This window comes from Ruegeria sp. YTSA108 (assembly GCF_059610185.1).
Window position 1 is genome coordinate 1 of sequence record NZ_JBXWND010000014.1, and the last position, 54,739, is coordinate 54,739.

The window sequence follows — 54,739 nt, forward strand, 5'->3', positions numbered from 1 at the left end:
CAGGTGCCCGAAGGTCTTCCTCTCAGCAATCGCCATCGCAGCTCTCGTCATCTATTGGCTATGAGTCCTGACCCTAGCGGACAAAACGGCCATTCGGTCAAACCATAGCGGGCAAATTGGGTCGAATTGAATCAAGGGCAATTATTTCATCGATTAATTAGATTTCCCAAAATCGATCCTTCCCGAACCATTGCTACTTAAGTCGAAAATTGCATTCAATCTACACCTGCACGCGGCAACAAAGCGTCGCCGCCAATCGAAATTTACTCGGCTGGTGACCAATTTGGGCCGGGATCATAGGTCGATATCTCAGCTGTTATTTCAAGCGTATCCGGCCCAAAGTCCGCTTCGAACACGGTGCCGTTTTCACCCACGAGAAAAGAATGGATACCCGTTTCTCCGTAGTCCGCAGGCACCGCAAGCAAGGCGTGACCTGCCACGAACCGATCGCCGACAAAATAGGAATAGGCACCACCCGGAGCATTTGGTCCCTGCCCCTGCAAAATTGCGAAGTAGTAACCGAGGAAAGGTTCGGGTTCGAAATCATCCGCACCGTCGCTCCACCCCGAGGCGGTGGCGCGGGCAAGGGCTTCACCGACAAAACTGTCTTCTTCTGGCCAGAAGAGGCCGTTTCGTGCGCCGGGATCCGAAATGATCGTTTGGGCAAATTCCATGACGCCATCGCCATTGTGGTCCACAAGACGAAACGCCGCCTGAAGATCAACATAGGCCTCAAGCGTTTCGATTACTTCCAATTCATTCAGTCCGATTTCACGGGCGGAAAGCTCCTCTACCCCGGCTTCTAAATCAAACTTCCAACCATTCTCAGCTTTCAGAATTGGGATCGGAAAGGGCCAACTATCTTCGCCAAGCAGAAGAAAAACCCCATCATCCTCGGGCTGAAAGCGGTATCCTTCAGCATACATGCCAAGCACTTCCTGCCTTCTTTGCTGATCTTCCACCGGATCACCCGTTCCGATTAGATCTTCTGCCTCTGGTCCGAAAATCTCGAGCAGCTTATTCTGGTCATCGGCCCTTAAAGCTTCGACAAAAGCGTCCAGCGCGGTTTGCGGAGTTTCGAACAGGGCACCGTCGGAAAACGCCGGTCCTGTAGCCACTGCGATCACTAAAATAGAAAAAACCGATTTACGCATGTTACCGCCTCCCCTTGCCTTTGGCAGCATGTCCCCGTTTGGACGCCTTGTGAGCTTTGCCGCCTGAAGATTTTTTCTTCATAGCCTTACCTTTGGACGCAGCGGGTTTTTGCTGAGCCGTGGCCTTTTTTACCTGAGGTTTCTTAGCTGCTTGCGGTTTCTTTTTGACAGGCTTCTTCGCCGCATCTGGCCGTTTCGTCCGATCGATGGCCTGCTGCTTGGCAGCAGCCTTGTCCCGATCAACGTTACCGCGATTCACCTGCGGCAAGGACTTGCCCCCACTACCTCGATTGGCCAGAGCACCGCTCGCGATAGCCCCCGCCCCTGCACCAGCTGCAACTGCTGCCGCGCCTCCCCTGCTAATGTCTGCAGCACCGGATTCACTGCTCAGTTTTGCGCGGAGTTCGTCCGTGCGACCCTCGGGGCGGTTGACAGGCAGGTCGCCGCGACCACCTTCCGGCCTTTTGTGATCAGCGATCTTGTCCCGGGCTTCCTTTTTTCGGTCAGGATCGGGTTTCCATCCGATATCAGTTCGGTCACCAAGATCTATATCGTTACCGATATTGACGTTGCCGTCGACGTCTATGTCGATGTCCGGGTTTCTGTATATCGGGCCACCGCCCCATCCGCCGCAATTCCGGCACCCCCAATAGTCATACCAATCGTCGTCATCGTCGAAAATCTCGTCGATCAGCGCCACGGTGCCAAATGTCAGCAAGGCCGCGCCCACTACGTCCCCGGTCGACGGGCCGGTATAGACAGTCTCGGGATTATATTGCGGGACGTACACTGTTTCGGGTTGTGTCGGAGTAATTACAACCGTTTCTTCATCAGATACCTCGACAGTTTGCTCGGGCCCGGAAACAAGAGCTCCGCTGTCAATTGCCTGATCCCGCATTACCTGCACCGCATCCAGTACATCGTCGGACTGGGCCAGCATGGCGGTGCCGACTGTCTCGGTCCAATCGATGTGGGTGGCCATTTGACCGACGACTTCGGGGAACGCCGTGGCCAATACACTTACAGACGGATCCCAGCCCATAGCTTCGATTTCCGGCTCGAGCTCTACGGGGTCGCGGTCGGCGTTATCCAACAAATATCGTTCTGCCTTAACAATCTCCAGTGGCTGAGTGGCCGCAACAAATATCTGTATGAGTAGAGTGTCGGGAAAAAGAGCCACCGGGGCGACCAAAGTTTGCAACTCAGCATCAGATAGAAGATCGGATGAAGTCTCAGACGTAACTTCCGTTGCAACAGTATCGGACGCCTCTTGTGCAAACAGGGCGTTAGATGCGCTTAAACTGAGAGCAAATATTATATATCTAAACATATTGCGATCCTTCAATTTATCGAAGGATCGCCTAAGACCGTGATTCTGGCAACTGGCCTGCCAAATGGAGGATCATTTAGTAAAACATGGTCATTGGTCAAGCTGGCTTGAGCGGTCAATTTACTTACAAGGCCAGCTTCTATGGCGCAGGGCGATTAACTCCCAACAAAACTGTTTTGCGCGACAAGCCTCAGGGATTAATGGGGGCGAAAACATACAGAGCTTTTAGTGCTTCGCTCGGCTCCACCCCCGGCAAAGCGAGACGAAATATCTCTTCCATTGTGCCCTGAGCATACATTTCTGACAGAATACTATCGACAACGAGTCGAAAGTTATCATCACCCCTCGCAATAGCCAATCCTTGCTTTTCTATCGTCAGTATTTCCTGGGATAGTTTGAATTTGCCCTTTAGCCCCGCAGCAATGTAGTTGACCAGCAAAATCGACTGATCTGCAAAATAGGCGTCAATTTCACCGTCTCGAAGTGCTTTGATACCGTCTGGGTGTGAAGCGAACCGCAACATTTCTGCGTCGATACCTGCAGCTTCAAATGAATTTAGAACGGACGCTTCTGTTGTTGTGCTGCTTCTCATTCCAACCTTCTTTCCCGCGAGTGCACCCATGGTGCCCTCAGCCTCGATTGGTAACAATATGGACGTGCCATCGACATAAGTTGGAATTGAGAAATCAACAATTTCGCGTCGGGAAAGTGTAATCGACGCTGCCCCGCAGAGCATATCCACCTCTCCGGAAGCTACTTTGTCGAAACGATCCTTAGAGTCGACCGGAATGAACTGAACATTCAAATCCTTCAATTCCAGTTTCTGCGCAATTACCTTCGCTACATGATCGCAAATCAACGGTGACAGACCAAACGGGCGACCTTGGTCGTTAATGTAAGACAACGGAGCAGCATCTGTTCGAAAACCAAATCGGATTTCGTTGTTTTTTGTTATCCTGTCGATTGTTTGGGCAACCGCGCCGGTTGTGAATAGAACCGTCACAATAAGTATAGAAAGCAAGCGCATGGTTTTTCCCTCTTTAGTGGCGTAACACCCTTGTGGAGGTGAAAAGCACCCTGTGTCGAGAGTAAAACACATTGTGTCGCCTAGGAGTCGGTTTGTTGATGAGAGGTGCTGGCATGGTGACGAATCGAAAGCATACCCTCGCAATATTGGCAGATGCCCGAATGCATCTGCTCCTTCTCAGGGCTTAACGCGAGAGAAAAGTCTTGTGGGCAGAGCTTATGCTCGAAGTTTCAAAGGACCCGCGTCAACTGCAAGTCGTTGCGACAACACAACACCGCACCAGTATATTTTCGTGGTGCAAACTGTTGACCTTCGCCGTGACGCTGTACGGTAGGGTTGATATTCAACGGTGAGGTTGAGCGAAGGGTAATGGGAATAGAACTACAACCGAGTTTGGCGGAACTTGGGGCGCGTAAAACCGTACCTTTTGCCTTTGTGTGTTTGCTGTTCTTCGCATCCTGTGCAACCACGAACCCAGAACTTTTGAAGTCCGAGTTGAACGCTCGACCCAGTGCACAGAATGCGTCGCCAAGCGACTACGCCGGGGAAGTTCAATTTAGCATCTCAAACAAGATTCCCGCTCGTGGGAAAAACCTACCTTACACATTTAACGCGGGCATCAGCAGTGCGACGTCAACGCGCCTAGGTTTCCGGGGGCTCTTAGATCTGCGAGAAATCCAAGTCCAAGCGCCCGCGCTTCTGTCGGGTACTCTGGAACAAAGTTGCTCTTTGAATGTTGACTTTGAACTCGACGACGCCCGCGCCAGCGGTGATCTCATTGAACTCGTTGGCTCAGTGGACGTCGAGCTTTATCGTTGTCGAAACGAAGAATCCGAGGGAACCAACGGGCGTGGAGTACGCTTTATCTCGACGACTGTTGGGATCGCCGCAGCGGCACGCGCCAATGTTCAAGATCAATGCGTTCACTTTGATCTTGCCGACGTCGTGCTTCAACCTACCGGGTTTGTCGGCGGGTTGGTTAACCTAATTGGCCTCACAGAGCGCGTCGAGGAGGTCGTTCTCACCAAGGCAAAGGAGTTCACCGAAGAGAATGTGATTTGTCCGGAGATGCCTTCGGAGCTTTCTTCGTTGAATCCGGTTTTCGACGCCGGCGGTACACGAGAAATTGGTGACGGTGGCATCGGTGTTGCGTTGAGCGGCTCAATCGACACTAGTGCGATGACGATGATGGAACTCCTGGCGGTTATGCAATCTCGCGGTATTGTTGGGGGTGCGGGATGATGGATCGGATCTTTCTTCTGATACTAGCTACTGCCGGGCTTTTCGGAACCGCGCTGCTGGCTGAAGAGGTTACCTTCGAAGCAAACGGGGACGTCAAGCTAGGAGATCTTGAGTTTCCCGTTGATCTGGCATTGAGACTAAAAGATGTGAACGCGACAAGGATCTCAATCGAAAGTGTCATAGACCTACGCCGGGCAAACGAAATACTTGTTGAGGAACTTAAACGAGCCGCGTTTGTAGATGTCTGCAACGCACTGATCGGCGTGACCGAAGCAACGGCCCGTGCCGACGATACAGTGATTTCGCTAAGTGGGAGGATCGAAGCAGAGCTTTTCCGATGCGAAAGCCGCAGCGACGGTGGATCTATACGCGGCGAGAACACTTTCGCTGGTGGTTTGACGGTGGGTGCTTCCGCTTCGGCCGAATTCAAAGATGACTGCCTTTTTTTCCGTTTGGATGACCTGAGACTTGCTCCGGATCAACTCACCGAGTCGTCCGATGCAAAGGGCAATGTCGAAAAGGTTCGGCAGGTATTCATCGAGACCGCGAACGCAATACTTCAAAGAAACCCGGTATGCCCAGAACTACCTCCCGAACTTGTCTCTCTCTCGCCAACTTACGACGCCGGTGGCACACGGGAGTTAGGGGAAGGTGGCGTCGGACTGTTCTTCCGAGGTTCAATCGAAACGAGTACTGAGGCAATTATTGACATCCTTCAGGTACTCCAGTCGAAGAAGGTGCTTCCACCTCCGCCCCGCTGAACCTAGCCAACGGCTTAGTGCGGTAGATAGAATCTAATTATTTCGAAGAACAAGATCGAGTCGTAGAAATATGCATTTAACGTAGCATCATTCGTGCAAAAGATGAGGTCGAAAATGACCCGTTTTGCATCTGTTCTTACCATTTTGCTTGCTTTTTGCGCCCATGCCGAGGACATCCCGAGCACTCAACGCGGCGACAGGCAGTATTCACTTTATCCACGGCAGAGCTTTCCCAATCAGGTCTTTTTTGGCGACACTCATTTGCATACGTCCTACTCTGCAGATGTCGGAATGATCGGCAATGTGCTAGGCCCTGATGAAGCGTACCGCTTTGCCAAGGACGAGGTGGTGATATCCAGCACCGGTGTCGAAGCTAGGCTGCGCTGACCATTGGACTTTTTGGTGGTTGCCGATCACGCTGAGAACTTGGGTCTCGTGCCGCTGTTGGCAGCGAAAGACGCCACACTTCTCATGACTGAGTTTGGGCAACAACTTAACGCTGCCGTTGAACCCACTGCGAACCCGATCCGTTTCGAAGAAGTCGTGGGCGGCATCGGTGGCGACGAGAAGGTTGCCCAATATGTATGGCAAACTTCGGCGTCGGGAATGGCGGCAGTTTGGGCAAGAGAAAACACACGCGAGGCCATTTGGGACGCTCTTGCTCGGAAAGAAGTCTACGCAACCAAAGGTCCGCGCATGCGCGTTCGCTTTTTTGCCGGATACGATTTTGAAGAAACGGACCTGCCGCGTGCTGATTTTGCCGCGTATGGATATGAAAGAGGCGTCCCGATGGAGCCAATCTAGACCGCATTCAAATCGTCAAAGAGTGGTTAAATAGCGACGGGACAACTTCGGAACGTGTTTACGATTTATCTTGCGGCGGGCGCGAACTAGTGAACGCGAAGTGTGACGGGCCCGTTGGCGACACCGTTGACGTTGAGAGTGCAACTTGGACAAACGATATTGGTCAGGCAATTCTATCCGAGTATTGGAGAGACCCCGATTACGATCCGGAACAAAGCTCTTTCTACTATGCCAGAGTGTTGGCAGTACCAACGCCACGTTGGACAACATACGATGCCAAAGTGCTCGGAACGGAGATCCCTGACGAAGCCCCACGGTCGATACAAGAGAGGCATACACATCGTCAATCTGGCAGGAACGATTATTATAAGGCTGAAACCAGAATTTACTTAGTCCGCTTTGGGCTCAAACTACCCCTTCAACGCTTCTGCATGAACAATTGGCTTTCGGTCACGTTTACCCAAACCCCTTCAGGCGATATCCGTGTGCCGTAGACCAGTTTCTCGACACCCCTAGCTTGGGCCGCCTCGAACGCCGCTGCATAGGTCGGGTCGATATCTGCGGCCAATGCAATTCGTTCACAATCAGTGCGCTGGACCAGATACAGCAGGATTGCGCGATGCCCCTGGTCCACCATAGCTGTCAGATCCCCTAGATGTTTGGTTCCGCGCGCTGTGACGCTGTCGGGGAATTCGGCCAGACCGGGTTCGCGAGACAGGGTCACGCATTTGACCTCGACATAAGCGTCCTGAAGGCCCGGCTGGGTCAGCAGGAAATCAACGCGGCTGTTCTCGCCGTATTTCACCTCGGGGCGCACGGTTTCATACATTGCCAGTTCGGGGATCTCCCGCGCGATCAATGCCGCGCGCAACGCCCGGTTCGGGACGGATGTATCCACGCCGGTGAAATGCCCGTTTTCGTGATCGACCAGCCGCCAGCCATATTTCAGCTTTTTCTTCGGGTCGTCATTGGGCTCCAACCATATTTTCTCGCCCGGTTCGGCCAGTCCCATCATCGAGCCGGGATTGGCGCAATGCGCTGTCACCTCGCGCCCGTCCTTAAGCCTGCAATCGGCTAGAAAGCGTTTATAGCGGCGGATCAGGTGGGCGGGGACAAGAGGGGTTTCAAATCGCATGCTTCAGGGCCTATACCTGCGGAAAGGGTCGATCAAGGGGGCGCAGGCCATGCAAAATCCAACCGCAGCCATGCTGGTGATCGGGGATGAAATCCTGTCGGGTCGCACCCGCGACGCAAACATGCATTATCTCGCGCAGGAGCTGACCAAGCAGGGGATCGACCTGAAAGAGGTCCGTGTGGTCAGCGATGACGCCGCTGCAATCGAAGCCGCCGTTCAGGCGTTGTCGGCAAAGTTTGATCATGTCTTCACCAGCGGCGGGATTGGACCGACCCATGATGATATCACCGCCGATTGCATCGCCCGTGCCTTTGGCGCACATATCGACATCCGCGACGATGCCCGCGCTTTGCTTGAAGCGCATTACGAGAAATCCGGGCTGGAACTGAACGCTGCCCGTTTGCGCATGGCGCGCATCCCTGATGGTGCCACGCTGATCGACAATCCGGTGTCGACTGCGCCAGGCTTTACCATCGGCAATGTTCATGTGATGGCTGGGGTGCCCTCGGTCTTTCAGGCGATGGTGGCGAGTGTATTGCCGGGTCTGACCGGCGGTGTTCCTCTGCTGTCCCAAACTTTGCGGGTGGATCGCGGCGAAGGCGATATCGCCGCCCCCCTTGCGGCACTCGCAGCGGATTTTCAGGATCTGTCCATCGGGTGTTATCCGTTTCAGATCAACGGTGTGTTTGGCGCCAATGTGGTCATTCGCGGAACCGAAGGTGCCCGGATCGACGCGGCCTCAACCCGGTTGGCGAAAGAGCTTGGTCTGTGAGCGTTACCTGGCCTGACGTCGTCGAGGGTACATGGCCATCTGCGCAGCGCCAAAAGCTGGGGCCGTTTCTGGTGCGTCAGGGTCTGGGCGGCGGATCGCGGGTAAGTGCGGCCAATGCGCTGGGGCCTGCCTCGGATGAGGATATTGCGGCGGCCGAGGTCGCGATGCAGGCACTGGGACAAAAGCGCATCTTTTGCCTGTGGCCAGGGGACGAGGCGCTGGATACGCAGCTTGAAGGCCGGGGCTATTCCGTGTTGGATCCGGTCAATATTTACACCTGCCCGGTTGAGCATCTGACTGATCTTCCGCTCCCCCGCGTAACGGTGTTCTCGATATGGGAGCCGCTGGCAATCATGCGTGAGATCTGGGCCGAGGGCGGGATTGGACCAGAGCGGCTGGCCGTGATGGAGCGAGCCCCGGGTCCAAAGACCGGCCTGCTGCTTCGCTATAGTGACCAACCTGCTGGTACTGGATTTGTTGCGATGCATGGGGACGTGGCCATGGTCCACGCACTTGAGATTTTGCCCGCTCATCGCCGTCAGGGCCTGGGCCAATGGGCGATGCGCGCGGCTGCGCTCTGGGCACAGGATCAGGGCGCCGGGACGCTCAGCGTGATTTGCACCAAGGCGAATGCGGGGGCCAATGGCCTTTATCGCGCGCTTGGGATGGAGCTTGCCGGAGAATACCATTACCGTCAGCTGGTTGAAGGAGAGAACCCAAAGTGACCGATCTTGCCCTGCCCACCGCGCTGAACCTTCCGATGGCTGATCCGCTGCCGCCCGAGACGCAGAAATACTTCGACATTTGCGTCGAAAAGCTGGGGTTTGTGCCCAATGTCCTGCGGGCCTATGCCTTTGACATCGACAAGCTGAACGCGTTCACCGCGATGTATAACGATCTGATGCTGGCCGATAGCGGGCTGTCCAAGCTCGAGCGTGAGATGATCGCGGTGGTCGTGTCGGCAATAAACAAGTGTTTCTATTGCCTTGTCGCACATGGTGCGGCTGTCAGGCAGTTGTCCGGTGATCCGCAGCTGGGTGAAATGTTGATCATGAACTACCGGGTTGCGCCTTTGGATCAGCGGCAGCGTGCCATGCTGGATTTTGCGGCTAAAATGACCACCGAAAGCACCAAGATCGAAGAGCCTGACCGGCAGGTCCTGCGCGATGCCGGGTTTAGCGACCGCGATATCTGGGACATTGCCAATGTGACCGGCTTTTTCAACATGTCGAACCGTGTTGCAAGCGCGACCGCGATGTCCCCCAACCCCGAGTATCACGCCCAATCAAGATGATCCGCCGCCTCGCCATATTCCTGTTGCTCATTGCGTCGCCCGTTGTCGGCCAAGAGCTGACGCTGCCTTCGGGCGCGCGTCTGGTCAGCGACCGCACAAGCCCGCTCGACAGCTATGACCTGCCCACCGGCCCCTACGTCGACGGAACAGTCCCAGCGCGCCGGGTCGAAGGGCGGGTCGAGCGCTATACCTGGCGGCTGCAGGCCGGGTCCAGCACCACTTTGCAGCTGCTCGCCCCGTTGCGGGAACAGATCAAAGCCCAGGGGTATGAGGTTATCTTTGACTGCGACGCCCGCAGTTGCGGTGGCTTCGATTTTCGCTTTGGAACCGAGGTTGTCCCGACGCCTGACATGTATGTGGCCATCCAGGACTATCGCTTTTTGTCCGCTGCCAAGGGCGACGAAGTCCTGAGCCTTTTGGTCAGCCGAAACCCGCCCGATGGCTATGTGCAGATGATCCGCGTGTCACCTGAGGGGGCCGAGGCCGCGCCTCCGCTGGTGATCGAAGAAGAGGTCGATCAGGCGCAGGGGCTGTTGGAAGAGCTTGCGCAAGAGGGCCACGTGATTCTGGGCGATCTGCATTTCCGCACGGGCGAAATAACCCTGGGTGAGGGGCCTTTCGGCTCTCTGAACAAGGTTGCGCAGTATTTGTCGGACAATCCCGGAACGCGGCTGGCTCTGGTCGGGCACACGGATGATACCGGCGCACTCGAGGCCAATATTTCGGTCAGCACGGGCCGGGCGCAAACCGTGCGCGCCCGGCTGATCGAGAAATACGGCGTGGCCGCCGATCGGGTCGAGGCGCGGGGGATCGGCTATCTGGCCCCGATCACCTCGAATGCAACGCCCGAAGGTCGCGAACTCAACCGCCGGGTCGAGGCGGTTCTGCTGATCAACTGATCCCTACATCACCCACCACAGGTACAGCGGCAGCCCGATCGTGATGTTGAACGGGAAGGACACACCCAGCGACAGGGTCAGATAAATCCCGGCCTCGGCCTTTGGCAGCGCGATCTTCATCGCCGCGGGCACAGCGATATACGAGGCGGATGCAGACAGGACCATGAACAGGAACAGGCTGCCTTCGGGCAGGCCGATCACCGCCCCGACCACCCAGGCCATCGCAGCGCCGATCAGGGGCATCAGCATTCCAAAGGCAAACAGACCCAGCGAGAGCTTGTCGCGGTTCTTGATCAGGCTGCGCCCTGCGGAAATGCCCATATCCAGAAGGAAAAGGCACAGGATGCCGGTGAAGGGTGTGACGATGAACGGCGCAATCATCTGCATCCCTTCGCCACCCGTAATAGCGCCAATTAGAAAGGCCCCGGTCAACAGGACAATCGACCCGTTTGCCAACAGATCGCGCCACAGCCCATTGTCATTGACGCCCTTGCTGCTGGTTTTATGCGCCAGCCAAAGGGCCGAAAGGATGGCGGGAACCTCCATCGCGGCGGCGACAGCAACCATGAAGCCGTCATGATCAAGACCCACCAAATCCAGCAGGCTGGTTGCGGTGACGAAGGTCACGATTGAGATTGACCCATAATGCCCGGCAACAGCCGCCGCATTCAACGCGTCCAGCCGTGTCATGACCCGGAGCAGGCCGAATGCCACAAAGGGGATGACAAAAGACAACGCCACACCGCCTAGCAAAGTCAGGAACAGAGCCATGTGGATGCCATGCTCGGCCAGGCTGCTGCCGCCTTTGAAGCCGATGGCCAGCAGCAGATACAGCGACATGAACTTGGCTGCCCCACCGGGGATCGACAGATCGCTGCGGGCAAGAGCCGCTAGCAGCCCGAGGACGAAGAAAAGGATGGTTGGGACCAGCAGGTTGCTGGAAAGGGTTTCGATAACGCTGGGCATTTTGGCTCCTGTCCCGATTTCACGGGCTAAGTGCCTTGCCTATTTTTGTTATCCCAATACTATCTTTCTAAATTTAGGATAGTTTGAAGCTATGAAATGCGCCCGACACTAAGACAGCTGGAATATATCGTTACGGTCAGCCGACTGGGTCGATTTGGGCTGGCGGCCGAGGTATTGAATGTCAGTCAGCCCAGCCTCTCGGCGCAAATTGCCTCTGTAGAACAAGAGCTTGGCCTGCGCATCTTTGATCGCAACCGGGGCGGCGTTCAGGTGACGGCCAAAGGCGAAGAGTTCATCGAACGCGCCCAGAAGATCCTTGCCGATGTCCGGGATCTGCGCCACGCGATGAGCAGCGAGACACCGGTCTCAGGACGGCTAAGGCTGGGCGTGTTGCCCTCAATCGGGCCCTACCTGCTGCCTCAGGTCATCAAAAAGGTCCATCAAGACCGCCCCGGTCTGCGCATTGTCGTGCGCGAGGAAAACACGCGTGATCTGGAACAAGGGCTGAAATCCGGTCGGTTCGATCTGATCCTGTCCACGCCCGAGGACCATCCGAACACAATCCAGCAGCGCCTGTTCAACGAATCCCTGTGGATCGGGGTCGCTGTGGATGATGTGCTGGCGGGTGATACCCAGGGTGTCACCGCCCAGGATTTGCGCGACCGGCTGATCCTGACCCTGGACCAAAGCCACCGTCTGTCCCGGATCGTCTATGCGCTTGCGGCGGAATGCGGCGGGGTGGTGTCGGATGAATACGAGGGCACCACGCTTGATTCCATCGTGCTGATGGCAGCCTCGGGGGTTGGGGTTGCGGTGTTGCCGGACCTGTATGCAAGACGTCAGGGGATTTACCGCGATGAAGTCCATTTGCGCCCGTTGACCATAACAAATGCCAACCGCGATATCGCGCTTCTTTCCCGCAGAAAAGAAGCTGATCTGCCCGGACAGAATATCCTGATCCAATCCTTGCGTACGGTCGCGCAGAGTATGGGGCTGGCCGTGTTAAGCGACTAAAAAAATGGCCCACACAACATGTGCGGGCCGTTCAGTTTCCACCGGGAGAAATTAGAATTACCAGTCCATCGGGCCTTTTTCGTTGAAGGCATCGACAAGGAAATCAATGAATGCCCGCACCTTGGGCTGCGTAAAGCGGCCGGGCGGGTAGACGGCATAAACGCCTTGCACTTCATCGGGCAGCGACGGCATTGCGTCGACAACTTCGCCCGACTTCAGCGCCTCGGCATAGAGATAGCTGGGCAGATGCGCGATCCCAAGCCCCGAGACCGCAGCGTTCAACAAGGATTGCCCATCATTCACGCTGAGCCACCCGGCGGTGCGGACCTGACGTTTTTCACCCGAAGGTGCGGTCAGTTTCCACACATTGCCCGAAGACTGGCTGGAATAATGTAACAGCTTGTGTTCGTTCAGGTCGTCGATCTTTTGCGGACGCCCGAATTTCTCGATATAGGTGGGCGCGGCGACCATCCGCTTGACGGTTTCGGTCAGCTTGCGGGCGCGCAATGTACTGTCTTCCAGCTCACCAATCCGCACAGCAACGTCGAACCCTTCCGAGATCAGCTCAACATAGCGATTGTTCAGCACCATATTCACCGTGATGTCGGGATAGGCAGCTAGAAATCCTGACAGAACCGGAGAAAGGTGATTCACGCCGAAATCTGTCGCCACACTGATCCGCAGCAGACCAGAGGGGGCAGATTGCATCGAGGTGACCAGCGCATCAGCCTCGCCCGCGTCATTCAGAACGCGGCGGGCCCGGTCATAATAGGCCAGCCCGATTTCGGTTGGTGACACGCGGCGCGTCGTGCGGTTCAGCAGTCTTGCGCCCAGGCGTGCTTCCAGGCTGGAAACGTGCTTGGACACAGCCGATTTTGAGATGCCCATTTTCTTGGCCGCGTCGGTGAAACCGCCTTGGTCCACCACGTTGGCGAAGGCTTCCATTTCGGTCAGTCGGTCCATTCTTGTTCCCCAGGTGTAGGTTCTTTAACTGATCTTTACGTCAAATCTGGGCGGAAACAGGGCGGACATGGGATAATATCAGGGATTTGAATCGGATCGTTTGCGCTTGGGAAACTCTGAAACAGTGGTTTCCATATGGGCCACAAGCCTTTTGACAACGGGTATCCTCGATTTCGGGCCGAAACATGCTACCATGAGGATGGCAAATTTGTGACAACGGAGAAGATTATGAAAGCTGTTTTAGCTATTGCCGCAACCTGCCTGTCGGCGACATTTGCTCTGGCCGGGGGTGAAACACCATCAAACCCCGAAGCGCAGGTCTATTTTGTGAAATTGTCTGACGGCGACGTTGTCCAATCTCCGGTCACCGTGGTCTTTGGCCTCAGCGGCATGGGGGTCGCGCCGGCGGGTACTGAAAAGGAAAACACCGGGCATCATCATCTGCTGATCGACCGACCGCCTTTGGGGCAGGGAGAGGACGGTGCGGATGAGTTGTCTTATGGTCTGCCCGCGGATGACAATCATATCCATTTTGGCGGCGGTCAGACCGAGGTGACGCTGGAAATGGCTGCAGGCGAACATACGCTTCAGCTAGTGCTGGGCGATGCAGGTCATGTACCGCATTCCACGCCCATCGTGTCCGAGGTGATTACGATAACCGTTGAATAAGCGATAAGAGACTTCTGCTGTTGGTATCCGGCGGGCTTTCAGGAATGCCGCCGGGCCACAGTGATGTATGGCGTTTACTTTTCCTTTCGAACCGGAAATCCTGCGTGCTAGGAAAGGGAGGGCCAGGATGTCGACAGAGTTCCTACTGACGTCTCTGATCGTTGTGCTTTTACCGGGCACCGGCGCGATCTATACGCTTGCGGTTGGGTTGGGGCGTGGCTTTTGGGCCAGTTTTGCGGCGGCGATTGGCTGTACCATAGGGACCGTACCTGCCGCGCTGGCTAGTATCGTCGGTCTTGCGGCCCTGCTGCATACCAGCGCGCTGGCCTTTCTGGTGCTAAAATACCTTGGGGTGCTGTATCTGTTTTACATGGCCTGGGGGATCGTCCGGCAAGGCGGAGCATTGGATGTACAGAGCCAGAAACCCGCAAAAGGGTATGTGAAGATTGCAATCACGGGCACCTTGATCAATGTGTTGAACCCCAAGCTATCTTTGTTCTTTCTGGCCTTTCTGCCGCAATTCATTCCTGCCGGTACAGGTGCCGCCGAAGCAGAGCTGATCAAGTTGGCCTTGTCCTTCATGGCCATGACCTTTGTCGTCTTTGTTGGATATGGCGCTTTCGCGGCGGTGGCACGCGACTATGTGATCCAGCGGCCCACTGTCATGGCTTGGGTCAGGCGCTGTTTCGCCGGGGCCTTTGGGGCATTGGGTGCAAAGCTGGCGCTGGCCGACTGACCCCAATACCAGCAGAGCGATTGGCCCGGTTCTGGACCGGGCCAAGGCAAATCAGAAAGTGGTTGCCAGCCGCGTGCCCTGATTGATGGCCCGTTTGGCGTCCAATTCGGCTGCAACATCCGCGCCGCCGATCACATGTGGGGTGATGCCACGTTCGATCAACGTATCGGCCAGGCTGCGGTCCGAGATCTGACCCGAGCACAGAACAATCGTATCCACCGCAATTACTGTCGGGTTCTCGCGTGCTTCGCCGAAACTCACATGCAGCCCGTCATCGTCGATCCGCTCATAATTCACGCCACCGACGAAATTGACGTTTTTCATCTTCAGCGTTGCGCGATGAATCCAGCCGGTGGTCTTGCCCAACCCTTTGCCATGGGCTTGCGCCTTGCGCTGCAGCAAAGTCACCTGGCGCGCGGGGGCGGCAGGTTGTGGCCCTTCAGGTGCCAGGCCCGAGCGGTGCTCGGCCGGGTCGGTAACGCCCCATTCCTTCATCCAGGCAGGCAAGTCGGTGGTGATGCTGTGGCCTTCTTCCAGCAGGAATTCGGACACGTCAAAGCCAATCCCACCTGCTCCGATCACGGCCACTGATTTGCCAACCGGGGTCTTGTGGCGCAGGACGTCGATATAATCGACGACATTGTCACGGTCCTGACCGGGGATTTTCGGATCACGCGGGACGACGCCGGTGGCGATCACCACCTCGTCATAGCCGGCCAGATCATCGGCGCACACTTCACGCTCAAGCTCGACCTTAATGCCCAAATCGGCAATCATGGTGCGGTACCAGTCGACCAGACCCCAGAATTCCTCTTTGCCCGGAACCTGCTTGGCCATGTTCAACTGACCGCCGATCTCACTGGCGCGGTCAAACAGGGTCACGTCATGGCCGCGCTGGGCGGCGGTCATTGCGGTCGACAGACCTGCGGGGCCCGCGCCGACGACGGCAACTTTCTTGACGCTGTCGGCCTGTGTGATCACCAGTTCAGTTTCGTGACAAGCGCGCGGGTTTACCAGGCACGAGGTCAGTTTGCCCTGGAATGTGTGATCCAGACAGGCCTGGTTGCAAGCGATGCAGGGTGCAATCGTCGCCGCCTCAGCAGCGATGGCTTTGGTGACGAAATCCGCATCTGCCAGCATCGGGCGGGCCAGCGAGACCATGTCGGCGCACCCCGTGGCAAGAACTTCTTCGGCGACTTCCGGCGTGTTAATCCGGTTCGACGTGATGACCGGGATCGAGACCTTGCCCATCAGCTTTTTGGTCACCCAAGCAAAGGCCGCGCGCGGAACGCTGGTGGCAATGGTGGGAATCCGCGCCTCGTGCCAGCCGATGCCGGTGTTGATTATCGTGGCGCCGGCCTGTTCGATCCGCTTCGCCAGTTCCACAACCTCATCATGAGTAGATCCGTTGGGAACCAGGTCAATCATCGACAAGCGGTAGATGATGATGAATTCCGTGCCGACGGCCTCGCGCGTGCGGCGCACGACATCTATCGGCAGGCGCATTCGGTTCTCATAAGAGCCGCCCCAACGGTCCTCGCGCTTGTTGGTGTGAGTCACCAGAAATTGGTTGAGGAAATACCCTTCGGATCCCATGATCTCGACCCCGTCATAGCCCGCTTTCTGGGCCAGGACCGCGGCGTTCACGATATCGCTGATCTGTTTCTCGATTCCCTCTTCGTCCAGTTCGGTCGGCGGGAACGGAGAGATCGGAGATTTCACAGGGCTGGGTGCGACACATTTCGGCCCATAGGCATAGCGCCCCGCATGCAGGATCTGCATCGCGATCTTGCCACCGGCCTCATGCACCCGTTGGGTGACGATGGAGTGGTTTGCCACTTCTTTGTCGTTGGTCATCATTGATGCCCCCGGCAGTACCGAACCTTCAAGATTTGGTCCGATCCCACCAGTCACCATCAGCGCCACGCCACCGCGCGCGCGGTCGGCATAGAACTCGGCCACCCGATTCCAATCGCCGGTCTCCTCAAGCCCGGTATGCATCGAGCCCATCAGCACGCGGTTCTTCAGCGTGGTAAAGCCCAGATCCAGCGGGGCCAGCATGTTTGGGTATGCAGTCATCCAGAACTCTCCCTTATAGAATTTGGCTGCCAGATTGACCTTCGCGTCATCTTTGTCACGCGAAACCTAACGTCATACCCTTTGCCTTGGGCCCGCTGCTTGTTACAGACGCTCCAAAGCATGTTCACGAGGCCGCGTATGACCCCCGAAGAGATTGCCAAACTGCCCTACCGCCCCTGCGTCGGGCTGATGTTGATGAATGCCGAGGGTAAGATATTCGTCGGCCAGCGCAACGACCGCCACAAGGACGCCTGGCAGATGCCTCAGGGTGGTGTGGACCAGGGTGAAGACCCGCGCGATGCGGCGCTGCGCGAGCTGTGGGAAGAAACCGGCGTCACGGCAGATCTGGTCGAGATCATCGCCGAGACCGAGGGGTGGTTGCCCTATGATCTGCCGCATGACATCGTGCCGAAGATCTGGAAAGGTCGGTATCGGGGTCAAGAGCAGAAATGGTATCTGATGCGGTTCTCTGGCCGCGACGATCAGATCGACATTCAGACTGAGCATCCCGAATTCACCCGCTGGAAATGGCAGGAACCGGACCAGCTGGTTGCCGAAATCGTGCCGTTCAAACGCGACGTGTATGAACGCGTGGTTGCAGCGTTTTCGGATCACCTGAACTGACATGATCCCACAGACCTATCCCAGTCCGGACCCATGCCACCGCCGCGCCGATCTGGTCGTGCATCTTATCGGTCTGGCGTTGATTTTGACCGCTGGCGGAGCGCTGATCCGCAAATCGTACCTGATGCTCGACAGCGGGCTTATTCTTGCGGTTCTGGTTTATGTAGCCTGTGCGTTGGGCTCTAATCTGGCCTCGTGTTTTTATCACTTTTCCCGCTGGCACCAGCGTCGGCAGCTGCTGCGACGCATAGACCATGCCGCAATCTATTCCAGTATCTGCGGCACCTTCACACCCTTTTTCCTGCTGGCCGGTACCGGCTGGACCATGACTTTGCTCTGGTTGTGCTGGGGGCTGACTGTGGTGGCCATCTGGAACAAGATCGCCAACAAGACGGTCAAGTCCCGATGGTCAACAGCATCCTATCTGGGTCTGGGCGCGCTGGGGCTGTGCGCCATACCCGATCTGAAAGATGTCCCCGTTTCAGTCCTGTGGTGCATTCTGGCCGGGGCGGCAAGCTACGTGATCGGCACAGTCTTTTATGCCCGCAAGACACTGCCTTTCCGCTATGCGATTTGGCACACTTGGGTCAATCTTGGCGGCATATTCATGTTCGTAGGCATCTGGATCGCCCTATTCGTGCAGGGATAACCGTGAGGGGAGGGGCTCTGCCCCTCCCACAAATTATAGGCCAGTCCTGATCCGATTAAAGCAAGCCGCCCTGCTTGAGCAAATCGATCATATCCGCCTTGGGGCGCGGGCCGATATGGCTGATCACCTCACGGGCGCAGACATTGCCCATCTTGGCGCAGGTCTCATAGTCCCGCCCAGTGGCCATGCCAAACAGGAACCCGGCTGCGAATTGGTCGCCTGCGCCGGTGGCGTCAACGGGAACGATTTTTTCCACCGGAATGTCAAAGCGCTGACCTTCATTCAGCACAGTTACCCCGTCGCCTGACCGGGTGCAGACCACCAGAGGGCAGATATCGGCGGTTTTCGCCAGTGCATCCTCAAGATCGTCGGTTTCGAACAGGGATTTGATCTCGGCCTCGTTGCCGATCACAAAATCCAGTTCGTTTTCGATCAGCAGCAGGAAATCGACCCGGTGCCGTTCAACGCAGAACGGGTCAGAAATGGCGATCCCGGCCTTGCCGCCGCCCTTGTGGCAATCCCGTGCGGCCTGAAGGAACGCAGCTTTGCCTTTTTCCTTGTCGAACAAATAGCCTTCAAGGAACATGATCTGGCTGTTACCCGCGACCCCGGCTGATACATCCGCCGAGGAAAGCTCCGAGGAAATCCCCAGATAGGTGTTCATCGACCGTTCACCGTCGGGTGAGACAAAAATCATCGAGCGCGAAGTCGGAAGCTCTCCACCCGGTACGGGCGGGTTCACGAAATCCACACCGTCCTCGTGCATCGCCTCTGCGTAGAATCGTCCCAACGCATCATCATGTACGCGTCCGATAAAGGCTGCGCTCAGTCCCAGTGCGCCGGCACCGGCAATCGTGTTAGCAACGGATCCGCCCGGCGTTTGCACGCGGCCTTCCATAGCGGCGTAAAGAAGTTCACCCCGCTCCTGTTCTATCAGCTGCATGATGCCCTTCTCGATGCCCATCAGTTCCAGAAAACTGTCATCGGCCTGAGAGATCACGTCCACAACGGCGTTTCCAATACCGGTGAGCTGGTAGGTTTTCATAGGTTCTTGTCCTCGAATTGGCAGAGATCGCGGATGATACAGGTTCCGCACATAGGTTTGCGTGCTTTGCAGTGATACCGGCCATGCAAGATAAGCCAGTGATGTGCGTGCAGTTGGAAATCGGTCGGGATGTTATCTTCGATTGCGCGTTCAACCGCATCCACATGTTTTCCCGGGCAGATGCCTGTTCGGTTTCCGACACGAAAAATATGCGTATCCACGGCCTGCGCCGGATAGCGCCACCACATGTTCAACACCACATTGGCGGTCTTACGCCCGACGCCCGGCAGCGATTGCAACGCGGCGCGGGAATTGGGAACTTCGCCGTCATACTCTTCGACCAGAATACGGCTGAGCTTGATAACGTTCTTTGCCTTTTGGCGGAATAGACCGATGGTTTTGATATGCTCGATCAGACCATCCTCGCCCAGGTCCAGCATCTTTTGCGGGGTGTCGGCGGTTTTGAAAAGGGCGCGCGTAGCCTTGTTGACGCCGACATCGGTGGCCTGTGCAGACAGCGCCACCGCTACGACCAGAGTATAGACATTCACATGCTCTAGCTCACCCTCAGGTTCCGGGTCAGCCTGCTGAAAGCGGGTAAAAATCTCTCGGATAGTGTGGTAATCAAGTTGCTTGGCCATGCGGCGACGTATGCACGTATTGCGGCGCAGGGCAAGCCGATGGCTCGGGTAACCACACAAGCAAGAATCTGCTTAGCGGATAGCTGTGGGTTTTGGATTACGTAGGGTAAGCCTGATTCGTGTTATTCTTTCCAGGCGCAGCCTATTTTTATTTCAGCGCATTTTTCCCGCATTGGCGGATATTTTATTTAATTATTGAAAGGTTGATCCATGGCGAACCCAGATCTTGCCGCAAAACTGCAGTCCCGTTATCGGTCTGTTGAGCTGGCCCATCAAGGTGACGAAGACCTCGGCCCCCTGAAATTACTGCCCGGAGTTTGGAAGAACGGCGACAGCACGCGCGGACGTGGCTGGAACATGATCGCGCTTCCGTTTGCGACCGAGCCTGGCAGCCGTCTCAACTACCGTCTGCTGGTTAATCAATTCGAGGAAACGCTTCAATTCACGACCGTTGACAAAGCGGTTCCAAACCGCAGGATTGAGCGTCCGAACCCGGCCTCAGGAGACCCGACCATTAACACCGATCAGTTTGTCGTCACGCTGGACTATCAGCAGTCCATCGCGCAGCTCTCGGCTGAAGATCGCCCCGACAGCGGACTGGCGGGACCTGCCGATCTGGCCATCCATCACGAGCCCGGTCTGTTCCTGCATATGACCAATTTGACCACAAACAATCTGAACGTTGCACGTTTGGGAACGGTGCCACATGGCGACTCGTTGTTAGGTCTTGGAGAAGCGAGCGAGATCGATGGACCGCCAACGATTCCGGTGGTCGACGGGCTGCCCGAAGGGGCCACAAAGGACCTGAACAGCGGATATCTTTCGCCCTACAAACATTATCACGATAATCCGTTCAACGGCGTTGTGACCGCCCCGGGGTTCCCAGGCTTCGATCCTGTGCACCCGCATCTGTTGCTGGCAGCTGGAATACCGAACAATGTGAAAAAAACCACGATATTGCCGTTCAACACCGCGCTTGAGGATGCCGGGATCGTCAACATTCCGTTTGTTGTCAAACAAGCCAACGCGGCGGTGATGGATTCGATCTTTTGGATCATGGAACTGGACGAGCCGGGAATTGGCGGTGAACCCAAGCTGCTGATGATGTATCTGCAGAATGTCGGTCTGGATTTCTTCCCACGCTTTGACGGGAAACCCGGTCTGATCCGCTGGCCGCATGTCAGCATCAACGTCATGGAAAAGGTTGCACCCCCGGAAGAGGCGGCACCCTATACCGTTATCCCGCAGGTCTGAGGGGCAGATAGCGCAAGAATCGGGTCGCACTCTGGTCGGTAACAGGCCATCTTCTGTCTATCGAAGGAGTGCGACCATGAATGTCCAGACCCCAGAAAGCGGCTATCATTATAATGTCATGCGCCGGGCGATTGACCTGATTGATCAGGGCGGAGAGGCCCTGAGTCTTGAGGAACTGGCACAGCAGATGGATATGAGCCCCGCGCATTTCCAGCGCCTGTTCTCACGTTGGACCGGGGTATCGCCCAAGCGGTATCAGCAATATCTGACGCTGGGCCATGCCAAGGCGTTGCTGCGCGAGCGGTACACGACACTGGAAACCGCCCTGAATGTGGGCCTGTCCGGCAGCGGTCGCCTGCATGATCTGTTCCTGAAATGGGAATCCATGAGCCCCGGCGAATACGCCCGTAGGGGTGCCGGTTTGACCATCTATTGGGGATGGTTTGAATGTCCTTTTGGTCCTGCTTTGGTGATGGGCACCGACAAGGGCATCTGCGGAATGGCCTTTGGGGCCGAAACCGGCGAAGAAAATGCCATGGCGGATATGTTGTCGCGTTGGCCCAATGCCAATTTCGTCGAGGACCCGATGCGCCTGCGGCCCTGGGCGCTCAGTGCATTTGGCGCGGTGAGCGACCGATTGGAACCAACGCCTCTGTATTTGATTGGCTCGCCCCTGCAGATCAAAGTGTGGGAAGCGCTGATGCATATCCCTTCGGGGCAGGTCACAACCTATTCCGAGATCGCGCAACGGGTGGGATCACCGCAAGCTGTGCGCGCCGTCGGGACGGCCGTGGGTCGAAACCCGGTCAGTTGGCTGATCCCTTGCCACCGCGCGCTGCGAAAATCCGGGGGGCTGGGTGGGTATCATTGGGGCCTGCCGGTGAAACGCGCCATGCTGGCCTATGAGGCGGCACAAGCAGACGCTTGATTTCTGATCAGAAAAAGCCATACGGATCGTCGAACAAAGTGATAAACCTTTGCCGAGGTTGCAGGACACCAAAGCGATGATCCAGAAATTTGCCCTGTGGTCGATCCCGATTTCCATCGCGGTTCTGGCCTTGAAACTGTTGGCCTGGTGGTTGACGGGATCAGTCGCCTTGTTGTCCGATGCGATGGAATCCGTGGTCAATGTGGTCGCGGCCTTGCTGGCGTTCTTTGCGGTTTCGATCGGCGGCAAACCTCCTGACGATAATCACCCCTTTGGGCACAAGAAAGCCGAATACCTGTCTGCTGTTGTCGAAGGTGTGCTGATCGTGCTGGCGGCGCTTCTAATCCTGCGAGAGGCCGTTGCCGCGCTGTCATCGTCGCATCTGGACCAGGCCCCGCTGACCGGGGTGGCAATCAATGTGCTGGCAACCGCTTTGAACGGTGCCTGGGCCTATGTGTTGTTGCGGGTCGGGCGGCAGTACGCCTCTCCGGCGCTTGAGGCCAGCGCAAAGCATATCTTTACCGATGTGTTCACCTCGGTGGGCGTTGTCATCGGATTGGTTTTGGCCCTTGCCACCGGCTGGCTGATCCTGGACCCGATCCTGGCCATTCTGGTCGCCCTGAACATTCTGTGGGAGGGATGGAAGGTCATTCGCAAGTCGATTGACGGTCTGATGGACGTGTCCCTTACTGATCCCGAACTGGATGAAGTGCGGAGCATCATCGATGCAAATCTGGGCCGGGCGCTGGAATATCACGACCTGCGGGGCCGTCGATCCGCCAGCATGATCTTTGTCGAGTTCCATCTGGTCGTTGACGGTGGCATGAGCGTGGCGACGGCCCATGATATCTGTGACGATATCGAAGACGCTTTGACCGATCAGTTCCCCGGATCGGTTTTTGTGATTCATCTTGAGCCGGATTCAGAGTCTAAAGGGCCCGGCGCAGATAGCGCACGGGCCCCGAAAACAGGTTAGACGGCAGGTGGGTTACTCGGCAGCCCAGCCGCCGACGGCCTTGACCTCAAGGAAATCCTCCAGCCCCCAGACGCCGCCTTCGCGCCCGTTGCCGGATTGTTTCATGCCGCCGAACGGGGAACCCGCGCTGCGGGATTTGCCATTCATCTCGACCATACCCGACCGCAAAGCGCGGGCCATGCGGTTGGCACGGACGTTATCCTGCGTCTGGACATAGTTGGTCAGCCCATAAGGTGTGTCATTGGCGATTTCGATGGCCTCTTCCTCGGTATCGAAGGGGATCATGGTCAGAACCGGTCCAAAGATCTCTTCGCGGGCGATGGTCATCTGGTTGTTGACGTCGGCAAAGACCGTGGGCCGCACGTAATAGCCCTTGTTCAACCCTTCAGGCCTGCCAGTGCCACCAGCGACAAGGCGCGCGCCTTCGTCGATACCCTTTTGGATCAGGTCCTGAATCTTGCCCCATTGCAGCTCGTTCACAACCGGGCCGATATGGCGACCTTCTTCCATCGCCGGGCCAACGGTGACACCTTTGGCAACCTCAGCTGCGGTTTCCACCGCCGCGTCATAGATGGGACGCTGGACCAGCATCCGGCTAGGGGCGTTACAGCTTTGACCGGTGTTGTTCATCATGTGCAGCACGCCACGTTTGACGGCCTTTTCATCCGCATCGGCAAAGACCACATTTGCACCCTTGCCGCCCAGTTCCAAATGCACCTTCTTCAGTGTATCGGCTGCGGCTTTGGAAATCGCCGTGCCCGCGCGGGTGGATCCCGTAAAGCTGACCATATCCACATCGGGGTGCGTGGACAGCTGAGATCCGACGCCAACCCCGTCACCGTTGACAAGGTTGAAGACACCGGGCGGGAATCCGGCCTCATCCATCAGCTCAGCAAAGATCATCGCGTTCAGCGGGCTTTGCTCCGAGGGTTTCAGAACCATTGTGCAGCCCGCAATCGCAGCCGCACCGACCTTCAGCGTGACCTGGTTCATTGGCCAATTCCACGGTGTGATCAGGGCGGCGACACCGACGGCCTCATAGATGATCTGGTCGTTGGGAGCGTGATCGCCCAGCGGCCGCTCGAAAGGAAACGCTTTGGCGGCGCGGATGAAATTTGCCAGGTGCCAACTTCCTGCTCCGACTTGCTGGCTACGCGCCATGTCGATCGGGGCGCCCATCTCCAACGACATTGCCTGGGCTAGATCCTCGGACCGTTCGGCATAAAGCGCGATCAGCTTTTCGACCATCGCGATGCGGGTTTCCGCCGGGGTTTCCATCCAGCCGGGCAACGCCGCCTTGGCCGCTGCAACAGCCGCGTCCGTATCGGCCTGATCGCCCAGCGAAATCACGGCACATGGTTCTTCGGTCGAGGGGTTGATGACCTGAAAATCATGCGTAACCGATGGGGCAACCCACTGACCGTTGATGTAAAAATTGCGTTTCTCGATCATGGTGCATCCTCCTGACCATGCGACGGGGATTCTTGGTTCGGCGCCACTGTGTCAGGCCTTCAGGAAACCGGCAAGCGCGATTTGATCAAATGGAATTTTGAGGTCTGGCCTAGGGCTAAAGTGACTTGCTGACTGTTTAACATCGGCGCAAAGTGATTAGGTTCTGGACAACCGACTCGGTTTTGTAATTAGCAAAGGAGATGCTTCATGGGTTTGCGCATCAACGACACCGTTCCCAATTTCACTGCAGAAACGGATCAGGGCACCATTCAGTTCCACGACTGGATTGGGGATAGCTGGGCCATTCTGTTCTCGCACCCCAAGGATTTCACTCCTGTCTGCACCACCGAGTTTTCGGCCGTCGCGCAGCTAAGCGATGAGTGGGCCGCGCGCAACACCAAGGTCCTGGGCGTTTCGGTTGACGGCGTCGAAGATCACAAGAAGTGGAAAAAGGATATCGAGGCCTATGGCAACGCGCATCCCGGTTTTCCAATCATTGCCGATGATGGTCTGGCCGTTTCAAAGGCCTTCGACATGCTGCCCGCCGAGGCCTATTTGCCGGACGGGCGTACCCCGGCCGACAGCGCGACCGTGCGGTCGGTCTTTATCATCGGGCCGGATAAGCAACTGAAGCTTTCGATGACCTATCCTATGACTGTGGGACGTAACTTTGCCGAGATTTTGCGTGCACTGGACGGGTTGCAGATGTCGTCGAAAGGCGTGGCTACCCCGGCGAACTGGGTGCCTGGCGAAGACGTAATCATTCCGCCTGCTGTCTCAAACGACGACGCCAAAGCAAAGTTTGGCGAGTTCGAGACCATCTTCCCCTATCTGCGCAAGACCAAGGCGCCGTCGTAAGACGGCCCAGGTCAGGGGGGCTGTCTGCCCCCCATCGCGCCTCGCGGCGCGATTCCCCCCGGAAGGTATTTTCAGCCAGATGAAGCAGGCGGGCGCTGCGGGTGCAGGTGCAGCTTGGCGCGGTAGGCTGCGCGCTTGAACTCTCGGGTTAATTTGTCTGACAGGGGCGGTTTTGTCTGAATGGTCGAGCCGCCGATTTCCTGGGCCACTTCCTGATTTCCGCTGCCTTGCAAGGCGTGAACCGGCTGGTCTGTCAGCCAGTGCATCTGCAAGAAGGTATCGACAGGGCGGTCGATTTGGTCGGTGGTCGCCAAAAGGCGTTCGGCGGCGTTTTTCCCCACCATCTGACATACGCATTGCAGGCCGATCACCTTGGGTAGGATCAGCCGCAGGCCGTCTTGTTCTGCCAGGACCTGTGCCGGTACTTCGCGCTGTTTTACGGGGATGCGGATATAGTGATCGGGGGTGGCGATTGAGGCCAGCAACCCAAGCGCCTTTTCCATTCGCGCCCGATCTATGCGCAGGTCATCCTCGGAGATGATGGCCAGGTCGATATCGTCCTCGACCAGCTTGCGCCAGATGCGTCGATGGCTTTCGAACACGCCGATTTCTGCGGGTCGCAAGGGGAATGGGTAATGCGGGCGGTGCAGATTTCCGGAATGCAGTTCGACACCGGAAATCTGGTCAGGGTCGCGGCCATTTACGGCCTCAAACAGTTCAGCATTGGGCAGGGTCGCGCAGAGCTGATCAGCATTGGGACGGCGCGCGGTGCTCGAGGACATATGGATGACAAAGGATCGCATACCCCGTGCATAGAACACCGCGTCAGGCGGGGAAAGAGCAACCGTGGATCAAGCCTGGCCCTGGTCGGCGGGTTCTGACGACGAGGACGTGTTGACCAGGGGTTCGGACAAAAGCTCTTCGACAAAAAAGCTGAGCAGTTGGAGCCGCCCTGAGACACCCGCCTTGCGGTAGATCGCAGCGCTTTGTGCCTTGATAGTCCCTTCTTTCGTCTGTCTCAGCTCGGCGATTTCTACGATCGACAAACCCTTGATGGACAATATTGCAACATCGCGTTCCGCATTGCTGAGCTGCCACTGCGTGAATTGATTTTCGATGACCTGCGAAAACGCGCCCTGCGCCACGCCCAGTTGACGCTGCATGTCCTGCACGCGCAAGCCCTGAGCCCGGATCAGGGTGATTGTCGCCACCAAACCACCGATCAGAGCCAGGGACAGGAACAATTCGAACTGGTGCAAATGCCGAAACCCGGCAGTTTCGCCGCCAAACCAATCTAGCGCTGCATCGGTTAGGAAAAAGGTGGCGCAGACAGCCTGCACCACCAGAAGGAGCCAGAGTAAAGACGTCTGTGAAATCTTCATAGCGCTCCTTTAAGATTGTCTGGTCAGTCGTCGTCCTCTTCAAGCTCGATCGCGGTGACAACGCCATCGGTCTTGTTCAGGACCAGTTCAGTTTCCACGCCATCCTTGACGAGTTCAACCTCGATCTCGCCATCTTCGAATTCGATCTCTTCGATCTGGTATCCCTGCGCCTCGAGAGTGGTGCGGATATCGGTCTCGGTGGTGCCCAGCTTGTCCCCGACTGTCACGTTGGCAAAAGCCAGCACCGGGGCGGTCGCGATCAGTCCGGTCAGAGTCAGCATTTTGAAAGTCTCCATTTCGCATCTCCTAGATTTGTTGCGTCGATGTAGGAGACGTGGGTTCGCCTGGCCGGTGGTGCGATTGGATTTCGGTTGAATTGGGCGGAATTGGCCCAAGGTTTATGCTGACTGAACAAAAAAAAAGACCCCGGACAAAGCCGGGGTCTTTCGAGAAATCAGAGGGGCGAGCAGATTATTCTGCGCCTTCCTCTTTCTTTTCTTTCTTCTCAGGTGCGATCTCTTCGCCGGTTTCCTGATCGACGATTTTCATCGACAGGCGCACCTTGCCGCGGTCGTCAAAGCCCAGCAGCTTGACCTTCACTTCCTGGCCTTCCTTCAGAACATCCGACGGATGGTTCAGGCGACGGTTTTCGATCTGGGACACGTGGACCAGACCGTCACGCTTGCCAAAGAAGTTCACGAAGGCGCCGAAGTCGACGATCTTGACCACTTTACCGGTGTAGATCTGACCTTCTTCCGGCTCTGCGACGATCGAGTGGATCATCTCGTATGCCTTCTTGATCGATTCGCCATCGGGCGAGGCGATCTTGATCACGCCGTCATCGTTGATGTCGACCTTGGCACCAGAAACGTCGACGATTTCGCGGATGACTTTGCCGCCGGAACCGATCACTTCACGGATCTTGTCGGTGGGGATGTTCATGGTCTCGATGCGCGGTGCGTGGACCGAGAAATCATTGGTCTCGGACAGGGCTTTGCCCATCTCGCCCAGGATGTGCATCCGGCCGTCCTTGGCTTGCGCCAGGGCTTTCTCCATGATCTCGGGCGTGATGCCCGCAACCTTGATGTCCATCTGCAGAGAGGTGATGCCGTTTTCGGTACCCGCAACCTTGAAGTCCATGTCGCCCAGGTGGTCTTCGTCACCCAGAATGTCCGACAGGATCGCGTAATCGCCGTCATCTTCCAAGATCAGACCCATGGCAACACCGGCAACCGGTGCTTTCAGCGGAACGCCCGCATCCATCATCGACAGCGAACCGCCGCAAACAGACGCCATCGAGCTTGATCCGTTGGATTCGGTGATCTCCGACACGATGCGGATCGTGTAGGGGAAGTCGGTTGCCGCAGGCAGAACCGCCTGCAACGCACGCCATGCCAGTTTGCCGTGACCAATCTCACGACGTCCCGGAGGGCCCACGCGACCCGCTTCACCAACCGAATAAGGAGGGAAGTTGTAATGCAGCAGGAAGTTCGATTTGAAGTTGCCGTGCAGGGCGTCGATGAACTGCTCATCATCACCGGTGCCCAGCGTGGTTACAGCCAGCGCCTGTGTTTCACCACGGGTGAACAGGGCCGAGCCGTGTGTCCGCGGCAGCATCGAGGTTTCTGCAACGATCGAACGGATATCGGTGGTCGAACGACCGTCGATCCGCTTGCCGCCTTTGACGACGTCGCCGCGCAGGATGCCTGCTTCCAGCTTTTTCATCGCCGAGCCAAGGTTCGCGTCTTCCAGCTGTTCCTCGGTCAGGGCTTCCTTGATTGCGTCGCGGGCAGCGGAAACAGCAGCAGTGCGCTCTTGCTTGTCGGTGATCGCGAAGGCGGCGCGCATCTGTTCTTCACCGGCAGCCTTAACGGCGGCGGACAGCTCAGAATAATCGGGCGCCTGGAAATCAAACGGCTCTTTTGCCGCGTCTTCGGCCAGTGAAATGATCAGGTCGATCACCGGCTGAATCTGCTCGTGTGCAAATTTGACCGCACCCAGCATCTCGGCCTCGGACAGTTCGTAAGCCTCCGATTCAACCATCATCACGGCGTCTTTGGTGCCGGCAACAACCAGATCCAGACGCTGTTCAGGGTTCAGGCGCAGGTCCTGCATGTCGTCCACTGTCGGGTTCAGAATGTATTCGCCATCCTCGAAACCAACGCGGCAACCAGCAATCGGGCCTCTGAACGGTGCGCCGGAAATGGTCAGCGCGGCAGAGGCTGCGATCATCGCCACCATGTCAGGGTCGTTGACCAGATCGTGGCTCAGCACGGTGCACATCACCAGAACTTCGTTTTTGAAGCCGTCAACAAACAGCGGGCGGATCGGCCGGTCGATCAGACGCGCGGTCAGCGTCTCTTTTTCAGTCGGGCGCGCCTCGCGCTTGAAAAAGCCACCCGGAACTTTACCGGCGGCATAATATTTCTCTTGGTAGTGGACGGTCAGCGGGAAAAAGTCCTGACCGGGTTTTTGCTTCCGCGCAAAGGTCACGTTTGCCATCACGCTGGTCTCACCCAGCGTGGCAATCACACTGCCGTCCGCCTGACGGGCAACCTTGCCGGTTTCCAGTGTCAGCGTCTCTTCGCCCCACTGAATTGATTTCTTTGTTACATCAAACATTTGCGTATCCTAGAAGGGAGCACTCCCGCCCCTGCGGGTCTCCCGTTTGCGTGGCGGCCCCATTGCCGCCGACCCCACTTTATCTTCCATTCGAGTGCCGGGGTCAGAGCACAACGTCTCAGATGGACCGCCCATACAGCAGTTTGGGGGCTTTGGAAAGGCAGGAGTTCCGAGGAAGGGTAAGGGTATAAAGGGCGCATGCCCGATCCATCGAGGATCGGGCAGACGCGGCGATCCTACAGGATCGCGTGGGCCAGGATCATGACGATACCACAGCCCAGCGCATAGCCGGTGTCGACCGCAATGGCGAAGCCGTTTTTTTGCACCCATGTCCCGACCGAGGCTGTCTGCGCCGCCACCGCAAGGATCGCAAGCAGGGCGACGCCCAGGCTATTGGTTGTCTCGGTCACCGCGATTACCGCAGCCAGCAGGATCAGGAACACGATCTGTGTGGCCATCGCGCCCAGTGGCGGGGTTTCGGGCGGCGTCGGGTCGATGCGGGTGCCTTCGGCCCAGCGTTTCTGAAAGCCCATAGGGCCGTAGACCAGCCAGCCCAACAAAAAGGCAGCGACCACCCCTGCACCGAGGGCCAGCCAGTTGATCATAGTGCCGTCTCCAGCGCCGCAAGGATAGCGGTCCAGCCGCCCTCGTGATTGTCCCGGCTTTCTTGCGAAGGAAAGCGGATGTGGTGCAGCCGCAGCTCGGTGCCCTTTTCGGTGGGTGTGAAATCCAGTGTGACCGTGGAATCGTCTTGGCTGTAGGGCGAATTCCAGGTGAATTGCAGACGGTTGGGGCGGTCGATGACCTTGTATTCGCCCTCATGCGGCAGATCGCCAGCCTCGGGCGCGCGCATGATGATTTTGAACCGGCCGCCGACCTTGGCGTCGGAATGCGCTTCGGGCACGGTCATGCCCGGTGCCGGCAGCATGAATTTTGCCAGCATCTCGGGGTTGAGCCAGGCATCAAACACCTTTTCGGGTGGATGTGGAATGGCGCGCGTTATTTCAAGTGACAGGTCCGTCATCTTCTGGGTCCTCCAAAGCAGTTTCCAAGGCGTCCAGCCGAAGCGCCCAAATCGAACGCAACCCGGCAAACCAAGAATCAACGGCTGATAAAGGAGCCATCTGAACCTCGATCAGATGTTCGCGCCATTCGGTCCGGCGCTGCACCAGCTCGGCGTTTTCCAGCACCTTGATGTGCTTGGAGACCGAGTTGAGGCTCATATCGAATTGCCGCGCAATGTCCGTCACCCGCAATGGTCCCTGCTGCGCAAGCATCGTCAGAATAGCGCGGCGGGTCGGGTCGGACGCGGCCTTCAATATTGCATTGAGGTCATATCGACTCTCTCGTTCAACCATTTGGATGAATTACAACCTTATTCTGCTTCAGTCAACCATTTGGGTGAATAACATGTTGAAACCCTGATTGACCAGTCGCCAAATGCACCCTGTTGGATAAGGGTTTGGCCCTGATCGGTGCAGATGTGTCCGAATACAGTCTGAGTCAGGTAAAATTTGGGGAGGACATGTGTGGCAAACGATTTTGGTGGAGCCACTGACTACAGGTGAGATCGGACCGTATTGGCCCCGTCTCCAGCTTAAAGAAGATGATCCATTCTATTATGATCGTGCAGAAAGCGGATTTCATATATCCGGGATCAAAGCGGGTCTGGGCCTATTGCAACGAATCTTCTTTGCTACGCGGTTGGGGAGACCCCAATTCTTTTTCTTTCAGTATGCCGCGGAGGATTGCGGCAGTTTCCACCTCGGACATTTTTTTTACGATGCCATCTGTGCCAGAGACTGTTGTTGACTTTTTTTCTGATTTAGGAGCCTGGGAAAGGTTAGCTGCAAAAACGCGGTTCAAAACTGATTTTAGAGGCATTGTTAAACTCCAGTAAAATAGTCGTCGGACACTGTCGCTGCGGGCCAGTCCGAACCACGAGGGTGGGAGGGCTCAAAGACCGTTTGCCGTGAGTGTGTACCCGCAGCGACAGGCGGCATTTAGGAACCGACCGATCCTGTGCAAAGGGGGAAGATATTGGCCTTTCGCGTCATTTTTTGACTCTCTGATAAAAAAACACGACGTTGCTTACGTTTACGTCAACTTTCTAAACCAGCGCTCAGATTCTGCGACGCAACGTCACAATTTGACACCTGTTCATCACGGGCAAATTCAACGGTCCTGAAGGCAAAAAAGCGGCCGTCTTTAGGGGCGATTCTATCGTGCAAGCAGGCGGAACCGTGGCTCCCAATAAAAACGGGCGCGCCCATTGTGGGCGCGCCTTGAAAAGGGAGGACTATGAAAAACCTAACGCTCGAAAAAAAATAAGCGCCTACTCACTACAGTTCCTAGACTGCAGCGATTTGAGCAGCTTGTCGGTGAAGTGGATCACACGGCGCGAAAAAAGTTTCCATCGTCCGAGATGTTGTCGTGATCGGTCATCGAGAATGCAGCAAAAGGCTTTGCTTCAAGGTCGGAGAGAACCCCAAAACCAAATACGCCCGCCGAATGGCGAGCGTATCATGATCTATTGGCTTTTCAGCGCCTGTATCAAAAACAGCAGCGCGCGCTTAGCGGCGGATGCCCAGCTTTTTGATCAGGTCCTGGTACCGTGCTTCTTCTTTGCCCTTCAGATAGTCCAGCAGCTTACGGCGCTGGGCAACCATCTTCAGAAGACCACGGCGACCGTGGTTATCTTTCTTGTGGGTCTTGAAGTGCTCGGTCAGGGTGGTGATGCGCGAGGTCAGGATGGCAACCTGGACTTCTGGCGAACCGGTGTCGCCGTCCTTGGTTGCGAATTCTTTCATGACGCGATCTTTTTCAGCGGCAGTAATCGACATCGGGGTCTCCTTTGAAAAGGTTAGGGTTGATGGCACAGGCCGGGATGTCGTCCAGCGCAGGCCCATGGAGAAAACCGCATCGATTCCGACACGGATGCGCGCGTATAGGCGCATTTGCGGTCAATGGCAAAGGGATTCTGGAAATTCAGCCCAGCGCGCTGAGCTGCGCCAGATCGCCTGAGGATATCAGTTGGATGTCATCGGCGCTGACACCGTCTGCCCCGATCAGCTGCACCACGTTCTGCCCGTCGACAATTACATGGGTCAGGTTCTCGTCTTCGGTGTCTGTCTTGATCTGAATGTCCGGGTTTTCCTGACCTTCCCATGAGATCAGCAACTTGTCTTGACCGGGCTGAAAATCCATGACGGTGACGGCGTCATCATCCGCTTCGGGCGAAACAGCGATGTCATCATCGCCTTCGCCTCCGGTTACGATATCCCCGCTTTCAGCAATGATCGTATCATCCCCGGCGCCACCGTTCAGGAAATCCACCGCGTCGGGGTGCTCTCCATCCTGACCGTCCAGAATATCGTCGCCATCACCGCCAAACAGCACGTCCTTGCCTTCGCCACCGCTCAACCGGTCATCACCAAACCCGCCATGCAGTGCGTCATCGCCCTCACCGCCGGTCAGAATGTCGTCATCCTGCCCGCCATACAGCTCATCCTCGCCCATCCCGCCGTCCAGGTGATCTGCGCCGAAATGCCCGTAAAGTGCATCATCCCCCTCATCGCCCGAGATTTGATCGTCGCCCGCCTCTCCGTGAAGGACATCCTGGCCAGTGCCGCCAAAGATCGTATCAGCGCCTCCTCCCCCATGCAGGGTGTCATCGCCTTCGCCACCATAAATCGTGTCATCCCCTGCATATCCATTGATCTGATCGTCGCCGTCCTGGCCGGTCAGGATGTCCAGATCCTCGGTGCCCGCGATGATCATGTCGCCCTCGATTTCGGATATGATCGTCCCGGTCGAAATCTCGGGCGCTTCGGGTTCCTCGACATTCTCACCGACGTCAAGGAATTCGCCGGTTTCGACCGCAGGAGGCTGGTCGTCGACGACATCGTCCTCACCGGGATCTTCATCTATGTCAAAGACATCGCCGATGGCATAGGCCACCCCGCCGACAGCCGCCAGACTAAGCAATCCGATCAGAAACATGACAACCTCCTTGAACGCATTGCTTCGAGGGTGAAATGTCCCATGCGATCAGGGCTTTGGTCAAAGCCTAGCTGAGCTTGTGGTTAACCCTTTGTCACCAGGGTTCGGGGTTTTGCGTGTAAGCGATATAGAGCGGATGCTTGGGGTGGCCGTCCTTGGTAAGCCCAAGGTGGTACATCGGCTGACCGGTGCCGCGCAGCAGGGTTTCGACGGTGGTGCCTCGATCCAAATGCGCGCCATGGGTGCCCCAGGCAGCGATGACCTGATCGGCCCAGTCCACGCCATTCAGAATGGCCATGTCATTCTCTGGCCCCACCGGATCGGCAGCGGCCCGCATTTTGCGTGGATCAGTATCGCGCCATGCAAAGATATTGGTGACCTGAAATGCGCCGAACCCCAGCGCGCGCGCCCGGCGTTCGCAGCGTTCAACCGTGGGATCGTTCTGCACCTCGGTCGCGGTGGACGGGTTCAGCATCACAAACAGCGCCTTGCGCCCGGTCGGATCCCAGATGCGCGTCAGGCTATAGCGGTATCTCTCGCAATCTGAATAAACAGCGGTCGAGGGCGCGTCGCCCTTGGTATGTGTGCGCGTGATCATGGGTTTCGACTAGCACGCAGATTACGTGACGAACACCCGGCTGGGATGCAATTCGCCGGATTTATAGATGCCGACCGCCACCGCCTGACCATCCAGCGAGGCCCAGGCCTCATCCCCGTATTCCACATCGGACGCCAGAACCATACCAGGGTTGCCGTTACGCAGACGGGTCGCACCTTCGGGGGTGCATTTCAGTTCGGGCAGGTCCGATAAGCCAGTTTCCAGCGGGTGCAGGTAATCATCCAGCGCGGTGGTTTTGGCCATCTCATCGATCTGTTCAATGCTCAGCCCGTCTTTGGTCTCGAACGGGCCGGACCAGATACGGCGCAGCTCGCGGACATGGCCGTAGCATCCCAGCGCCGCGCCCAGATCACGCGCGATCGATCGGACATAACCACCCTTGCCGCAGGTCATTTCCAGCATGACGTGGTCGGCATCTGGGCGATCAACCAGAACCAGTTCCTCGACCCACAGAGGGCGCGCAGCGAGTTCCACATCCTCGCCATCGCGAGCCAGCTTATAGGCACGTTGCCCGTCGATCTTCACCGCCGAGAATTTCGGCGGAACTTGCATGATTTCACCGATAAAGGGCGCGAGGGACTCTTTGATGTCATCATCCGAAGGGCGCGCATCGCTGCTTGCGATTACCTCGCCCTCGGCGTCATCGGTATTGGTGGCCTGACCCAGACGCACGGTGAAGGTATAGGCCTTCAAAGCGTCGGTGATATAGGGAACGGTCTTGGTCGCCTCACCCAAAGCCACGGCCAGAACGCCGGTGGCCTCGGGGTCCAGCGTGCCCGCATGGCCCGCTTTTTTCGCGTCCATCGCCCAACGCACCTTGTTGACCACGGCGGTCGAGGTCATGCCTGCGGGCTTGTCCACTACCAGCCAACCGGAAATCTCGCGACCCTTGCGTTTGCGTCCCATTGTGCACCTTGTTCTTTGCTGAGGCGCGCGAGTTAGCGGATCGGTCGGGCCCTGTCAATTTCAGGGCGTGTCTTCGACCACACCAACAATCGGCCCCAGTGAAAACCCGACATCGGATCGATTATTCGCCCGGTCATACATACGTGAGATATTGCCATCAAAGAACAGCGCATTCGGAGTTTCCAGTACGTCGCGGAACAGGCTGCCGAATTGGTGGAAGGTTACGTAATCTTCGGAAATGGCAAACACCGCGCGGGTGCCATCATCGCTGGTGCCCACGCCATTGCGGACGTAAACCGACGTCGAATCAGGCAGGAACCTTGGGTGCAGCTCTCCGTCGATGACAAGCATCGGGCCGGATTGGCTGGCAAAGCGGCAATCCGGGGCTTGATCTATAAAGTCCAGCGTCTCGAACACGTCGGCGCGGCCCTCGCGGATGCAGAACACCCCGTTGGGCAGAAGGCCGAAGTTTCCGGGACCGGGGTTCGGGATCACACGCATCTGCTCCTGCCCGTCTTCGACATAATGGCCGACGGGCGAGCGGTCGTCGTGATACATGCCTGCGTTCATCGCAAAGGCCAGACGCTTGCCAACGGGCTCCAGCGCCTCATTCACCGCCGAGAAATGCCCTAGCAGGTCGCCATTCTCGTCATTGAGGAACAAGCGCATGTCCTCATTCGCGGCATCCACCTCGCAGACAGTGTAGCGTTTGTCACTATGCGTGACCTTTTCGCATGTCACTGCCCCGGCTTGCGCCGCCCACAGGAAAGCGCCCAAAGTGGCAAATGCCCGGATCACTCGTCGAGATCGCGGCGCACCGCGTCCTGATCGAACATGCGGCGGGTGTCATCCAGACGGTCGAATGTGTCATCCAGCCGGAATCGCAGATCGGGGGAGAATTTTAGCCCGACCTTTTTACCAACCATGCGCCGCAGCTCGTGTTTGTTGCGGGCCAGCAGTTCGATTACATCCTCCTGCCCTTTGCCGCCCAGGGGCAGCACAAAGGCGGTGGCGATCTTCAGATCGGGCGAGGTGCGCACCTCACCCACAGTGATTGACATGCGATTCAGGTCGGGATCGTGGACATCTCCGCGCGCCAGAACCTCGGACAGGGTGCGGCGGATCAGTTCGCCGACACGCAGCTGTCGTTGGGACGGGCCGGGGCCATCGTGGAATTTGTTCTTAGCCATATCCCCGATCTAAGCGCAAAGCGGGGCTTTGCCAAGCGGGTGCGAACCGGGTAGGAGGCTTTGAGCCAATCAATGTGAAAGGACCAGCGCAATGACCCATATTCCGGGGATCGTCATCACAGGGGCTTCGGGCCGTATGGGTCAGATGTTGATCAGGACCGTGACCGACAGTGATCAGGCCCGCCTGGTCGGCGTGGTCGAGCGCACGGGTCATGATTGGGTTGGGCAGGATGTGGGCGTGGCCATGGGCGGTGCAGCGCTGGGCGTCACGGTGACCGACGATCCGCTGGAGGCCTTTGCCCAGGCGCAGGCCGTGATTGATTTCACCGCACCCGAGGCGACGCTGGAATTCGCCGCGTTGGCGGCGCAGGCGCGCTGTGTGCATGTGATCGGCACTACCGGGATGAGTGACGAGCAGATTGCCGCTCTGGAGCCGGCCTCACGTCATGCGGTGATCGTGCGGGCGGGAAATATGAGCCTGGGTGTGAACCTGCTGGTACAGCTGACCAAAAAGGTCGCTGCCGCGTTGGATGAAGATTTCGATATCGAGGTGATCGAAGGGCATCACCACCACAAGGTCGATGCGCCCTCGGGCACCGCGCTGATGCTGGGCGAGGCCGCTGCCGAAGGGCGTGGTGTAGATCTGGCTGAGGTGTCCGATCGGGGCCGCGATGGTATGACCGGCGCGCGCAAGCGGGGCGATATCGGGTTCCATGCCATTAGGGGTGGTGACATTGTGGGCGAACACGACGTGCTATTCGCAGCACCGGGCGAACGCATCGTGCTGCGCCATCTGGCCACCGACCGGGCGATCTTTGCCCGTGGGGCGCTGAAGGCGGCGCTGTGGGGGCAGGGCAAATCCCCCGGCCAATATGACATGGTGGATGTTCTGGGGCTTTGACACCACCCGGGAGCCGACAGACCGACTACAACTCTCGGATCTTATCTGCGCGCAAAGGGCAGGCGAGATAGACGCCGAATTCTTTGCCGATATCCGCACTGACCCGCGCGTGAACCTTGCCCTGCCGATCCAGAAAACGCTGATTGTCCTCGACCGGGAATATCCCCTCGTGCCAGATGCCAGGATGGATATACAGCCCGCGTGACCCATCACACCAAAAGGCCACCACCTTATCCGGTGTCAGATTGTCGCCCGGCAATGCGGCAGGGATGATGAAAGGCTTGTTGTCGATCGGCCAGAACATCTGTCCGCCATCGGGGTGATAGTTCATGTGCCAAAGCAGAACCTGATCGCGCGGAGCAGTTTGCCGGTTGGCGTTGGCCTGTTGCGGATCAGTGGACCAGCCGAGGACATAGTGGCCGTTGACCGCTTCGTTCTCGCCGTAAAGGACGTCCCCTTTCCACTCACCATGAAATGTGCCTTCGACCCAACCGGCCTCATCGCCGGTACCTTCGTCGATGGACCGCCAACCCTGTTGCGGCCAACGGACGATTTCAATTTCGAATTCTTCGGGGTCGTCGACCAGACAGCCATAGTCCTTGACCGACTGGTCTGTAGCACGGATCAAGGGGACCTCGTGCCAAGGCAGGGAGGGTTTGGTGTTGGCCTCAAAAATGTATTCTGGGGCGTTCATGTGAGCTCCTGATATTTTTCGACCATTCGCTGCACCATCGGCGCAAAATGGTTGAAATCGGGGGTTTCCATGTCTGCACGTTTACCTGCTTCGTCCAGATAACGCACCTGAATGATCTCTTTCAGGTTCGGGTTCTGCTCGAATTCGGCAACTTCTCTGGCACTCATCGGCCCGCCTTGCAGTTCCAGTGTATGAACCGAAGCCGTGGACAGGCGGTTGAAATATTCGGGCTTGGTAGCGCAAAGATACCGTTTGGCCGCCACGTGATAGCGGCAGCAATCGGTGATAACTGACGGAAAGAACTGTTCCAGCACCTCGGCGCCTGCATCTTCGTGATGGCGGTCTTCGGTGTCGTCGGGGTGGTACGTGCCGAATTCGGATGTGAAATGACCGATATCATGCAGCAATGCCCCTACGATGATCTCTTCGGGCATGCCGTTCTGTTCGGCAATGGTCGCGCCCTGCAGCATGTGTTCTGCCATGGTGACGGGTTCGCCCAGATATTCCTCGCCGCCGCGGCGGTCAAAGATATCCCCGATGAAGGCCACGATATTGTCGGGGGTCAGGGTCGAGAAATCAGGTTTCATTCCGCCGCCTCCAGTGTCGCCAGTTCCATCGCCGCCAGGGTTGACAGTAAGCCGTCCTTGTCGGCGTAGCAGCCTTGCAACCACCGCGATCCGGCGCCGGAATAGCCCAGACGCGCGTGCAGGACGCGGGTGTTGTCAACGATGAAGCTTTCACCCGGCTCCAGCTTGAACGACACGCCCATGGCCGGATCGTCGATTATCTCACCCAACTGGCGATAGGCGGCGTAATAGGCCTCCATCAGATCGAAAGGGATGTCCACAAACGGAGCCGACGAGCGGTTGTTAAAGCGGATACCGATCAACTCGCCATCGGGCGATAGCTCAATCATTGGGCGGCGCGACCGCAGGCAGACCCCGTCCGAGCCCTTGTATTCGAACCGGGCCGGGAAACCTGCCAACAGCGCAAATCCATCGGGGTTCTGATCGCGCAGTTTTTCCGCCGCCCGGAACCCGTCCACAACAATGGAATCGCCACCCTCGGCGCTGTTCTCCAGGCAGTACAGGATCTGCAATGTCGGTACCGGGTCGCGATAAGGGTTGTCCGTGTGCGCCTGCAGGCCAAGCCCTGTAAAGGCCAGGTTGGTCGGGTTCACCTCGGTTCGAACCTCGAAATAGGGGCCATAGTTGGTCTGACGGACGTATCCGAACAGATCAGCCACCTTCAACAGGGATTCCGGTTTGGTCGGGCCACTGGTCAGTTTGGCAAACCCGTATTCGGCGACCATTGCCAGCCAGCCGCGCTTGGCTGCGGGGTTGGCGTGGACGTCGCTCCAGTCGGCGCTGGGCGCGTCGAGCCCTTGCTCCCAGGTGGTGATCCCGGGCGCGGTGCGGCCAAAGGTGCGGCTGTCCTCTTGGTCATAGCTATGCGCAGCCAGCCAATCGGCGGGGAAAGTGACAGTCTTGTTTTCGGGTTGAAATGTGACAGTGAGGTCGCCGTTGGCCACTGAGGCAGCGCTGACCATGGTATCGGCGGGGATATCGCCAATGGTGATCAGGCGCTGTCCGTTGCCCGGTGCCCGTGTGTCAGGATCAAGCGCGTTGTCGCGTAGCCAGATGGCGTGAAAGCGGGTACTTGGGCCTGTATCGAATTCCACGGTGACGATTGACGGAGTATGGGTGGCAGAGCGCAGCATGGGGTTTCTCCTGTTCGCGCGGGCTTTGCTTGAGGATATACGCCCCCTATGGCATTACGACAATTAATCCTTGTTGCTGCTGAGGCCTGGAAAAACTTATGGATAAAAAGAAGATCGGCTTGCCCCCGCTAGACTGGTTGCGCGTATTCGAAGCGGCGGGGCGGTTGGGTGGATTCTCGGCAGCGGCGCGCGAGTTTGGGCTAACACAGGCTGCCGTCAGTCAGCGCATCGGCAACCTTGAGGCCTGGTTGGGCCGCACGCTGTTTGTGCGCGAGGCGCGCGGTGTATCGCTGACCGTCGAGGGCGAAAGCTATCTACCGCTGGTTCAGGACAGCTTGCAGGCGCTCGAACGCAATACCGAAGACCTTTTCGGAAAATCCCCGCGCGAATTGCGGGTGGCTGGCCTGTCTTCCCATATTAAGGCCCTCGTCATACCCGCTCTTGCACGTTTTCACGACCTGCGCCCCAAAGTGCGGGTGCTGACAGATTCCGTGGCGCGACGGTCTTCGCTGGATGAAGAGAGGACTTGGCTTCAAATCCGCTATGGGCGTGGGGCGTGGCCCGGGCGAGATGCCGAACTGATTGCCGCCGAAGTGCTGGTGCCGATGGCAGCGCCGGGTGTGGATTGGTCCGCGCCCTTGATTGATCTGCGCGGTGAAAGGCCCGGCTGGCGTGATTGGGCGAAAAACACCACTCAGACCGACCTGCCAACCTCGAAAATGAGCTTCGATTCGATGGAACATGCGATTTCGGCGGCTCGGCAGGGTTTGGGCGTTGTGTTGGGATCCATGCCCTTGGCGCAATCGGACTTGCGAGCGGGGCGGTTGCGTCGAATGGATTTGCCCGAATTGAACGCTAAAGATGGCTATTGGCTGACCTGGCCCGAAGAGCGTGCGAAATCCAATAAGCAACGGGCGCTCATCGCGGATTTTCTGCAGGCCCTGCGCGGGGATTGATCAGAAATCTATCGCGATGCCTTTCTTTTCCCAATCGCCATAACGTGCAGGATCGGGGCCGTCGCGTCCGCCCAGCTCTTTGGGTCGCGCTTTTGCGTCGGCTTCGGCCTTGCGGCGGCGGTCCTCCGCCTCAGCCAGCGCGCGTTGTGCGGCAGGCGGCAGGTCTTTGGGCTCGTCACTCATGACATCGGGTTCCTTTCAGTGCATTGGCTTGATATACGCCCCCGTCCGCCCTTGGCAATGCGGACGAGGGTCACATCAAAGGCGATTCAATGTCCGATAACGCAACGGCCGCGCGACGCAGCGCAATCTACCTTCTGGATCAGATCTTGGGTGACGGGCGGCTGATGTCAGAATGCCTGGCTGCAGGTGCGTTGGAGCGATTGGCACCAGAAGACCGGGCGCGGGCACAGCGGCTGGCGTTGCAAACGCTGCGTGGGCTCGAACGCGCCGACCGTCTGTTGGACAATCACCTGAACCGCACTCCCGCCCTGACCGTGCATAATGCCCTGCGTCTGGGAGCGGTTGAGCTGTGCCATGGCGAGGCAGCGCATGGCGTCGTAAATTCCATGGTTGAGATTGTCGGTCGCTCGCGCAAGCATGGGCGGCTCAAGGGGTTGGTGAACGCGGTTCTGCGCAAGGTGGCGGCGGAAGGGCCAGAGGCTTGGCCGAAAATGCGCGTGCCGCGCCTACCCGAGTGGCTGCGCGATCCATTGATCATGGCCTGGGGTGCCGAGGCCGTGACCGGCATGGAGCTGGCGCATTTCGAGGGCGCGCCGCTGGATCTTTCGGTCAAGCCCGGGGCAACAGCGCCGGGTGAGATGCTTCCGACCGGTTCGATGCGGGTTCGGGATGCGGGGCAGGTGTCCGCTCTGCCGGGATATGATCGCGGTGACTGGTGGGTTCAGGATGCCGCCGCCGCACTGCCTGTCCGAGTTCTGGCGCCTAAGGCCGGAGAGAAAATTCTGGACCTTTGCGCTGCGCCCGGTGGCAAGTCGTTGCAACTGGCGGCTGCGGGGGCCGATGTGACTGCGCTGGATATCTCGGAATCGCGTCTGGAACGAGTGCGCGAGAACCTGACGCGGACGGGCCTGATGGCTACGGTCATCGCGGCTGACGCGCTGGAACACCAGGGTCAGTATGACGCCATCCTGCTGGATGCGCCCTGTTCCGCCACCGGCACGATCCGCCGCCATCCTGATCTGCCCTTTGCCAAGGACGGGTCGGAATTCGGCGCGCTGATCGAGCTGCAAACGCAGATGCTTGCCCATGCCTGGACCCTTCTGAAACCGGGCGGGCGGTTGGTGTACTGCACCTGCTCGTTACTGCCCGATGAGGGCGAGGTTCAGGTTGAAGAGGCGCTACAGATGTATCCTGATATGCAAGCGGACCGGGTCGCTTTGCAGGTCGCGGGGGTCGAAGCCGGCTGGATCACCGAAGAGGGCGGTTTGCGTCTGCGGCCTGACTATTGGCCGGGGACAGGCGGCATGGACGGCTTCTATATCGCCTGCCTGACGAAATCGACCTGAAGGCACGCTTTTCGATGACTTGACGATTGCTCCGGTCTATCGTTGGGTCTCAGGCGCCAGCAGAGCGCAAGGGGCAGAGTAACGAGCGTCATGTCAAATTCGGACACCATGGCAAACCGATGGTCACGGTTTCAGAACCGGCTTTATGCGCGGCTCAGTCAGCGGCGCAAAGCCGTTACCGGATTTGTGGGCGATCCGGAACCACGCACGGTTGGATCATTTGCGCGCGGGCGTCAGTTGGTGGCTGGGAACCTGCTGTTCTCGGGCTATCTGGTAGAGGCGCAGGATACAGGCTTATGGGATGTCACTGCGCCCAGCACCGGATTCGACGATGAACGCCACGGTTTTGCCTGGCTGGATGATCTGGCGGCTGTTGGCGACATCCGGGCGCGCGAAAAGGCGCAACGCTGGGTCTGGGGCTGGATCGAAGCACATGGGCGCGGGCACGGGCCCGGTTGGGCACCTGATCTGACTGGCCGGCGAGTGATGCGTTGGATCAATCACGCGATCTTTTTGCTGCGCGGTGTGGATGAGCAACAAAGCAAGGTCTTTTTCAGTTCGCTATCTCAGCAGGCCTGGTTCCTGTCGAAACGCTGGCATGCTGCGACGCCTGGCCTGCCCCGGTTCGAGGCGCTAGCCGGTCTGGTGCAAGCCGGTTTGGCTTTGGAAGGGCTTGAGCAGATGGCAGAGCCCGCCCTGCGCGCTCTGGCGCGGGAATGTGACAGTCAGATAGATAAAAAAGGTGGTATCTCCACGCGCAACCCCGAGGAGCTGCTGGAAGTCTTCACGCTGCTCGCGTGGACATCGGCAGCACTTAGCGATTTGGGGCGGGGTACACCTGGGGCGCAGGCGAATGCGATTAAACGGATGGCCCCGACCATGCGTAATCTGCGTCATTCGGATGGTGCACTGGCCCGTTTCCACGGGGGCGGGCGCGGGATCGAGGGTCGTCTGGATCAGGCTCTGGCGCAAAGCGGCGTCAGACCGCAAAGCGAGAACGGCCTGTCCATGGGATTTGCCCGTCTCTATGCGGCACGGACCAGTGTGATAATTGACGCCAGTTCGCCGCCCAAAGGGGATGCGTCATATAACGCACATGCGTCGACCTTGGCATTCGAGCTGACCTCGGGCCGCCGACCTCTGATTGTGAATTGTGGGTCTGGGGAAACCTTTGGGTTGGAATGGCGTCGGGCCGGGCGCGCCACGCCGTCGCATTCGACACTTTGTCTTGACGGCTTTTCAAGTGCGCGTCTGACCTCAGCTGTTCCTGGTACGGAACGTGAAGGGCTGGTGGACGCGCCAAAGGATGTTCCGGTCGAGTTCGAAGACGCGTTCGAGGGAACCCGGTTTATGGCCGGGCATGATGGCTATACCAAAGTGTTCGGCCTGACCCATGCCCGAACGTTCGAGCTGCGCTTTGACGGGCGGGAGCTGACCGGCGAAGATATTCTGCTTACCACAAGTGACAGGGCCAAGCGGCAATTTGACAAGGCGCTGGATGCGTCGAGCCTGACTGGTATCGGCTTTGACATACGGTTCCATCTGCATCCGGACGTGGATGCGGCGATAGATTTGGGCGGTGCGGCGGTGTCCATGGCGCTCAAAAGCGGTGAGATTTGGGTGTTCCGCCATGATGGTGTGGGGAAATTGTCAATCGAGCCAAGTGTTTATCTTGAAAAGGGCCGTTTGAAGCCACGCGCGACAAAACAGATCGTTCTATCTGGCCGCGCAATGGAGTATGCGACGCGCATCCGGTGGACGTTGAGCAAGGCGCAGGATACAGCCTTTGCCGTGCGCGACTTGCACCGGGACGAGCCCGAGTTTGACTGACGCCAAAAGGACCTTTGGACCCATGACCGATCTTCACCCCGTGCGCCGCGCGTTGCTTTCCGTATCCGACAAGACCGGGCTGATCGAGCTGGGTAAGGCGCTGGCCGACCGCGGGGTCGAGTTGTTGTCGACCGGCGGCACAGCTAAAGCACTGCGCGATGCGGGGTTGGAGGTGAAGGATGTCAGCGAGATCACCGGTTTCCCGGAGATGATGGATGGCCGGGTCAAGACGCTGCACCCGATGGTGCATGGCGGCTTGCTGGCCTTGCGTGACAATGACACCCATGTCGCCGCGATGAACGAACACGGCATCGACGTGATCGACCTGCTGGTAGTGAACCTCTATCCGTTCGAGGCGACCGTGGCTAAAGGCGCTGGCTATGACGAATGTATCGAGAATATCGACATCGGCGGCCCGGCGATGATCCGCGCCGCCTCCAAGAACCACGCGTTTGTCAATGTCGTGGTCGATGTCGAGGATTACTCGTCGCTGTTGGATCAGCTGGACGAGAATTATGGCAAGACCTCATATGGTTTCCGTCAGTGGTTGGCCCAAAAGGCCTATGCCCGCACCGCTGCTTACGATACCGCCGTGTCGAACTGGATGGCCGATGCGCTGCAGCTTGAGGCCCCCAAGCGCCGCGCTTTTGCGGGCGAGTTGAAACAGACACTGCGCTATGGCGAGAACAGCCATCAGACCGCTGCATTTTATACCGACGGTACCAACCGACCCGGTGTGGCGACCGCCCTTCAGCATCAGGGCAAGGAACTGAGCTATAACAACATCAACGACACCGATGCGGCGTTTGAGCTTGTTGCGGAATTCGATCCCGTCAAGGGTGCGGCCTGTGCCATCATCAAACATGCCAACCCGTGTGGCGTTGCGACCGGCGGCACTCTGTTAGAGGCCTATAAGGCCGCGTTTGACTGTGACCGCACTTCGGCCTTTGGCGGGATCGTGGCGCTGAACCAGCCGCTGGACGCTGAAACCGCGCAGGAAATCACCGGCATCTTCACCGAGGTCGTGATCGCGCCGGGCGCATCGGATGAGGCCAAGGCGATCTTTGCCGCCAAGAAAAACCTGCGTCTGCTAACGACCGAAGGCCTGCCGGATGTGACCGCAGGTGGCAAAACCGTGCGTCAGGTCGCGGGCGGTCTGTTGGTGCAAGACAAGGATAACGGTTTCGTCGGCCTGGATGACCTGAAGGTTGTCACCAAGAAGGCCCCATCCGAGGAACAGATGCGCGACTTGCTGTTTGCCTGGAAAGTCGCCAAACACGTCAAATCCAACGCCATCGTCTATGTGAAGGACGGCGCGACCGTGGGTGTCGGCGCGGGTCAGATGAGCCGTGTGGATTCCGCCCTGATCGCGGCCAAAAAGGCCGAACGTATGGCCGATGTGCTGGGCTTGGCCCAACCGCTGACCATCGGCTCGGCGGTGGCGTCAGACGCGTTCTTCCCCTTCCCCGACGGTTTGATGGAGGCCGCAGAGGCAGGCGCCACTTGTGTGATCCAACCGGGCGGCTCGATGCGCGATGACGACGTGATCGCCGCCGCGGATGAGGCCGGTCTGGCCATGGTCTTTACCGGCATGCGGCATTTCCGTCACTGATGCGTGCCCGATTGCTCCTCTGGGCGGCGCTGACCGCGTTTCTGATCGACCAGATCAGCAAGTACCTGGTCGTTCATGTGATGCGCGTGGCCGAAGGGCCGATCAGCGTTCTGCCGCCCTTTCTGGTGTTCAGATATGGCGAGAATCGCGGCATCAATTTCGGCCTGTTTCAGGGCAATGGCGACGCCGCGCGCTGGGCTCTGATCGGAGTTTCACTGGTGATTTCAGTGGGCGTGCTGATTTGGTTGATGCGCACGGCCCCCTCAAAGCTCTTGTTGGTCTGTGGCGGCCTGCTGATCGGCGGTGCGCTTGGCAATGTGGTGGACCGCGTGTTGTACGGATATGTGCTGGATTTTCTGAACATGTCCTGCTGTGGTTTCGACAACCCCTATGTGTTCAATCTGGCCGATGTATTCATATTCGCAGGTGCGTTCGGGTTGGTGCTGTTTGATAGGAAAAAGCCCTCGTGACGCGGGTTTGGAAATACGATAAAAGCGCCTGAAACAGGCTGGAGACTTTCATGCGGTTGCCGCGTTCCATATTTGTTGTGACTATGAGTCTTGCGGTTGCGGGATGTTCGGATATCGGTCTGCGCCACCTCGAGCCGCCGGGCCCGGGCCCGGACGAGTTTGCGATTCTGCCGGTCAAACCTCTGACCCAGCCCGAGAACTACAACTCTTTGCCCGCACCGACACCGGGTGGCACCAACCTGACCGATGCCAATCCCACAGGGGATGCTATTGCCGCGCTGGGCGGGAATCCGGCTGCTTCGAATCCAAATACCGCTGTGCCTGCCTCTGATGGCGCGCTTGTCACGGCCTCCAGCCGATATGGCGTTCCGTCAAACACACGGCAGGTCGTCAACCAAGAAGATGCGGATTTCCGCAAGCGTCAGGGGCGCTGGACCCGTTTGCGGCTGTTCAACGTAGATCGATATTCGCAGGTTTACCGTCGCTGGGCTATCGACCCGAACAAGCAAACCCAGGCTGCGCGGAACGCTGGGATCGAAACGCCATCGGCGCCGCCGGTCAATGAATAATTCTTAACTTTCCGTCATCGGGGTTGAACCCGGGCGGCACCACCGTAGTTTGAACACCAGAAACGAAACGGAGGATGCCCCATGGTTCGGGCTCTGGCACTGTCGGCTGCTCTGATCGCCGCCACCCCGGTTTTTGCCGAAGATGGGCACGAGGCGGTCACCACCTTTACGCTGGATAACGGTATGGACGTTGTCGTGATCGAGGATCACCGCGCCCCAGTCGTGCAGCACATGGTCTGGTATCGCGCCGGATCGGCGGATGAGCCGGTTGGTTCGTCCGGTGTGGCGCATTTTCTGGAACACCTGTTGTTCAAGGCCACCGACACGCTGGAGGCGGGCGAGTTTTCTGCCACCGTCGCGGCCAATGGCGGCAATGACAACGCGTTCACCTCGTATGATTACACCGCCTATTTTCAGCGTGTTGCTGCCGACCGGCTTGAGCTGATGATGCGGATGGAGTCAGACAGGATGCGCAATATCCGCCTGTCCGATGATGACATCGCCACCGAGCGCGACGTGATCCTGGAAGAACGTAACCAGCGTACCGAAAACAACCCGCGCGCCCTGTTCGGTGAACAGGTCAGCGCGGCGCAATACCTCAACCACCGCTATGGTGTCCCCGTTATCGGTTGGAAACATGAGATGGAAACGCTGGACCTGGACGATGCACTGTCCTTCTATCAGATCCACTATTCGCCAAATAACGCCATCCTGGTGGTGACGGGCGATGTTGAGCCAGACGAGGTCAAATCCCTGGCCGAGCAATATTACGGGGTAATCCCGGCAAACCCGGACCTGCCCGAACGGGTGCGATCACAGGAGCCGCCACAAACCGCTGAACGCCGTCTGACCTTTAAGGATGCGCGCGTATCGCAGCCCTATGTTCAGCGCAGCTATCTAGCACCCGAACGGGACGCAGGTGCACAGGAAAAAGCCGCCGCCCTGTTCCTTCTGGCTGAATTACTGGGGGGCAGCACGACGTCGTACCTGAATGAAAAACTGCAGTTCGAGCAGCAAAAGGTCGTCTATACCGGTGCGTTCTACCGAGGCGTGTCGCTTGACGATACCACATTTGATCTGCTGGTTGTTCCGGCCGAAGGCGTGTCGCTGCAAGAGGCCGAGGATGCGATGGATCAGGCCGTGACCGATTTCATCGCCGAAGGTGTGAACGAAGAGGATCTGGATCGGATCAAAATGCAGCTGCGCGCCGCGCAGACCTATGCGCGTGACAATGTGGACGGGATCGGCAATCGCTATGGCCGTGCCCTGACCAGCGGGCTGACGGTCGAAGATGTACAGGCTTGGCCTGATGTCCTGCAGGCGGTGACCGGTGATCAGATCATCGCCGCCGCGCGCGAGGTGCTGCAGCCTGAAACCTCGGTCACGGGCTGGCTGATGCGAGACGATGAGGTAACGCAATGAAGCGGATATTTGTAACTCTGATTGCTTTGGTCATCGCAGTTCCTGCATGGGCCGAGATCGAGATTGAAGAGGTCACCTCGCCGGGTGGCATCACCGCATGGCTGGTCGAGGATCACTCGATCCCCTTCACCGCCCTGGAGCTGCGGTTCCGCGGTGGCACGTCGCTGGACGACCAGACAAAGCGCGGCGCGGTGTATCTGATGAGCGGCCTGATCGAAGAAGGCGCTGGCGAAATGGATGCCCGCACCTACGCGCGCGAGCTGGAATCTCTGGCCGCGTCGTTCGGGTATAGCGCCTCAGACGATTCAGTGTCGATCTCGGCACAGTTTCTGACCGAAAACAGGGATGAGGTGATTGACCTGTTGCGGACCACAATTCACGAACCGCGTTTCGATCAGGATGCCGTAGACCGTGTTCGCGCTCAGGTTCTGTCGGGTCTGCGGTCAGATCAGACCAGCCCCAGTGACATTGCCGGGCGCAGCTTCGCGGAAATGGCCTATGGCGATCACCCCTACGGTTCCGAAGGCAAGGGCACGATCGAAAGTGTCAGTGCCTTGACCCGCGATGATGTGGTCACGGCATATGAGAACGTGTTTACCAAGGATCGTCTGTATGTAGGCGCGGTCGGCGATATCACCCCAGAGGAACTGGGCGCGGTGCTGGACGAGCTCTTGCTTGATCTGCCGGATACCGGCAAACCGATCCCTAAGCGGGCCGATGTGACGATCACTGGCGGAGTGAGCGTGATCGAGTTCGATACGCCGCAATCGGTGGCTCTGTTCGGCCATGCCGGGATCGACCGCGACGACCCGGATTTCTTTTCCGCCTATCTGTTGAACCACATTCTTGGCGGCGGGGGTTTCGAAAGCCGCCTGATGCAGGAAGTGCGCGAAAAACGCGGTCTGACCTATGGTGTGGCGACCTATCTGGTGCCAAAGGATCTGGCCTCTGTGTATCTTGGGTCGGTGTCCTCTGCCAATGACCGTATTGCCGAAGCCGTTGATGTGATCCGCAACGAATGGGCGCGCGCCGCATCCGAAGGGGTCACTCAGAAGGAGTTGGACGACGCCAAGACCTATCTGACCGGTGCCTATCCGCTGCGCTTTGATGGCAACAGCCAGATCGCCGGGATCATGGTGGGTATGCAGATGGAGGATTTGCCTATCGACTATATCGCCACACGCAATGACAAGGTAAATGCAGTGACGCTTGAGGATGTGAACCGGGTGGCGTCCGAACTGCTGGATCCAGATGGTTTGCACTTTACCATCGTTGGCAAACCCGAAGGTCTGGACGGCTGACCCTTAGGCCGCTGCAGGTCTTCTCTGGGCCTGCAGCGTGTGCCTGTTGCTGTTCAACAGCTTTTGCCGTGTATGTCGGAAATGCGCTGCTTTCAATGCATCGTCGATATGGCGGCTCCGCCGCAGCAAGCGCATCAGGCTGATATTGTCGAAAACCAGGCATTTGGTGGGTTCGGTGGCTATTACCGTGGCTGTGGCAGGCAGCCCAAGGCCAAAGGTCAGCTCTCCCAAAATCTCATCTTCTCCACATTGGTTGATGACCCGGCCGTTTTTCAGGATCGTGGTCCGCCCCTTTAAGACAAAGCCCAAAAAGTCGGTTGTCTTGCCTTCTTCGATCAGGATGTCACCGTTTTCATAGGTCTTGACGGCGGCGGTGTTCAACAGTTTCCGGGCTTGGTGGGGTTTCAGCGATTCAAGGTGCAGGGCGATGAACTGACGTTCGTCATCTGAAAACCGAAGCAAATGCCGGGACAGAAACCCGCGCAGCAGGCCCAGGATCGAGATCGAGATATAGGCCAGCTGAATGATCGAGCCCGCGAGGTTGAATTCTTCCGACATGCTGAACAGAACACATCCGGCTGCGGCGATCACAAGCAGGGGGTAGAGGCTGCCGTTGCCCCGGATGATCCCCATCTGCAGCAGAAAATAGCTGGTGATGTAGAGGCCCGCGCCAAAGACGCCGATCATCGTGGCGACCTGTACCAGTTCAGGAAACTCGTATGGAAAACTCAGCATGGACCGATCCAACCTTGTTAAGACTGGGTCCAAGCTGAGGGATAGTGGCGGCGCTGTATATGAACAATGTCACATGTTAATCATCGTTATGTGCATTCAATGATCACTCTATGCAGCAGCGCGCCATCTGTACCCGAACAAACTGTTTGCACCCTTGGGTTTTCCAGGGATGGGGCCCTACTCGCCGTAGGGCACCCAGATGTTTTTAACCTCGGTCGCAGCCTGCAGGAAGCGGCGAGTCTGATCCTCGTGCCAGTCGGTTGCCATGGCGTTATTAACCCAACTCCGTTTCAGGTTCCCGGCCGAAGCCCGCTCGATCTCGGCCGACAGATCGGTAGACGAGAATGACCAGATCGCATCCACATTCAGATGCGAAGCCAGCGGCTTCGCCAGTTCCGTGTGGCTGCCAGTCAGGATGTTGACCACGCCAGCGGGCACGTCAGAGGTTTCGAGGATTTGGTAGAAATCCGTCGCCGCCAGCGGGTAAGGCTCGCTTGCCGCAAGAACCACCCGGTTGCCCATCGCAATCGAAGGGGCCATGGCCGAGACCAGACCCAGCAGCGGCGCCTCGTCAGCACAGAGCGCGCCGATCACGCCGACAGGTTCTTTCATGGCAATGGCCACGCCCCGGATCGGAACGCCGTGCACCTGGCCGTCATACTTGTCGGCCCAGGCAGCGGCGGTGAACAGGCGCTGGATCGCGGCTTCGACCTCTTTCGCGCCGTCTTTCCTGCCGGTCATGGCATCAAGGCGCGCAGCGAATTCACCCGCGCGGGCCGAGAGGTTTTCGCCGATGTAATACAGGATCTGTGCCCGCAGATGGCCGGTGGTCTTGGACCAACCCTTGGCCCCCGCTGCGGCCTCGACCGCGTTGCGGACGTCTTTGCGGTTGGCCAGACCCACATGGCCCAGAAGGCCAGGTTTGCCCCAGACGGGTTTCGAATATCCGCTGTCAGGACGGGCCTGTTTGCCGCCGACATACATTTTGGCAGTACGGTCAATCGGATCGACCGGGGCACCTTCGCCCATCGCGGCCTCGGCCTTGGCCAATGGTTTGCCTTTGCCTTTGGGCTTGGTGTAGGCGGTCAGACCTTCCCAGCCACCTTCGCGGCCAAAGCCGCTTTCGCGCACACCGCCGAACCCGGCTGCGGCATCGAACAGATTGGTGGCATTCACCCAGACAACGCCCGCGACCAGCTTCGGTGCGATATCCAGTGCAAGGTTCACGTTCTCGGTCCATACCGTCGCCGCCAGCCCGTAACGGGTGTTGTTGGCCAGCTCAACCGCCTCTTCCGGTGTACGGAAGGTCGAGGACACCAGCACCGGACCGAAAATTTCCTCCTGCATCAGTTGATCGGAGGTTTCGAGGCCCGAGATCAGCGTTGGCGGGTAGAAACAGCCATTTTCGGGCAGCGCGCCGGCCGCCTGATAAACGTGACCCGCGGTGTTGCTGTCGACCATGCTCTTGATGGTCTGCAACTGGACCGGGTCGACCACAGCACCCACGTCGATGCATTTGTCCAATGGATCACCGATGCGCAGAGTGTCCATTCGGGCGCGCAGTTTCTCGTGGAACCGATCGGCGATGCCTTCCTGAACCAACAGACGCGAACCCGCGCAACAAACCTGACCCTGATTGAACCAGATCGCGTCGACCAGCCCTTCGATGGCGGAATCGATATCGGCGTCGTCAAAGACGATATAGGCGGACTTGCCGCCCAGCTCCAAAGTCAGCGCCTTACCCGAACCGGCGGTCGCCTCACGGATGCGCCGCCCCACTGCGGTTGAGCCGGTAAAGGCGATCTTGTCCACGTCCGAGGCTACGATCATCTCACCCACCGCGCCATCGCCCGTGACGATGTTGACCACACCCTTGGGCAGCCCGGCCTGTGAGCAGATATCGGCAAACAGCAGCGCGGTCAGAGAGGTATATTCGGCAGGTTTCAGAACGACCGTGTTACCCATGGCCAGCGCCGGAGCAATCTTCCAAGCCAGCATCAGCAGCGGGAAGTTCCAAGGAACGATTTGTCCACACACTCCCAGCGCTTCGGCGTTGGGTAGTTCGCTTTCCATCAACTGCGCCATGCCGGCGTGGTAGTAAAAGTGGCGCTGTACCAGAGGGATGTCGATGTCGCGCGATTCACGGATCGGCTTGCCGTTATCCAAGCTTTCCAGCACTGCAAACAGGCGCGAGTGCTTTTGCAGCAGGCGCGCGATGGCATAGAGGTAGCGCGCACGACCCGCACCGCCCATCTTCTCCCATTTTGGCTGCGCCTTGCGGGCGGCGGATACGGCGGCGTCGACATCGGCTTGCTTGGCCTGGGTCAGCTTGGCCAAAACCTCTCCGGTCGCCGGGTTGCGGCTGTCGAACCCCTTGCCCGGTTTGGTGAAGGCCCCGTCGATATAGTGACCAAATTTGTCACCCTGATCGACCAGCCAGGCCAGCGCTTCGGCTGAGCTTTCGGGGGCAGGGCCGTAATCCATGGTCTCGAAAATCTCTTTGACTGTCATTGTTTTCGTCCTCAGCCCATCGAGTGCCTGTAACCGGCGGAATAAGCACCCGTTACGAAATGTTCTAGCTGCCGTTCGATATCGCCCAACAGCGACGACGCGCCAAAGCGAAACAGGTCCGGCTCCAGCCAACGGTCGCCCAGCTCATCCTTGATCAGCGACAGGTAAACTAGTGCGTCCTTGGCTTTGGAAATCCCGCCTGCGGGTTTATATCCGACACGATACCCGGTGCGGTCATAGTAATCGCGGATCGCCCGGATCATCACCAGCGACACGGGCAGCGTGGCGTTGACGCTTTCCTTACCGGTCGAAGTCTTGATGAAATCCGCCCCCGCCATCATGCAGACCAGCGAGGCGCGCGCCACGTTGCGTAGGCTGCCCAGTTCGCCGGTTGCAAGGATGGCTTTGACATGCGCGTCGCCACAAGCCACGCGGAACGCTTTCATCTCGTCATACAAGGCCTGCCAGTCGCCCGTCAGCACATGACGCCGAGAGATTACGATGTCGATTTCCTCGGCTCCGGCTTTGACGCTTTCTTCGATCTCGGCCACGCGCAGGTGGAACGGGGACAAGCCTGCAGGGAATCCGGTCGATACGGCGGCCACCGGAATCCCGGTGCCCTTCAGCGCATCCACAGCGGTTTCGATCATGTCGTGATAGACACAGACCGCGCCGGTGGTGATCGGTGGCATGTCCAACGTCTGAAGTGTTGCAGAAGCCACGGGTTGCCGCGCTTTGGCGCACAGGCGCCGGACACGGCCGACGGTATCGTCTCCCGATAGGGTGGTCAGGTCGATCAGGGTGATCGCCTTGAGCAGCCACGCCGCCTGGTAGTCCTTTTTCACCGAGCGCCGACCCGGCAGGGTGGCTGCGCGGCGCTCAACGGCCGAGGTGTTGACCTGTACTGCCCGCACCCAATCCAGATCAAGCTCCATTCCAGGGTTCCGGGGCTCGGTCACTTGCGGCAGATGCGCGGTGCGCACGGGGCTTTCTGAGCTCTGCGTTTCCATTTTCACATCCTTTGGGAGGTTTGTATCAAATTCGCACGGGTAAGATGCAAAGGGAAGGCCATCCGGCATTGGAAGGGTAAATTTTTTGACCAAATGGACAAAATAGGCGTTTTCTTGCGAATAATTCTCAATAGCATTGACTTAGTTGCGAGCGGTTCTCATATTCATCTTAGCAAGATACCATTTCCGGGGTCTGATATGATTCGTCGTAGTTTCCTTGCAGCGCTGGCATTCGCCGCTGTATTCCCATTCTCGGCCTGGGCCGATGCGCCGCTGAAAGTGGTGGCCACGACCGGTATGATTGCCGATGCCGCCCGTCAGGTCGGAGGTGATCAGGTCGAGGTGAAGGGCCTTATGGGCCCCGGCGTCGACCCGCATGCCTATCGTCAGACCCGCAGTGATATCGTCGCTATGACCAGGTCCGATCTGATCCTGTGGCATGGTCTGTATCTTGAGGCGCAGATGGAAGAGTTCTTCCATGACCTAGGGCGTAAACGCATGGTCGTTGCGGTAGCCGAAGGCGTTGATAAGTCAAAGCTGCACGCGCATGACAATTATGCTGACAAATACGATCCCCATCTTTGGATGAGCCCGGCCCTGTGGCGCGATGTCGTGGTCGAGGTGCAAAAAGCCCTGACACAAGCGCGCCCCGAGGCCGCGGACACCTTTGCGGCAAACGCAGAGGCCTTTCTTGCGCAGATCGCGGAACTGGAGACTTATGGCAAGCAAGTGCTTGCAGCGGTCCCGGAAAACAACCGTGTTCTGGTGACGGCACATGATGCCTTTGGGTATTTCGGTGCTGAATACGGGTACGATGTGCTTGGAATTCAGGGTATTTCAACCCAATCCGAGGCGGGACTGAACCGGATTAGCGAATTGGTCGATACGCTGGTTGACCGGCAACTGACGGCAGTTTTCGTGGAAAGCTCGGTCTCGGATCGGTCGATGCGTGCGCTGATCGAGGGCGCAGCGGCCAGGGGACATCAGGTCGAAGTCGGTGGACAGCTTTATTCGGACGCGATGGGCGAGCCCGGCACCTATGAGGGTACCTACATCGGGATGCTGGATCACAATATCACAGTAATCGCAGGCGCTCTGGGGGCTGATATTCCCAAAACTGGCATGAGCGGCAATCTGTCGGCGGGGTTTTAAGAGATGCTGGAACTGGCGGCACATCAGGGCATCCCCCTTCCGGAAAACGACATTGGAAAAAGCCCGCTGGCCATTCGTGGCCTGACCGTCTCGTACGGGCAGAAGCCGGCAGTTTTCTCGGTTGATATGACCGTGCAACCGGGTGCCATGACAGCGATCATCGGGCCAAACGGTGCTGGTAAATCGACCCTGTTGAAGGCTGCGTTGGGGATTGTGTCACCCCTGTCCGGGCAGGTGACAGTGTATGGTGATCGGCTGGACCGGCAGCGGTCCCGGATTGCATATGTACCGCAACGGGCCAGCGTGGACTGGGACTTCCCGACGCGCGTGATTG

General features: G+C 57.9%; 57 protein-coding genes and 1 pseudogene (1 of these 58 cut by a window edge). 27 read left to right on the forward strand and 31 right to left on the reverse strand.

Going from position 1 to position 54,739, the window contains the following annotated elements; translation table 11 throughout:
• Positions 1-263: 263 nt before the first annotated feature.
• From AC2FHW_RS17000 to AC2FHW_RS17010, 3 genes are all read right to left on the reverse strand, one after another.
• Entirely contained in the window at positions 264-1,154 is an 891-nt protein-coding gene (locus AC2FHW_RS17000) for a DUF2950 family protein (protein ID WP_271952052.1), read from the reverse strand.
• 1 nt (position 1,155) lies between these two features.
• Positions 1,156-2,484: a DUF3300 domain-containing protein gene (locus AC2FHW_RS17005; protein WP_496729606.1), complete on the reverse strand. Its 1,329-nt coding sequence runs from the start codon at positions 2,482-2,484 to the stop codon at positions 1,156-1,158.
• Positions 2,485-2,674: 190 nt separating this feature from the next.
• On the reverse strand, positions 2,675-3,511 hold the full coding sequence (locus tag AC2FHW_RS17010; protein WP_271952054.1) for an amino acid ABC transporter substrate-binding protein: 837 nt from the start codon (positions 3,509-3,511) through the stop codon (positions 2,675-2,677).
• A gap of 369 nt (positions 3,512-3,880) precedes the next feature.
• On the opposite strand from AC2FHW_RS17010, the gene AC2FHW_RS17015 reads away from it, so the two are divergent.
• The 3 genes and pseudogenes from AC2FHW_RS17015 to AC2FHW_RS17025 all read left to right on the forward strand — a co-directional run bounded on the left by AC2FHW_RS17015 (position 3,881) and on the right by AC2FHW_RS17025 (position 6,812).
• Positions 3,881-4,753 carry a hypothetical protein gene (locus tag AC2FHW_RS17015; RefSeq protein WP_271952056.1) on the forward strand — a complete coding sequence of 291 codons (873 nt, stop codon included), beginning with the start codon at positions 3,881-3,883 and terminating at the stop codon, positions 4,751-4,753.
• Entirely contained in the window at positions 4,750-5,514 is a 765-nt protein-coding gene (locus tag AC2FHW_RS17020; RefSeq protein ID WP_271952058.1) for a hypothetical protein, read from the forward strand. Before AC2FHW_RS17015 ends, AC2FHW_RS17020 begins: the two co-directional genes overlap by 4 nt.
• Before the next feature lie 291 nt (positions 5,515-5,805).
• Positions 5,806-6,812, forward strand: a pseudogene (locus tag AC2FHW_RS17025) (DUF3604 domain-containing protein).
• Here the strand turns inward: AC2FHW_RS17025 and sfsA are convergent.
• Positions 6,737-7,453 carry a DNA/RNA nuclease SfsA gene (sfsA, locus tag AC2FHW_RS17030; RefSeq protein ID WP_271952060.1) on the reverse strand — a complete coding sequence of 239 codons (717 nt, stop codon included), beginning with the start codon at positions 7,451-7,453 and terminating at the stop codon, positions 6,737-6,739. The pseudogene AC2FHW_RS17025 and the gene sfsA sit on opposite strands and share 76 nt — an antisense overlap.
• A gap of 49 nt (positions 7,454-7,502) precedes the next feature.
• On the opposite strand from sfsA, the gene AC2FHW_RS17035 reads away from it, so the two are divergent.
• The 4 genes from AC2FHW_RS17035 to AC2FHW_RS17050 are packed head-to-tail and all read left to right on the forward strand — an operon-like array spanning position 7,503 to position 10,418.
• Positions 7,503-8,225 (forward strand): competence/damage-inducible protein A, encoded by a 723-nt coding sequence (locus tag AC2FHW_RS17035; RefSeq protein WP_271952166.1) that lies wholly within the window; start codon positions 7,503-7,505, stop codon positions 8,223-8,225.
• On the forward strand, positions 8,222-8,950 hold the full coding sequence (locus AC2FHW_RS17040; protein ID WP_271952061.1) for a GNAT family N-acetyltransferase: 729 nt from the start codon (positions 8,222-8,224) through the stop codon (positions 8,948-8,950). The genes AC2FHW_RS17035 and AC2FHW_RS17040 overlap by 4 nt, the downstream gene beginning before the upstream one ends.
• Entirely contained in the window at positions 8,947-9,519 is a 573-nt protein-coding gene (locus AC2FHW_RS17045) for a peroxidase-related enzyme (RefSeq protein WP_271952063.1), read from the forward strand. The genes AC2FHW_RS17040 and AC2FHW_RS17045 overlap by 4 nt, the downstream gene beginning before the upstream one ends.
• The gene (locus tag AC2FHW_RS17050) at positions 9,516-10,418 is read left to right on the forward strand and encodes an OmpA family protein (protein ID WP_142639969.1); all 903 of its coding nucleotides are present in this window, start codon (positions 9,516-9,518) and stop codon (positions 10,416-10,418) included. Before AC2FHW_RS17045 ends, AC2FHW_RS17050 begins: the two co-directional genes overlap by 4 nt.
• Before the next feature lie 3 nt (positions 10,419-10,421).
• Here AC2FHW_RS17050 and AC2FHW_RS17055 read toward each other — a convergent pair whose 3' ends face one another.
• A complete protein-coding gene (locus AC2FHW_RS17055) occupies positions 10,422-11,384 on the reverse strand; it encodes a sodium-dependent bicarbonate transport family permease (protein WP_496729602.1) in 963 nt (320 codons plus the stop codon).
• Between the two features lie 96 nt (positions 11,385-11,480).
• Between AC2FHW_RS17055 and AC2FHW_RS17060 the strand changes: the two genes are divergently transcribed.
• Positions 11,481-12,398, forward strand: a complete 918-nt coding sequence (locus tag AC2FHW_RS17060; RefSeq protein ID WP_496822299.1) for a hydrogen peroxide-inducible genes activator — start codon at positions 11,481-11,483, stop codon at positions 12,396-12,398.
• Between the two features lie 57 nt (positions 12,399-12,455).
• Here AC2FHW_RS17060 and AC2FHW_RS17065 read toward each other — a convergent pair whose 3' ends face one another.
• Positions 12,456-13,361, reverse strand: a complete 906-nt coding sequence (locus tag AC2FHW_RS17065; RefSeq protein WP_271952071.1) for a LysR family transcriptional regulator — start codon at positions 13,359-13,361, stop codon at positions 12,456-12,458.
• Positions 13,362-13,589: 228 nt separating this feature from the next.
• On the opposite strand from AC2FHW_RS17065, the gene AC2FHW_RS17070 reads away from it, so the two are divergent.
• Complete coding sequence (locus AC2FHW_RS17070; protein WP_281973795.1) at positions 13,590-14,030, forward strand: DUF4399 domain-containing protein; 441 nt, start codon at positions 13,590-13,592, stop codon at positions 14,028-14,030.
• A 127-nt stretch (positions 14,031-14,157) separates the two neighbouring features.
• On the forward strand, positions 14,158-14,766 hold the full coding sequence (locus AC2FHW_RS17075; protein WP_496729598.1) for a LysE family translocator: 609 nt from the start codon (positions 14,158-14,160) through the stop codon (positions 14,764-14,766).
• A 51-nt stretch (positions 14,767-14,817) separates the two neighbouring features.
• On the opposite strand, the gene AC2FHW_RS17080 is transcribed toward AC2FHW_RS17075, so the two are convergent.
• Entirely contained in the window at positions 14,818-16,845 is a 2,028-nt protein-coding gene (locus tag AC2FHW_RS17080) for an FAD-dependent oxidoreductase (protein ID WP_496822300.1), read from the reverse strand.
• Positions 16,846-16,983: 138 nt separating this feature from the next.
• Between AC2FHW_RS17080 and AC2FHW_RS17085 the strand changes: the two genes are divergently transcribed.
• Together AC2FHW_RS17085 and trhA are read left to right on the forward strand one after the other, a co-directional pair.
• On the forward strand, positions 16,984-17,469 hold the full coding sequence (locus AC2FHW_RS17085; protein ID WP_271952074.1) for an RNA pyrophosphohydrolase: 486 nt from the start codon (positions 16,984-16,986) through the stop codon (positions 17,467-17,469).
• Position 17,470: 1 nt separating this feature from the next.
• Positions 17,471-18,118: a PAQR family membrane homeostasis protein TrhA gene (trhA, locus tag AC2FHW_RS17090; RefSeq protein ID WP_496822302.1), complete on the forward strand. Its 648-nt coding sequence runs from the start codon at positions 17,471-17,473 to the stop codon at positions 18,116-18,118.
• 55 nt (positions 18,119-18,173) lie between these two features.
• Here the strand turns inward: trhA and AC2FHW_RS17095 are convergent, their stop codons facing one another.
• Both AC2FHW_RS17095 and nth read right to left on the reverse strand, forming a co-directional pair.
• Positions 18,174-19,163: an adenosine kinase gene (locus AC2FHW_RS17095; RefSeq protein ID WP_271952078.1), complete on the reverse strand. Its 990-nt coding sequence runs from the start codon at positions 19,161-19,163 to the stop codon at positions 18,174-18,176.
• Entirely contained in the window at positions 19,160-19,804 is a 645-nt protein-coding gene (gene nth / locus AC2FHW_RS17100) for an endonuclease III (protein WP_271952085.1), read from the reverse strand. The genes AC2FHW_RS17095 and nth overlap by 4 nt, the downstream gene beginning before the upstream one ends.
• Before the next feature lie 210 nt (positions 19,805-20,014).
• Between nth and AC2FHW_RS17105 the strand changes: the two genes are divergently transcribed.
• The 3 genes from AC2FHW_RS17105 to AC2FHW_RS17115 all read left to right on the forward strand — a co-directional run bounded on the left by AC2FHW_RS17105 (position 20,015) and on the right by AC2FHW_RS17115 (position 22,962).
• The gene (locus AC2FHW_RS17105) at positions 20,015-21,058 is read left to right on the forward strand and encodes a heme-binding protein (RefSeq protein WP_496822304.1); all 1,044 of its coding nucleotides are present in this window, start codon (positions 20,015-20,017) and stop codon (positions 21,056-21,058) included.
• A 76-nt stretch (positions 21,059-21,134) separates the two neighbouring features.
• Positions 21,135-21,986 (forward strand): bifunctional helix-turn-helix domain-containing protein/methylated-DNA--[protein]-cysteine S-methyltransferase, encoded by an 852-nt coding sequence (locus AC2FHW_RS17110; RefSeq protein ID WP_271952091.1) that lies wholly within the window; start codon positions 21,135-21,137, stop codon positions 21,984-21,986.
• Between the two features lie 76 nt (positions 21,987-22,062).
• A complete protein-coding gene (locus AC2FHW_RS17115; RefSeq protein ID WP_281996031.1) occupies positions 22,063-22,962 on the forward strand; it encodes a cation diffusion facilitator family transporter in 900 nt (299 codons plus the stop codon).
• Positions 22,963-22,974: 12 nt separating this feature from the next.
• Here the strand turns inward: AC2FHW_RS17115 and AC2FHW_RS17120 are convergent, their stop codons facing one another.
• Entirely contained in the window at positions 22,975-24,414 is a 1,440-nt protein-coding gene (locus tag AC2FHW_RS17120) for an aldehyde dehydrogenase family protein (RefSeq protein WP_281973787.1), read from the reverse strand.
• A 207-nt stretch (positions 24,415-24,621) separates the two neighbouring features.
• On the opposite strand from AC2FHW_RS17120, the gene AC2FHW_RS17125 reads away from it, so the two are divergent.
• Positions 24,622-25,272 (forward strand): peroxiredoxin, encoded by a 651-nt coding sequence (locus tag AC2FHW_RS17125; protein ID WP_142639998.1) that lies wholly within the window; start codon positions 24,622-24,624, stop codon positions 25,270-25,272.
• A gap of 71 nt (positions 25,273-25,343) precedes the next feature.
• Here the strand turns inward: AC2FHW_RS17125 and AC2FHW_RS17130 are convergent, their stop codons facing one another.
• From AC2FHW_RS17130 to rbfA, 14 genes are all read right to left on the reverse strand, one after another.
• The gene (locus AC2FHW_RS17130; RefSeq protein WP_496822305.1) at positions 25,344-26,075 is read right to left on the reverse strand and encodes a glycosyltransferase family 25 protein; all 732 of its coding nucleotides are present in this window, start codon (positions 26,073-26,075) and stop codon (positions 25,344-25,346) included.
• 48 nt (positions 26,076-26,123) lie between these two features.
• On the reverse strand, positions 26,124-26,654 hold the full coding sequence (locus AC2FHW_RS17135; RefSeq protein WP_496814538.1) for a helix-turn-helix transcriptional regulator: 531 nt from the start codon (positions 26,652-26,654) through the stop codon (positions 26,124-26,126).
• 23 nt (positions 26,655-26,677) lie between these two features.
• A complete protein-coding gene (locus tag AC2FHW_RS17140) occupies positions 26,678-26,950 on the reverse strand; it encodes a PepSY domain-containing protein (protein WP_142640003.1) in 273 nt (90 codons plus the stop codon).
• A 175-nt stretch (positions 26,951-27,125) separates the two neighbouring features.
• Positions 27,126-29,276 carry a polyribonucleotide nucleotidyltransferase gene (gene pnp, locus AC2FHW_RS17145; protein WP_271952102.1) on the reverse strand — a complete coding sequence of 717 codons (2,151 nt, stop codon included), beginning with the start codon at positions 29,274-29,276 and terminating at the stop codon, positions 27,126-27,128.
• 236 nt (positions 29,277-29,512) lie between these two features.
• Positions 29,513-29,881 carry a DUF1761 family protein gene (locus AC2FHW_RS17150; RefSeq protein ID WP_496822307.1) on the reverse strand — a complete coding sequence of 123 codons (369 nt, stop codon included), beginning with the start codon at positions 29,879-29,881 and terminating at the stop codon, positions 29,513-29,515.
• Positions 29,878-30,300 (reverse strand): SRPBCC family protein, encoded by a 423-nt coding sequence (locus tag AC2FHW_RS17155; RefSeq protein ID WP_281973782.1) that lies wholly within the window; start codon positions 30,298-30,300, stop codon positions 29,878-29,880. The genes AC2FHW_RS17150 and AC2FHW_RS17155 overlap by 4 nt, the downstream gene beginning before the upstream one ends.
• Positions 30,281-30,634: an ArsR/SmtB family transcription factor gene (locus AC2FHW_RS17160; protein ID WP_142640011.1), complete on the reverse strand. Its 354-nt coding sequence runs from the start codon at positions 30,632-30,634 to the stop codon at positions 30,281-30,283. The genes AC2FHW_RS17155 and AC2FHW_RS17160 overlap by 20 nt, the downstream gene beginning before the upstream one ends.
• Before the next feature lie 316 nt (positions 30,635-30,950).
• Positions 30,951-31,160, reverse strand: a complete 210-nt coding sequence (locus AC2FHW_RS17165) for a hypothetical protein (RefSeq protein ID WP_496822309.1) — start codon at positions 31,158-31,160, stop codon at positions 30,951-30,953.
• Positions 31,161-31,849: 689 nt separating this feature from the next.
• Complete coding sequence (rpsO, locus tag AC2FHW_RS17170; RefSeq protein ID WP_142640015.1) at positions 31,850-32,119, reverse strand: 30S ribosomal protein S15; 270 nt, start codon at positions 32,117-32,119, stop codon at positions 31,850-31,852.
• A 145-nt stretch (positions 32,120-32,264) separates the two neighbouring features.
• Positions 32,265-33,278, reverse strand: a complete 1,014-nt coding sequence (locus AC2FHW_RS17175; RefSeq protein ID WP_142640017.1) for a calcium-binding protein — start codon at positions 33,276-33,278, stop codon at positions 32,265-32,267.
• A 94-nt stretch (positions 33,279-33,372) separates the two neighbouring features.
• Complete coding sequence (locus AC2FHW_RS17180) at positions 33,373-33,876, reverse strand: DUF1643 domain-containing protein (RefSeq protein WP_142640019.1); 504 nt, start codon at positions 33,874-33,876, stop codon at positions 33,373-33,375.
• 21 nt (positions 33,877-33,897) lie between these two features.
• Entirely contained in the window at positions 33,898-34,803 is a 906-nt protein-coding gene (truB, locus tag AC2FHW_RS17185) for a tRNA pseudouridine(55) synthase TruB (RefSeq protein ID WP_496822311.1), read from the reverse strand.
• A 60-nt stretch (positions 34,804-34,863) separates the two neighbouring features.
• A complete protein-coding gene (locus AC2FHW_RS17190) occupies positions 34,864-35,601 on the reverse strand; it encodes a phosphodiester glycosidase family protein (RefSeq protein ID WP_496789851.1) in 738 nt (245 codons plus the stop codon).
• Positions 35,598-35,993: a 30S ribosome-binding factor RbfA gene (gene rbfA / locus AC2FHW_RS17195; RefSeq protein WP_142640024.1), complete on the reverse strand. Its 396-nt coding sequence runs from the start codon at positions 35,991-35,993 to the stop codon at positions 35,598-35,600. Before rbfA ends, AC2FHW_RS17190 begins: the two co-directional genes overlap by 4 nt.
• Before the next feature lie 91 nt (positions 35,994-36,084).
• On the opposite strand from rbfA, the gene dapB reads away from it, so the two are divergent.
• Positions 36,085-36,894, forward strand: coding sequence for a 4-hydroxy-tetrahydrodipicolinate reductase (gene dapB, locus AC2FHW_RS17200; RefSeq protein WP_496693047.1), 810 nt, complete (start codon positions 36,085-36,087; stop codon positions 36,892-36,894).
• A gap of 25 nt (positions 36,895-36,919) precedes the next feature.
• Here dapB and AC2FHW_RS17205 read toward each other — a convergent pair whose 3' ends face one another.
• The 3 genes from AC2FHW_RS17205 to tmpA are packed head-to-tail and all read right to left on the reverse strand — an operon-like array spanning position 36,920 to position 39,308.
• The gene (locus AC2FHW_RS17205; RefSeq protein WP_496709472.1) at positions 36,920-37,588 is read right to left on the reverse strand and encodes an ureidoglycolate lyase; all 669 of its coding nucleotides are present in this window, start codon (positions 37,586-37,588) and stop codon (positions 36,920-36,922) included.
• Positions 37,585-38,175, reverse strand: a complete 591-nt coding sequence (tmpB, locus tag AC2FHW_RS17210) for a (R)-1-hydroxy-2-trimethylaminoethylphosphonate oxygenase (RefSeq protein WP_142640030.1) — start codon at positions 38,173-38,175, stop codon at positions 37,585-37,587. The genes AC2FHW_RS17205 and tmpB overlap by 4 nt, the downstream gene beginning before the upstream one ends.
• Positions 38,172-39,308 carry a 2-trimethylaminoethylphosphonate dioxygenase gene (gene tmpA, locus AC2FHW_RS17215; RefSeq protein ID WP_496822313.1) on the reverse strand — a complete coding sequence of 379 codons (1,137 nt, stop codon included), beginning with the start codon at positions 39,306-39,308 and terminating at the stop codon, positions 38,172-38,174. Before tmpA ends, tmpB begins: the two co-directional genes overlap by 4 nt.
• 98 nt (positions 39,309-39,406) lie before the next feature.
• On the opposite strand from tmpA, the gene AC2FHW_RS17220 reads away from it, so the two are divergent.
• Complete coding sequence (locus AC2FHW_RS17220; RefSeq protein ID WP_496679122.1) at positions 39,407-40,264, forward strand: LysR family transcriptional regulator; 858 nt, start codon at positions 39,407-39,409, stop codon at positions 40,262-40,264.
• On the opposite strand, the gene AC2FHW_RS17225 is transcribed toward AC2FHW_RS17220, so the two are convergent.
• Positions 40,265-40,447, reverse strand: a complete 183-nt coding sequence (locus tag AC2FHW_RS17225) for a DUF1674 domain-containing protein (protein ID WP_142640036.1) — start codon at positions 40,445-40,447, stop codon at positions 40,265-40,267. It lies immediately after the preceding gene.
• Between the two features lie 89 nt (positions 40,448-40,536).
• On the opposite strand from AC2FHW_RS17225, the gene AC2FHW_RS17230 reads away from it, so the two are divergent.
• The 7 genes from AC2FHW_RS17230 (at position 40,537) to AC2FHW_RS17260 (ending at position 48,997) form a co-directional block, all read left to right on the forward strand.
• Positions 40,537-41,793 carry an RsmB/NOP family class I SAM-dependent RNA methyltransferase gene (locus tag AC2FHW_RS17230; protein ID WP_496679127.1) on the forward strand — a complete coding sequence of 419 codons (1,257 nt, stop codon included), beginning with the start codon at positions 40,537-40,539 and terminating at the stop codon, positions 41,791-41,793.
• A gap of 90 nt (positions 41,794-41,883) precedes the next feature.
• Entirely contained in the window at positions 41,884-43,623 is a 1,740-nt protein-coding gene (locus AC2FHW_RS17235; protein WP_496822315.1) for a heparinase II/III family protein, read from the forward strand.
• Positions 43,624-43,645: 22 nt separating this feature from the next.
• A complete protein-coding gene (purH, locus tag AC2FHW_RS17240) occupies positions 43,646-45,235 on the forward strand; it encodes a bifunctional phosphoribosylaminoimidazolecarboxamide formyltransferase/IMP cyclohydrolase (RefSeq protein WP_271952132.1) in 1,590 nt (529 codons plus the stop codon).
• A complete protein-coding gene (lspA, locus tag AC2FHW_RS17245) occupies positions 45,235-45,705 on the forward strand; it encodes a signal peptidase II (protein WP_496679135.1) in 471 nt (156 codons plus the stop codon). The genes purH and lspA overlap by 1 nt, the downstream gene beginning before the upstream one ends.
• Before the next feature lie 50 nt (positions 45,706-45,755).
• Positions 45,756-46,274 (forward strand): DUF3035 domain-containing protein, encoded by a 519-nt coding sequence (locus AC2FHW_RS17250; RefSeq protein WP_271952136.1) that lies wholly within the window; start codon positions 45,756-45,758, stop codon positions 46,272-46,274.
• Positions 46,275-46,355: 81 nt separating this feature from the next.
• Positions 46,356-47,696: a M16 family metallopeptidase gene (locus AC2FHW_RS17255; RefSeq protein WP_142640049.1), complete on the forward strand. Its 1,341-nt coding sequence runs from the start codon at positions 46,356-46,358 to the stop codon at positions 47,694-47,696.
• Positions 47,693-48,997, forward strand: coding sequence for a M16 family metallopeptidase (locus tag AC2FHW_RS17260; RefSeq protein WP_496822317.1), 1,305 nt, complete (start codon positions 47,693-47,695; stop codon positions 48,995-48,997). Before AC2FHW_RS17255 ends, AC2FHW_RS17260 begins: the two co-directional genes overlap by 4 nt.
• Before the next feature lie 3 nt (positions 48,998-49,000).
• On the opposite strand, the gene AC2FHW_RS17265 is transcribed toward AC2FHW_RS17260, so the two are convergent.
• From AC2FHW_RS17265 to deoC, 3 genes are all read right to left on the reverse strand, one after another.
• The gene (locus AC2FHW_RS17265; protein ID WP_271952139.1) at positions 49,001-49,732 is read right to left on the reverse strand and encodes a Crp/Fnr family transcriptional regulator; all 732 of its coding nucleotides are present in this window, start codon (positions 49,730-49,732) and stop codon (positions 49,001-49,003) included.
• A gap of 177 nt (positions 49,733-49,909) precedes the next feature.
• Positions 49,910-52,243, reverse strand: coding sequence for an aldehyde dehydrogenase family protein (locus AC2FHW_RS17270; RefSeq protein ID WP_496822319.1), 2,334 nt, complete (start codon positions 52,241-52,243; stop codon positions 49,910-49,912).
• Between the two features lie 11 nt (positions 52,244-52,254).
• Positions 52,255-53,253: a deoxyribose-phosphate aldolase gene (gene deoC / locus AC2FHW_RS17275; RefSeq protein ID WP_496822321.1), complete on the reverse strand. Its 999-nt coding sequence runs from the start codon at positions 53,251-53,253 to the stop codon at positions 52,255-52,257.
• A 198-nt stretch (positions 53,254-53,451) separates the two neighbouring features.
• Here deoC and AC2FHW_RS17280 point away from each other — a divergent pair, with 198 nt between their 5' ends.
• Positions 53,452-54,405, forward strand: a complete 954-nt coding sequence (locus AC2FHW_RS17280) for a metal ABC transporter solute-binding protein, Zn/Mn family (RefSeq protein WP_271952144.1) — start codon at positions 53,452-53,454, stop codon at positions 54,403-54,405.
• A 3-nt stretch (positions 54,406-54,408) separates the two neighbouring features.
• On the forward strand, positions 54,409-54,739 hold the 5' portion of the coding sequence (locus AC2FHW_RS17285; RefSeq protein WP_281996044.1) for a metal ABC transporter ATP-binding protein. 473 nt of this gene lie beyond the right edge of the window; the window shows 331 of its 804 coding nt (coding positions 1-331); the start codon lies at positions 54,409-54,411; its stop codon lies beyond the right edge, outside the window.

Excerpts from the sequence above, each read along its gene's own strand:
- rpsO (WP_142640015.1), bottom strand. The coding sequence starts at position 32,119 with ATGTCGATTACTGCCGCTGAAAAAGATCGCGTCATGAAAGAATTCGCA.
- AC2FHW_RS17010 (WP_271952054.1), bottom strand. The coding sequence starts at position 3,511 with ATGCGCTTGCTTTCTATACTTATTGTGACGGTTCTATTCACAACCGGC.
- AC2FHW_RS17155 (WP_281973782.1), bottom strand. The coding sequence starts at position 30,300 with ATGACGGACCTGTCACTTGAAATAACGCGCGCCATTCCACATCCACCC.
- sfsA (WP_271952060.1), bottom strand. The coding sequence starts at position 7,453 with ATGCGATTTGAAACCCCTCTTGTCCCCGCCCACCTGATCCGCCGCTAT.
- AC2FHW_RS17175 (WP_142640017.1), bottom strand. The coding sequence starts at position 33,278 with ATGTTTCTGATCGGATTGCTTAGTCTGGCGGCTGTCGGCGGGGTGGCC.
- purH (WP_271952132.1), top strand. The coding sequence starts at position 43,646 with ATGACCGATCTTCACCCCGTGCGCCGCGCGTTGCTTTCCGTATCCGAC.
- tmpB (WP_142640030.1), bottom strand. The coding sequence starts at position 38,175 with ATGAAACCTGATTTCTCGACCCTGACCCCCGACAATATCGTGGCCTTC.
- AC2FHW_RS17075 (WP_496729598.1), top strand. The coding sequence starts at position 14,158 with ATGTCGACAGAGTTCCTACTGACGTCTCTGATCGTTGTGCTTTTACCG.
- AC2FHW_RS17110 (WP_271952091.1), top strand. The coding sequence starts at position 21,135 with ATGAATGTCCAGACCCCAGAAAGCGGCTATCATTATAATGTCATGCGC.
- rbfA (WP_142640024.1), bottom strand. The coding sequence starts at position 35,993 with ATGGCTAAGAACAAATTCCACGATGGCCCCGGCCCGTCCCAACGACAG.
- truB (WP_496822311.1), bottom strand. The coding sequence starts at position 34,803 with ATGGGACGCAAACGCAAGGGTCGCGAGATTTCCGGTTGGCTGGTAGTG.
- AC2FHW_RS17130 (WP_496822305.1), bottom strand. The coding sequence starts at position 26,075 with ATGCGATCCTTTGTCATCCATATGTCCTCGAGCACCGCGCGCCGTCCC.
- AC2FHW_RS17065 (WP_271952071.1), bottom strand. The coding sequence starts at position 13,361 with ATGGACCGACTGACCGAAATGGAAGCCTTCGCCAACGTGGTGGACCAA.
- AC2FHW_RS17260 (WP_496822317.1), top strand. The coding sequence starts at position 47,693 with ATGAAGCGGATATTTGTAACTCTGATTGCTTTGGTCATCGCAGTTCCT.
- AC2FHW_RS17280 (WP_271952144.1), top strand. The coding sequence starts at position 53,452 with ATGATTCGTCGTAGTTTCCTTGCAGCGCTGGCATTCGCCGCTGTATTC.
- AC2FHW_RS17230 (WP_496679127.1), top strand. The coding sequence starts at position 40,537 with ATGTCCGATAACGCAACGGCCGCGCGACGCAGCGCAATCTACCTTCTG.
- nth (WP_271952085.1), bottom strand. The coding sequence starts at position 19,804 with ATGGCCAAGCAACTTGATTACCACACTATCCGAGAGATTTTTACCCGC.
- AC2FHW_RS17070 (WP_281973795.1), top strand. The coding sequence starts at position 13,590 with ATGAAAGCTGTTTTAGCTATTGCCGCAACCTGCCTGTCGGCGACATTT.
- AC2FHW_RS17265 (WP_271952139.1), bottom strand. The coding sequence starts at position 49,732 with ATGCTGAGTTTTCCATACGAGTTTCCTGAACTGGTACAGGTCGCCACG.
- AC2FHW_RS17180 (WP_142640019.1), bottom strand. The coding sequence starts at position 33,876 with ATGATCACGCGCACACATACCAAGGGCGACGCGCCCTCGACCGCTGTT.
- AC2FHW_RS17000 (WP_271952052.1), bottom strand. The coding sequence starts at position 1,154 with ATGCGTAAATCGGTTTTTTCTATTTTAGTGATCGCAGTGGCTACAGGA.
- AC2FHW_RS17120 (WP_281973787.1), bottom strand. The coding sequence starts at position 24,414 with ATGATCGAGAAACGCAATTTTTACATCAACGGTCAGTGGGTTGCCCCA.
- AC2FHW_RS17015 (WP_271952056.1), top strand. The coding sequence starts at position 3,881 with ATGGGAATAGAACTACAACCGAGTTTGGCGGAACTTGGGGCGCGTAAA.
- AC2FHW_RS17095 (WP_271952078.1), bottom strand. The coding sequence starts at position 19,163 with ATGAAAACCTACCAGCTCACCGGTATTGGAAACGCCGTTGTGGACGTG.
- AC2FHW_RS17255 (WP_142640049.1), top strand. The coding sequence starts at position 46,356 with ATGGTTCGGGCTCTGGCACTGTCGGCTGCTCTGATCGCCGCCACCCCG.
- AC2FHW_RS17225 (WP_142640036.1), bottom strand. The coding sequence starts at position 40,447 with ATGAGTGACGAGCCCAAAGACCTGCCGCCTGCCGCACAACGCGCGCTG.
- AC2FHW_RS17205 (WP_496709472.1), bottom strand. The coding sequence starts at position 37,588 with ATGAACGCCCCAGAATACATTTTTGAGGCCAACACCAAACCCTCCCTG.
- AC2FHW_RS17235 (WP_496822315.1), top strand. The coding sequence starts at position 41,884 with ATGTCAAATTCGGACACCATGGCAAACCGATGGTCACGGTTTCAGAAC.
- AC2FHW_RS17250 (WP_271952136.1), top strand. The coding sequence starts at position 45,756 with ATGCGGTTGCCGCGTTCCATATTTGTTGTGACTATGAGTCTTGCGGTT.
- AC2FHW_RS17150 (WP_496822307.1), bottom strand. The coding sequence starts at position 29,881 with ATGATCAACTGGCTGGCCCTCGGTGCAGGGGTGGTCGCTGCCTTTTTG.
- AC2FHW_RS17220 (WP_496679122.1), top strand. The coding sequence starts at position 39,407 with ATGGATAAAAAGAAGATCGGCTTGCCCCCGCTAGACTGGTTGCGCGTA.
- deoC (WP_496822321.1), bottom strand. The coding sequence starts at position 53,253 with ATGGAAACGCAGAGCTCAGAAAGCCCCGTGCGCACCGCGCATCTGCCG.
- AC2FHW_RS17060 (WP_496822299.1), top strand. The coding sequence starts at position 11,481 with ATGCGCCCGACACTAAGACAGCTGGAATATATCGTTACGGTCAGCCGA.
- lspA (WP_496679135.1), top strand. The coding sequence starts at position 45,235 with ATGCGTGCCCGATTGCTCCTCTGGGCGGCGCTGACCGCGTTTCTGATC.
- AC2FHW_RS17115 (WP_281996031.1), top strand. The coding sequence starts at position 22,063 with ATGATCCAGAAATTTGCCCTGTGGTCGATCCCGATTTCCATCGCGGTT.
- AC2FHW_RS17135 (WP_496814538.1), bottom strand. The coding sequence starts at position 26,654 with ATGAAGATTTCACAGACGTCTTTACTCTGGCTCCTTCTGGTGGTGCAG.
- AC2FHW_RS17055 (WP_496729602.1), bottom strand. The coding sequence starts at position 11,384 with ATGCCCAGCGTTATCGAAACCCTTTCCAGCAACCTGCTGGTCCCAACC.
- dapB (WP_496693047.1), top strand. The coding sequence starts at position 36,085 with ATGACCCATATTCCGGGGATCGTCATCACAGGGGCTTCGGGCCGTATG.
- AC2FHW_RS17105 (WP_496822304.1), top strand. The coding sequence starts at position 20,015 with ATGGCGAACCCAGATCTTGCCGCAAAACTGCAGTCCCGTTATCGGTCT.
- AC2FHW_RS17125 (WP_142639998.1), top strand. The coding sequence starts at position 24,622 with ATGGGTTTGCGCATCAACGACACCGTTCCCAATTTCACTGCAGAAACG.
- AC2FHW_RS17035 (WP_271952166.1), top strand. The coding sequence starts at position 7,503 with ATGCAAAATCCAACCGCAGCCATGCTGGTGATCGGGGATGAAATCCTG.
- pnp (WP_271952102.1), bottom strand. The coding sequence starts at position 29,276 with ATGTTTGATGTAACAAAGAAATCAATTCAGTGGGGCGAAGAGACGCTG.
- tmpA (WP_496822313.1), bottom strand. The coding sequence starts at position 39,308 with ATGCTGCGCTCTGCCACCCATACTCCGTCAATCGTCACCGTGGAATTC.
- AC2FHW_RS17270 (WP_496822319.1), bottom strand. The coding sequence starts at position 52,243 with ATGACAGTCAAAGAGATTTTCGAGACCATGGATTACGGCCCTGCCCCC.
- trhA (WP_496822302.1), top strand. The coding sequence starts at position 17,471 with ATGATCCCACAGACCTATCCCAGTCCGGACCCATGCCACCGCCGCGCC.
- AC2FHW_RS17080 (WP_496822300.1), bottom strand. The coding sequence starts at position 16,845 with ATGACTGCATACCCAAACATGCTGGCCCCGCTGGATCTGGGCTTTACC.
- AC2FHW_RS17160 (WP_142640011.1), bottom strand. The coding sequence starts at position 30,634 with ATGGTTGAACGAGAGAGTCGATATGACCTCAATGCAATATTGAAGGCC.
- AC2FHW_RS17165 (WP_496822309.1), bottom strand. The coding sequence starts at position 31,160 with ATGCCTCTAAAATCAGTTTTGAACCGCGTTTTTGCAGCTAACCTTTCC.
- AC2FHW_RS17085 (WP_271952074.1), top strand. The coding sequence starts at position 16,984 with ATGACCCCCGAAGAGATTGCCAAACTGCCCTACCGCCCCTGCGTCGGG.
- AC2FHW_RS17140 (WP_142640003.1), bottom strand. The coding sequence starts at position 26,950 with ATGGAGACTTTCAAAATGCTGACTCTGACCGGACTGATCGCGACCGCC.
- AC2FHW_RS17020 (WP_271952058.1), top strand. The coding sequence starts at position 4,750 with ATGATGGATCGGATCTTTCTTCTGATACTAGCTACTGCCGGGCTTTTC.
- AC2FHW_RS17005 (WP_496729606.1), bottom strand. The coding sequence starts at position 2,484 with ATGTTTAGATATATAATATTTGCTCTCAGTTTAAGCGCATCTAACGCC.
- AC2FHW_RS17050 (WP_142639969.1), top strand. The coding sequence starts at position 9,516 with ATGATCCGCCGCCTCGCCATATTCCTGTTGCTCATTGCGTCGCCCGTT.